The 46,623-nt window shown below is 67.8% G+C and carries 40 protein-coding genes, 1 tRNA gene and 2 pseudogenes; 29 read left to right on the top strand and 14 right to left on the bottom strand.

Translation table 11 applies throughout. The annotated features are described in order from the left end of the window. Positions 1–126, top strand: a pseudogene (locus A5705_RS08735) (type VII secretion protein EsxI); the annotation flags it as partial. Positions 127–231: 105 nt separating this feature from the next. Here A5705_RS08735 and A5705_RS08730 read toward each other — a convergent pair. After that, positions 232–2,214, bottom strand: coding sequence for a TPM domain-containing protein (locus A5705_RS08730; RefSeq protein WP_068276868.1), 1,983 nt, complete (start codon positions 2,212–2,214; stop codon positions 232–234). Positions 2,215–2,266: 52 nt separating this feature from the next. On the opposite strand from A5705_RS08730, the gene A5705_RS08725 reads away from it, so the two are divergent. The 3 genes from A5705_RS08725 to dnaG are packed head-to-tail and all read left to right on the top strand — an operon-like array spanning position 2,267 to position 6,109. Further along, on the top strand, positions 2,267–3,550 hold the full coding sequence (locus tag A5705_RS08725; protein WP_068276871.1) for a deoxyguanosinetriphosphate triphosphohydrolase: 1,284 nt from the start codon (positions 2,267–2,269) through the stop codon (positions 3,548–3,550). A gap of 9 nt (positions 3,551–3,559) precedes the next feature. After that, positions 3,560–4,162, top strand: coding sequence for a superoxide dismutase family protein (locus A5705_RS08720; protein ID WP_068276865.1), 603 nt, complete (start codon positions 3,560–3,562; stop codon positions 4,160–4,162). Positions 4,163–4,189: 27 nt separating this feature from the next. Further along, the gene (gene dnaG, locus A5705_RS08715) at positions 4,190–6,109 is read left to right on the top strand and encodes a DNA primase (RefSeq protein ID WP_067877985.1); all 1,920 of its coding nucleotides are present in this window, start codon (positions 4,190–4,192) and stop codon (positions 6,107–6,109) included. Here the strand turns inward: dnaG and A5705_RS08710 are convergent. Next, positions 6,084–6,362: a hypothetical protein gene (locus A5705_RS08710; protein WP_067877988.1), complete on the bottom strand. Its 279-nt coding sequence runs from the start codon at positions 6,360–6,362 to the stop codon at positions 6,084–6,086. The two genes, dnaG and A5705_RS08710, sit on opposite strands and share 26 nt — an antisense overlap. A 171-nt stretch (positions 6,363–6,533) precedes the next feature. Between A5705_RS08710 and A5705_RS08705 the strand changes: the two genes are divergently transcribed. Together A5705_RS08705 and A5705_RS08700 are read left to right on the top strand one after the other, a co-directional pair. Next, a tRNA-Asn gene (locus tag A5705_RS08705) sits at positions 6,534–6,606 on the top strand. A 184-nt stretch (positions 6,607–6,790) separates the two neighbouring features. Next, positions 6,791–7,405, top strand: coding sequence for a muconolactone Delta-isomerase family protein (locus A5705_RS08700; protein WP_068276862.1), 615 nt, complete (start codon positions 6,791–6,793; stop codon positions 7,403–7,405). Between the two features lie 186 nt (positions 7,406–7,591). Here the strand turns inward: A5705_RS08700 and A5705_RS08695 are convergent, their stop codons facing one another. Beyond that, a complete protein-coding gene (locus A5705_RS08695) occupies positions 7,592–9,235 on the bottom strand; it encodes an NAD-dependent malic enzyme (protein ID WP_068276859.1) in 1,644 nt (547 codons plus the stop codon). 94 nt (positions 9,236–9,329) lie between these two features. After that, positions 9,330–9,989, bottom strand: a complete 660-nt coding sequence (locus tag A5705_RS08690; RefSeq protein ID WP_082956370.1) for a TetR/AcrR family transcriptional regulator — start codon at positions 9,987–9,989, stop codon at positions 9,330–9,332. A gap of 93 nt (positions 9,990–10,082) precedes the next feature. On the opposite strand from A5705_RS08690, the gene A5705_RS08685 reads away from it, so the two are divergent. Genes A5705_RS08685 through A5705_RS08665 form a run of 5 tightly spaced genes read left to right on the top strand, consistent with a single transcriptional unit; the run spans position 10,083 to position 14,386 of the window. Beyond that, complete coding sequence (locus tag A5705_RS08685) at positions 10,083–10,616, top strand: DUF4242 domain-containing protein (protein WP_067877998.1); 534 nt, start codon at positions 10,083–10,085, stop codon at positions 10,614–10,616. Then, complete coding sequence (locus tag A5705_RS08680) at positions 10,613–11,662, top strand: acyl-CoA dehydrogenase (protein WP_068276856.1); 1,050 nt, start codon at positions 10,613–10,615, stop codon at positions 11,660–11,662. Before A5705_RS08685 ends, A5705_RS08680 begins: the two co-directional genes overlap by 4 nt. Then, positions 11,638–12,366 carry an ABC transporter ATP-binding protein gene (locus tag A5705_RS08675; RefSeq protein WP_067878003.1) on the top strand — a complete coding sequence of 243 codons (729 nt, stop codon included), beginning with the start codon at positions 11,638–11,640 and terminating at the stop codon, positions 12,364–12,366. Before A5705_RS08680 ends, A5705_RS08675 begins: the two co-directional genes overlap by 25 nt. After that, a complete protein-coding gene (locus tag A5705_RS08670) occupies positions 12,363–13,532 on the top strand; it encodes an ABC transporter substrate-binding protein (RefSeq protein WP_068276853.1) in 1,170 nt (389 codons plus the stop codon). Before A5705_RS08675 ends, A5705_RS08670 begins: the two co-directional genes overlap by 4 nt. Next, entirely contained in the window at positions 13,529–14,386 is an 858-nt protein-coding gene (locus tag A5705_RS08665) for an ABC transporter permease (RefSeq protein WP_082956369.1), read from the top strand. The genes A5705_RS08670 and A5705_RS08665 overlap by 4 nt, the downstream gene beginning before the upstream one ends. Before the next feature lie 62 nt (positions 14,387–14,448). Here the strand turns inward: A5705_RS08665 and A5705_RS08660 are convergent, their stop codons facing one another. The 6 genes from A5705_RS08660 to A5705_RS29145 form a co-directional block, all read right to left on the bottom strand. Further along, positions 14,449–14,901, bottom strand: a complete 453-nt coding sequence (locus A5705_RS08660; protein WP_067878010.1) for a DUF4395 domain-containing protein — start codon at positions 14,899–14,901, stop codon at positions 14,449–14,451. A 14-nt stretch (positions 14,902–14,915) separates the two neighbouring features. After that, complete coding sequence (locus A5705_RS08655) at positions 14,916–15,335, bottom strand: thioredoxin family protein (protein WP_067878013.1); 420 nt, start codon at positions 15,333–15,335, stop codon at positions 14,916–14,918. 26 nt (positions 15,336–15,361) lie between these two features. Continuing rightward, positions 15,362–16,045: a serine O-acetyltransferase gene (gene cysE / locus A5705_RS08650; RefSeq protein ID WP_067878015.1), complete on the bottom strand. Its 684-nt coding sequence runs from the start codon at positions 16,043–16,045 to the stop codon at positions 15,362–15,364. A gap of 2 nt (positions 16,046–16,047) precedes the next feature. Next, positions 16,048–16,980 carry a cysteine synthase A gene (gene cysK / locus A5705_RS08645; protein ID WP_067878018.1) on the bottom strand — a complete coding sequence of 311 codons (933 nt, stop codon included), beginning with the start codon at positions 16,978–16,980 and terminating at the stop codon, positions 16,048–16,050. 9 nt (positions 16,981–16,989) lie between these two features. Continuing rightward, complete coding sequence (locus A5705_RS08640; RefSeq protein WP_067878021.1) at positions 16,990–18,258, bottom strand: thioester domain-containing protein; 1,269 nt, start codon at positions 18,256–18,258, stop codon at positions 16,990–16,992. A 132-nt stretch (positions 18,259–18,390) separates the two neighbouring features. Beyond that, a complete protein-coding gene (locus tag A5705_RS29145) occupies positions 18,391–18,468 on the bottom strand; it encodes an Rv2334A family Cys-rich leader peptide (RefSeq protein WP_369803326.1) in 78 nt (25 codons plus the stop codon). A gap of 193 nt (positions 18,469–18,661) precedes the next feature. Between A5705_RS29145 and A5705_RS08635 the strand changes: the two genes are divergently transcribed. From A5705_RS08635 to A5705_RS28470, 15 genes and pseudogenes are all read left to right on the top strand, one after another. Further along, positions 18,662–19,585: a family 2A encapsulin nanocompartment shell protein gene (locus A5705_RS08635; RefSeq protein ID WP_067878024.1), complete on the top strand. Its 924-nt coding sequence runs from the start codon at positions 18,662–18,664 to the stop codon at positions 19,583–19,585. Next, positions 19,572–21,467 carry a family 2A encapsulin nanocompartment cargo protein cysteine desulfurase gene (locus A5705_RS08630; RefSeq protein ID WP_068276850.1) on the top strand — a complete coding sequence of 632 codons (1,896 nt, stop codon included), beginning with the start codon at positions 19,572–19,574 and terminating at the stop codon, positions 21,465–21,467. The genes A5705_RS08635 and A5705_RS08630 overlap by 14 nt, the downstream gene beginning before the upstream one ends. 586 nt (positions 21,468–22,053) lie before the next feature. Then, positions 22,054–22,821 carry an ABC transporter permease gene (locus A5705_RS08625; protein WP_067878031.1) on the top strand — a complete coding sequence of 256 codons (768 nt, stop codon included), beginning with the start codon at positions 22,054–22,056 and terminating at the stop codon, positions 22,819–22,821. Continuing rightward, complete coding sequence (locus tag A5705_RS08620; protein ID WP_067878033.1) at positions 22,818–23,666, top strand: ABC transporter permease; 849 nt, start codon at positions 22,818–22,820, stop codon at positions 23,664–23,666. Before A5705_RS08625 ends, A5705_RS08620 begins: the two co-directional genes overlap by 4 nt. Positions 23,667–23,670: 4 nt before the next feature. Next, on the top strand, positions 23,671–24,939 hold the full coding sequence (locus A5705_RS08615) for an MCE family protein (RefSeq protein WP_068276847.1): 1,269 nt from the start codon (positions 23,671–23,673) through the stop codon (positions 24,937–24,939). Continuing rightward, positions 24,936–25,964 carry an MCE family protein gene (locus A5705_RS08610; protein ID WP_067878038.1) on the top strand — a complete coding sequence of 343 codons (1,029 nt, stop codon included), beginning with the start codon at positions 24,936–24,938 and terminating at the stop codon, positions 25,962–25,964. Before A5705_RS08615 ends, A5705_RS08610 begins: the two co-directional genes overlap by 4 nt. Beyond that, positions 25,961–27,136: an MCE family protein gene (locus tag A5705_RS08605; protein ID WP_067878041.1), complete on the top strand. Its 1,176-nt coding sequence runs from the start codon at positions 25,961–25,963 to the stop codon at positions 27,134–27,136. Before A5705_RS08610 ends, A5705_RS08605 begins: the two co-directional genes overlap by 4 nt. Then, positions 27,133–28,467 (top strand): MCE family protein, encoded by a 1,335-nt coding sequence (locus tag A5705_RS08600; RefSeq protein ID WP_067878045.1) that lies wholly within the window; start codon positions 27,133–27,135, stop codon positions 28,465–28,467. The genes A5705_RS08605 and A5705_RS08600 overlap by 4 nt, the downstream gene beginning before the upstream one ends. Beyond that, a complete protein-coding gene (locus A5705_RS08595; protein ID WP_067878048.1) occupies positions 28,464–29,585 on the top strand; it encodes an MCE family protein in 1,122 nt (373 codons plus the stop codon). Before A5705_RS08600 ends, A5705_RS08595 begins: the two co-directional genes overlap by 4 nt. Next, entirely contained in the window at positions 29,586–31,055 is a 1,470-nt protein-coding gene (locus A5705_RS08590) for an MCE family protein (protein WP_067878050.1), read from the top strand. Positions 31,056–31,092: 37 nt separating this feature from the next. Then, the gene (locus tag A5705_RS08585) at positions 31,093–31,740 is read left to right on the top strand and encodes an Mce protein (protein WP_067878053.1); all 648 of its coding nucleotides are present in this window, start codon (positions 31,093–31,095) and stop codon (positions 31,738–31,740) included. After that, positions 31,737–32,351, top strand: a complete 615-nt coding sequence (locus A5705_RS08580; protein ID WP_156738344.1) for a hypothetical protein — start codon at positions 31,737–31,739, stop codon at positions 32,349–32,351. Before A5705_RS08585 ends, A5705_RS08580 begins: the two co-directional genes overlap by 4 nt. Continuing rightward, a complete protein-coding gene (locus A5705_RS08575) occupies positions 32,351–32,866 on the top strand; it encodes a CAP domain-containing protein (RefSeq protein WP_067878060.1) in 516 nt (171 codons plus the stop codon). The genes A5705_RS08580 and A5705_RS08575 overlap by 1 nt, the downstream gene beginning before the upstream one ends. Before the next feature lie 21 nt (positions 32,867–32,887). Next, positions 32,888–34,249 (top strand): annotated as a pseudogene (locus A5705_RS28475) (rhodanese-like domain-containing protein); the annotation flags it as partial. A 9-nt stretch (positions 34,250–34,258) separates the two neighbouring features. Next, a complete protein-coding gene (locus tag A5705_RS28470) occupies positions 34,259–35,638 on the top strand; it encodes a molybdopterin-dependent oxidoreductase (protein WP_231982390.1) in 1,380 nt (459 codons plus the stop codon). A 137-nt stretch (positions 35,639–35,775) separates the two neighbouring features. Here A5705_RS28470 and A5705_RS08565 read toward each other — a convergent pair whose 3' ends face one another. Next, positions 35,776–36,024 (bottom strand): hypothetical protein, encoded by a 249-nt coding sequence (locus tag A5705_RS08565; protein ID WP_067878067.1) that lies wholly within the window; start codon positions 36,022–36,024, stop codon positions 35,776–35,778. 142 nt (positions 36,025–36,166) lie between these two features. After that, entirely contained in the window at positions 36,167–40,312 is a 4,146-nt protein-coding gene (locus tag A5705_RS08560; protein WP_067878092.1) for a bifunctional nitrate reductase/sulfite reductase flavoprotein subunit alpha, read from the bottom strand. A gap of 374 nt (positions 40,313–40,686) precedes the next feature. Between A5705_RS08560 and A5705_RS08555 the strand changes: the two genes are divergently transcribed. Beyond that, complete coding sequence (locus tag A5705_RS08555; RefSeq protein ID WP_067878098.1) at positions 40,687–41,154, top strand: LppP/LprE family lipoprotein; 468 nt, start codon at positions 40,687–40,689, stop codon at positions 41,152–41,154. A gap of 28 nt (positions 41,155–41,182) precedes the next feature. Here A5705_RS08555 and A5705_RS08550 read toward each other — a convergent pair whose 3' ends face one another. Further along, the gene (locus A5705_RS08550; RefSeq protein ID WP_068276844.1) at positions 41,183–43,123 is read right to left on the bottom strand and encodes an acyl-CoA dehydrogenase; all 1,941 of its coding nucleotides are present in this window, start codon (positions 43,121–43,123) and stop codon (positions 41,183–41,185) included. A 129-nt stretch (positions 43,124–43,252) separates the two neighbouring features. Between A5705_RS08550 and A5705_RS08545 the strand changes: the two genes are divergently transcribed. Both A5705_RS08545 and A5705_RS08540 read left to right on the top strand, forming a co-directional pair. Continuing rightward, on the top strand, positions 43,253–43,819 hold the full coding sequence (locus A5705_RS08545) for an isoprenylcysteine carboxylmethyltransferase family protein (RefSeq protein ID WP_067878073.1): 567 nt from the start codon (positions 43,253–43,255) through the stop codon (positions 43,817–43,819). After that, complete coding sequence (locus A5705_RS08540) at positions 43,812–44,963, top strand: esterase-like activity of phytase family protein (protein ID WP_067878076.1); 1,152 nt, start codon at positions 43,812–43,814, stop codon at positions 44,961–44,963. Before A5705_RS08545 ends, A5705_RS08540 begins: the two co-directional genes overlap by 8 nt. Here A5705_RS08540 and A5705_RS08535 read toward each other — a convergent pair. Next, on the bottom strand, positions 44,922–46,623 hold a 1,702-nt coding region (locus A5705_RS08535), incomplete at its 5' end, for an ATP-binding cassette domain-containing protein (RefSeq protein ID WP_068276841.1). The two genes, A5705_RS08540 and A5705_RS08535, sit on opposite strands and share 42 nt — an antisense overlap.

Genomic DNA, 46,623 nt, shown 5'->3' with positions numbered 1-46,623 from the left:
ATCACCCAGTTGGGTCGTAACTTCCAGGTGATTTACGAGCAGGCCAACGCCCACGGCCAGAAGGTGCAGAGCGCCGGTAGCAACATGGCGAGCACCGACAGCGCCGTCGGCTCGAGCTGGGCCTGACGAAGACCGGTTGACGGCGGGCACTCCGCCGTCACCACTGAGTAGTGCAAGACCGACCCCCGGGCACTGGGTGCCCGGGGGTCGGTTCGTCTGCGCGTGACGAGCTCAGAATCGGCCGCCGCCGCCCATGAGCCCGCCCCCCGACGGGCTTCCGGAGGGGCCGAACGACGTCGGGCTCCAGCCGCCGAACCCGCCGCGCATCGACCCGCCGAGCAGATCGCCGATGATGAGCCCGCCGATCATGGCGCCGGTGTCGCCGCCGCCGCGGCGGGCGTAGAGGCGCTGCGCCTGCTGTACGTCGGCATTCGCCAATGCCTGCGCCTGCGCGGCCAGCGTCGAGGCCGCGTTGGCGTGCGCGATCGCCTCGGCCACGTTGGTCGACCGCTTGTCCTGCGCGGCCTGCACGTGTCGCTTGGCTTCGGCGAGCCGCGTCCGGGCCTCCGCCCCGATGCTGCCGCGGCGGGTGTCGATGTATTCGGAGACGCCGCGGACCCGCGTCTGGGCCGTGAACAGCGCCTGCTCGAAGGAACGGTTAAGCCGCTCGGCGTCCGCCTGCTCCTGGGCCACGGTCGCCAGGACGCGGTCGAGGTCGGCGCCGGCCTTGGTGAGCCGGGCGAATGCGCCGAGCGGGTCGGCGGACCCACCACCGGTGTGGCGCGAGTAGTCGAGGGCCCCGGTCGCCGCGTCGCGGGCCGCGGTCAGCTCCGCGGCGTGGCCCGATCCGGTCTTGCGCAACTGCTCGTCGGCGCGCGCGATGACGGCCTGGATGTCGTCGGCGAGCGACGGCAGTGTGGCGATCGCGTGCCTGATGTCCTCGCCCGCGTTGTCGATCGCATCCAACAGCGCACGGGCTTGCCCGAGCGCGGACTCGGCCGCATGGTAGGCGTCCACCAAGCCCGCCTGCTTACCGCTCTCGGCGTGGCCGGCCCGATCCCGGGCCGTCCCGATGTTGCGGTCCGCGAACGCCAGCCGCTCCTTCGCGCCGGCGACGTTGCCGGCCACCGAAGTCAGTGCGGCGGGGTCGAATTCGTTGCGCAGCTCGGCCAGCCGCTGTTCCGCGGGGGCGATGCGGCTGGTGAGTTCGACATACTGCTGGGTCAGGGCGTCCAGCCGCGACGCGGCGTTGAGCACCAAATCCCGCAGCTTTTCGAACGCCTCCTGCTGTGATTCCAGTTCGCGGTCGGCGCGCGCCGCCGAGACGATCACCCGGGTCAACAACTCGCGGCGTTGCGCCGGCGTCTCGGGCGTGCTGTCGTCGAGCTGATGACGGACCGTAAAGGCTTGCGACAGAGCCGCTTTGGCGTTGTCGACCGCCCGGGTGAAGGGTTCGGTCCGCTGCTGACCGAACTCGTCGACCGCCAGCGCCAGCTCGTTGGCGCTGGTGCGCACCGCGTTGTCGACGTCCACCACCATCGAGCGCGACAGGTCGTCGAGGGCCTCCAGCGGCACGGCGGCCAGCGCGTCGGCGTCGGTGGGGTCGAGGCGCCGCGCCGCGTCCAGTGCCGCGGCGAGCCCCCGTCGCCGGCGATAGCGCATCACCACCAGCAGGGCGGCGGCGGCGACGGCGATGGCGATGAGCGCGACGAGCAGGACGACCCGGCCCGACGAAGGCGGCGCGGTGTTCAGCCCGTTGGCCGCCGCGATCGCGGCGCCGCTCCAGTCGCCGTTGTGCAGCGCGGGTTCGATCTTGGTGCGGCGCAGTTGATCCACCTGGCCGGCTTTGACGCTCTTGATCGCCGACGGGACGAGGAAGGCGTACGCCCGGCCGGTGGTGGCGACCGCCAGCAGCGCGTCGTAGTCGCCCAGGTCGCTGAGGCTTCTGGTCCGCAGTGCCCAGTTCTCCGCGGTCTGCCCGGAGAAGTCGTCGACGTAGACCACCCACAGCCGGATGTGGCGATCGGCGTAGAGCTTGTCGGTGGCCGACGTCACCGCGGCGCGGCCGGAATCCGACAGGACGTGCGCGCTGTCGGTGACCTGATCCGGCAGCGGGAACGGCGGTTGCGCGGCCGCCGTCGGGGCCGGCAGCAGCCCCCCGCACAGACCCATGAGGATCGCCAGCATCACGCCGATCAGCCGAGCGGTGCGCATAGGTCAATGTAGCCCGCGTTCCCTGGCAGACTGTGCCTCGGTGATGAACACGGTGACCACGAACCAACAAGACCCCTACGACGACTTCGACCGCCAGCGGCGGGTGCGGGAGGCGCCGAAGACCGCGGGTCTGCCGGGCACGGAAGGCCAGCACCGCACCGATTTCGCGCGCGACCGGGCCCGGGTGCTGCACAGCGCCGCGCTGCGCCGCCTGGCCGACAAGACTCAGGTCGTCGGGCCCCGCGAAGGCGACACCCCACGCACCCGGTTGACGCACTCCCTGGAGGTGGCCCAGATCGGGCGGGGCATGGCGGTCGGGCTGGGCTGCGACCTCGACCTCGTCGAGCTCGCCGGCCTGGCCCACGACATCGGGCATCCGCCCTACGGCCACAACGGCGAGCGCGCGCTCGACGAGTTCGCCGCGACGTGCGGCGGCTTCGAGGGCAACGCGCAGAACTTCCGGATCCTGACCAGCCTCGAGCCCAAAGTGCTTGACGAGCAAGGAAATAGCGCCGGGCTCAACCTCACTCGGGCCGCCCTGGACGCCGTCACCAAGTACCCGTGGACCCGCCGCGAGGGTCTGGAGAAGGGGAGGACCAAGTTCGGCTTCTACGACGAGGACCGCGAGCCGGCGGCGTGGGTTCGTGCCTCGGCGCCGGTGCACCGGTCGTGCTTGGAGGCCCAGGTGATGGATTGGGCCGACGACGTCGCCTATTCGGTGCACGACGTCGAGGACGGCGTCGTATCGCAGCGCATCGACCTGCGCGTGCTCGCCGACGACGACGAGGCGGCCACACTGGCCGAGCTGGGTGCGAGCGAATATCCCCGGGTCAGCGCCGACGACTTCATGGCGGCCGCCCGACGGCTGTCGGGCCTGCCCGTGGTCGCCGCGGTCGGCAAGTACGACGCCACGCTGGCGGCGTCCGTCGCGCTCAAGCGATTGACCAGTGAATTGGTGGGCCGGTTCGCCTCGGCCGCGATCGCGACCACGCGCGCGGCCGCCGGACCCGGCCCCCTGGTACGCTATGCGGCTGACCTGCAGGTGCCCGACCTGGTGCGCGCCGAGGTCGCGCTGCTGAAAATCCTGGCGCTGCAGTTCATCATGTCCGACCCCCGGCACCTGGCAACCCAGGCCCGGCAGCGCGAACGCATCCACCGGGTGGCGCACTGGCTGTACGCCGGGGCGCCCGGAACGCTCGACCCCGGCTACGCCGCGACGTTCTCCGCAGCGGCCGACGACCGGGCCCGGCTGCGGGTCGTCGTCGACCAGATCGCCTCGTACACCGAGGGCCGGCTGGAGCGCATCGATACCAGCCCGCCGACCGGCGCGCGTTAGGCTCCCGTCATGACCAAACTCGCCGTCGCCGCCGCCTTGTTGTCGCTTCCAGTCGTCGCGGTGAGCGCCTGCAGTTCGCCCCAGCACGCGACCAGCCAGACGGGTACCACGCCGCCGGTCCAAACCGCGTCGCCCGCCCCGTCGGCGACGTCGAGCCCGGCGCCCGCCGCGGGATCGCTCACCGCGAACCTCAAGACGGCCGACGGGAAGGAAGTCGCCACCGCCACCTTCGATTTCAGCAACGGCTATGCGACCGTGACGGTCAAGACGGTCGCCGGCGGCCTGCTGGCGCCCGGCTTCCACGACATGCACGTCCATCAGATCGGCAAATGTGAGCCCAACTCGGTCGCTCCGACCGGGGGCCCGCCCGGGAACTTCCTGTCGGCCGGCGGGCATTTCCAGGCACCCGGGCACACCGGGATGCCCGAGAGCGGCGACCTGACGATGCTCGAAGTGCGCCAGGACGGTTCGGCGTACCTGGTGACCACCACCGACGCGTTCACCCGGGACCAGCTGTTGGCCGGCGACAAGACCGCCCTGATGATCCACGGCGCGCAAGACACTCCCAACGCGATGGATCGGATCGCGTGTGGGGTGATCGGGACCGGCTAGCCCGCGCGGTCGTTTTAGACTGGGCCGATGGCCGGCCGGATCTCTGATCGCGATATCGCCGCCATCCGCGAAAAAGCCCGCATCGAGGACGTCGTCGGCGACTACGTGCAATTGCGGCGCGCCGGCGCCGATTCCCTCAAGGGGCTGTGCCCGTTCCACGACGAGAAGTCGCCGTCGTTCCACGTCCGCCCCAACCACGGCCACTTCCACTGCTTCGGCTGCGGCGAGGGCGGCGACGTGTACGCGTTCATCCAGAAGATCGAACACGTCAGCTTCGTCGAGGCGGTCGAACTGCTGGCCGACCGGGTCGGCCACACCATCAGCTACACGGGGCCGGCCACCAGCGTGCAGCGCGACCGCGGTAGCCGCAGCCGGCTCGTCGCGGCCAACGCGGCCGCCGCCGAGTTCTACGCCGCGGCGCTGGAGTCCGACGAGGCGGCACCGGCCCGCCAGTACCTGGCGGAGCGGAACTTCGACGCCGAGGCGGCGCGCCATTTCGGCTGCGGATTCGCCCCGTCGGGCTGGGACTCGCTGACAAAACACTTGCAGCGCAAGGGTTTCGAGTTCAAGGAGCTGGAGGCGGCGGGGCTGTCGCGGGAGGGACGCCGCGGCCCGATGGACCGCTTCCACCGGCGGCTGCTGTGGCCCATCCGCACCGCGGCCGGCGAGGTGATCGGGTTCGGGGCCCGCCGGCTGTTCGACGACGACCCCATGGAAGCCAAATACATCAACACGCCCGAGACCGTGCTCTACAAGAAGTCGGCGGTGATGTTCGGCATCGACCTGGCCAAGCGCGACATCGCCAAGGGGCACCAGGCCGTCGTCGTCGAGGGCTACACCGACGTGATGGCGATGCACCTGGCCGGGGTCACCACCGCCGTCGCCTCCTGCGGCACCGCGTTCGGCGACGAGCACCTGGCCATGCTGCGCCGGCTGATGATGGACGACAGCTTCTTTCGCGGCGAGCTGATCTACGTGTTCGACGGCGACGCGGCCGGGCGGGCCGCCGCCCTGAAGGCGTTCGGCGGCGAGCAGAACCTGGCCGGGCAGTCCTTCGTCGCCGTCGCCCCGGACGGCATGGACCCGTGCGACCTGCGGCTCAAGGCCGGTGACGTCGCGTTGCGCGACCTGGTCGCGCGGCGAACCCCGTTGTTCGAGTTCGCCATTCGCACCACGCTGGCCGAGGTGGACCTGGACAGCGCCGAGGGCAGGGTCGCCGCGCTGCGCCGTTGCGTACCGATGGTGAGCCAGATCAAGGACCCCACCCTGCGCGACGAGTACGCCCGCCAGCTCGCCGGCTGGGTCGGCTGGGACGACGTCGCGCAGGTCATCGAGCGCGTCCGGACCGAGGCCAAAAAGTCCCGGGTCCCGGACCGGCGTGGCCAGGCAGCCGAGCCGCCCCGCCGGGCCGAGCAGCGGCCCGCCGCGGTGCGCGCCGAGCCGGCCGCGGCCCGTCCCGACCCCCGCGACCCGATCCTGTGGGCCCAGCGGGAGGCGCTCAAGTCGGCGCTGCAGTATCCGGCGCTGGCCGGGCCGGTGTTCGACACCCTGACCGTCGAGAGCTTCACCCATCCCGGGTACGCGGCCGTCCGCGCGGCCATCGAGGCCGCCGGCGGCACCTCCACCGGTATCACGGGGGCGGAATGGATCGAGGCGGTGCGGCACCGGACCACGTCGGCTTTGACCGCGAGCCTGATCAGCGAGCTGGGGGTGGAGGCCGTCGCGGTCGACGACGAGAAGCTACCGCGCTACATCGCCGGGGTGCTGGCCCGGCTGCAGGAGGTCTGGATGGGCCGGCAGATCGCCGAGGTCAAGTCCAAGCTGCAGCGCATGTCGCCCATCGAGCAGGGCGACGAGTACCACGCGCTGTTCGGCGACCTGGTCGCCATGGAGGCCTATCGGCGCAGTCTGTTGGAGCAGGCTAGCGGCGACGATCTGACGGTGTGAGGGCCGGCTCGGCCGGCCGCTCCTGGACCCGGTCCACGACCGCCGTCTGGTCGTCGATCTCGGCCAGCGTCACGAACCCGGCGTCGGGGGAGATCCGGTTGGCGATCTTGCGGCGCCCCCCTTCGATCACCGACTTGGCCATGGGACTGCTGGTCAGCGCGCGATACGTGCCGACGATCTGCTCGTATCGGCGACGCCCGGCCTTCGAGCCCAGCACGTAACCCAGTCCGAGCACCACGACATACCGGATCAAAGCGTTCCTCCCGACGATCGATGGCTCCATCCTGCCTCACTCGGCCGGGTGCGTGCGCGGTTGATCCGCTTGGCGACGGCGCCGACCGCTGATTGCCGGACGAAAATGCCGGTCCCTGCCAGTTGGGCGCGGTTATGCCAGTACGCTAGAGTCGTCCCGCGATCGTGTTGATCCCCTGTAGCTCAATTGGCAGAGCGTTCGGCTGTTAACCGATAGGTTCCTGGTTCGAGTCCAGGCGGGGGAGCAAAGTCAAGCTCTCGTCACTTCCATTCCAGCCCCTTCATGAGTGAATACCGGGCTGTGGCGCATGCGTTCAGGGCGGAAAGGTCGCCGGGATTCGGCCGCCGCACCCTCGAGGTCTGGGATTCACCGTCGAAGCCGCCCGTGGCGCCGTGAACTACTGTGAGCACGACCCATGAGGAGGGTTGATGGAATTCCTCGTCACCATGACCACCCACGTCCCCGAGGGAACGCCGCCGGAGGCCGTCGACGAAGTGCGGGCCCGGGAGGCCAAGCATTCCCGCGGGCTGGCCGAGCGGGGCAGCCTGTTGCGCCTGTGGCGACCGCCGCTGCGGCCGGGCGAATGGCGCACCCTCGGCCTGTTCGCGGCCGACGAGGAGGACCAGCTCGAGGAGGTGCTGGCCTCGATGCCGCTGCGGGTCTGGCGCACCGACGAGGTGACAGCGCTGACGGCGCACCCGAACGATCCGGCCGGCCGGGCGGAGCAGGGCCCCGGCCGGGCCTCGGAATTCCTGACGACGACCACCGTCGACGTCCCGAAGGGGGTACGGCGCGAGGTCGTCGATGATGCGGTGTCGCGGCAGGCCGAGCGAGCGCGTGAGCTCGCCGAGCACGGGCACCTCGAGCGGCTGTGGATGCTGTTGGCTGAGCCCCGCGGGCCCCGCGCGCTGGGGCTGTGGCGCGCCCCGGACGTCGAGGGCATGACGGCGATCCTGGAATCACTGCCCCTGCACCCGTGGATGAGCGTGACGACCACGCCGCTGACGCCACATCCCAACGACCCGGCCTGCAACGGGGATTAGCGGCGGGTCGCCGCCGTCGGGTTAGCGGTGATCGCGAGCGCGGCGTAGCCGGGTGAAGCGGGTCGCCGCCCTTGGGTTAGCGGCGATCGCGAGCGCGGCGTAGCCGGGTGAAGCGGGTCGCCGCCCTTGGGTTAGCGGTGATCGCGAGCGCGGCGTAGCCGGGTGAAGCGGGTCGCCGCCCTTGGGTTAGTCGTAGACGGGCCGCCACATGGTGTCGTGGACGGCCTGCCGGACGTCGCCGTGCGTCCTGGTGGCCACTCCGTCGTCGACGGCGGCGTGATAGACCGCCTCGGCGACGGCGGCGGAAATCTCGCGCAGGTTCTGCACGTCCGGCAGCAGCGAGTCGCCGGGATTCGTCGGATTTGCCTGGTGCACAATGGCTTTCGCCGCCGCCTGCAGCATGCCCCGGGTAACCAGCCGGGCGCGGGCGACGATGATGCCCAGCCCGATGCCCGGGAACACCAGCACGTTGTTGGCCTGGCCGATGGTGTAGGTGGTGCCCTCGTACTCGATGGGGGCGACGGGGGTGCCGGTGGTGATCAGCGCTCTGCCCTCCGACCACCGCAGCACGTCGGCCGGCATGGCCTCCATCCGCGAGGTGGGGTTGGACAGCGGGAAGATCATCGGCCGTTCGCAGGATGCGGTCATCGCCTCGACGACCTTCTGGTCGAACGCGCCGAACACCGTCGACGAGCCCAGCAGGATGGTGGGCGATGCGAGCTTTATCGCGTCCACCAGGCCCACCCGATCCCGGCCCACGCCGAGCCGTTGGCGGTCCTTGGCGTAAGGCAGCTGGAAGTCGCGCAGGTCGTCCATGTCGTCGAAGAGCAGGCCCTGCCTGTCGATCGGCCAGATCTGCGACGCGGCCTGTTCGGCGGTGGCGCCGTCGGCGACCATCGCGTCACGGATCTGGTCGGCCACACCGATCCCGGCGGTCCCGGCGCCGAAGACGATCACTTTCTGGTCGCGCAGCGGGATCCCGCTGACGTGGCACCCGCCGTACACCGCCGCCACGACCACCGCGCCGGTGCCCTGGATGTCGTCGTTGAACACGCAGTAGTGGTCGCCGTAGGTCTGCAGGATCTTGCGCGCATTGAGCGGCCCGAAGTCCTCGAAATGCAGGATCGCGTGCGGAAACATCTGGTGGGCGGTCTCGATGTAGCGCCTGATGAATTCGTCGTACTCCTCGCCGCGGCGACGGGCGTGGCGATTGCCGAGATAGAACGGGTCGGCCAGGAGCTGTTCGTTGTTGGTGCCGACATCGAGGGACACCGCGATGCACCGGCGCGGGTCGATGCCCCCGCCGGCGGTGTAGAGCGCCAATTTGCCCACGGCAATCTGGATTCCGCCCACGCCCCAGTCGCCGATCCCCAAGATGGCTTCGGCGTCGGTGCATACGATCAGGTCGACTTCCTCGGGCCCCAGACCGAAGGTGCGGAAGGCCTCGGCGATCTCGTCCGGCTCGTCGATGCTCAGGAAAAGCCCACGCTGCCCGCGGTATTCGTCGGAGAAGCGTTGAATGGCCTCCCCGACCGTCGGCGTGTAGACCACCGGCATCAGTTCGGTCAGGTGGTCGGTCAGCACCTTGTAGTACAGGATTTCGTGGCGGTAGTGCAGCTGCTCGAGAAGCAGGTTGCGGCCCAGATCCGTTGCCAGGCTCTGCAATTGATGCCATACCCGGTCGGCTTGTTCGTCGAGGGTGAGCACCGCCGACGGAAGACGTCCCGTGAGCCCCAGCCGGCGCCGTTGCTCGTGCGTGAAGCCGACCCCGCGATTCAGGCTCGGCGCGGCCAGCGCGGGGGGGATCCGCGGCGTGCAGGGATCGCTCATCTCAGCCTCCAGGGAGTTGGCCCGTTAGGCCACCGTAGCGCCGATCGCGGTTAACGCATCTTGAAGAGCACTTGACGTTCGATGATGGGTTAATTCAGCGGGAAGCCGTGGCCCCGGTGGGCGGAGGGCGGGAGTCCCGGCCGGTGGCCGTCGCCGGACCGCCGGCCCGGCGTATCGCCTCTGCGGCCAGCCGCCGGCCCAGCCTGATCGGGGCGACCGACCGCTCCATCTTGGAGCCGGCCAGGGCGCCGTCGTAGAGGAGCTGGATTTCGCGCGCCGGGCGCGAGGCCCGGGTGATCCCCGCGGCGACGAGCAGCGCGGTCAACGTCGAATGCATCCACCGGCGATGAGCTCGCACCGGAGCGAGCTCGACACCGGGGTACTCGACCGCGGCGTTGGCGTATAAACAGCCCCGATAGCCGCGCTTGGGTGCGCGCGCGATCGCGAGGTCGAAAAACGCGAAGACCTTCTCTGTCGGCTCTTCCAATGCACAAACCGCCTCGTTCCACCGCTTGCGATCCGCCTGATCCAAATCGTTGAGGTAGGCCAGCACCAGCGCGTCCTTGGAGCCATACCAGGTGTAGAGGCTCGCCTTGGCAACCCCGGCGTCGCGCAGGATCTGATCGATCCCTACGGCTCTAATACCATGCGTCGCAAAGAGATCCGACGCGACGTTCAACAGACGCTCCGACGGTCGGGACACCCGCGGGTTATCAATCGCCGAGGGGCGGAGCGGGGCCGGAATTGCCTTCATGGCAGCAGCCTAACTCACGGAGGCTTCATAGACAGATCGGTCTGTCTATGACAGCGTCGCTGTCGTATCCGCAATCCATGAGGGGATCTTCACGTGAGCCTGTACCTGTATGAGATCGCAGCGGACGGGGCCGAACGCGCCGACGCCACGCACCTGATCAAAGAGCTGGACGCGCGCCTCTATGCCGCCGGTGGCGAACTGATCGAAGCCCAGGTGACCCGTCACCCGCACCGCATTTTCGCGGTGACCGAATTCCCGGCAGCCCCGCCGCCCCGGCTCGACGCGGCCTCCTTCGGGGTCGAGGACATCAGCGGTCCCGACGAGGTACGCCTGGTCGGCGCCGACCTCGATGAGCTGAAGGCGATCCGTCCGGCCGCGGGATACCTGGTGGAGTGGGATCTGCCGGCGGGCTTGGACATGCAGACCTACCTGGACCGCAAGAAGGCCAAAGCCCCGCGTTATGCCGACGTGCCCGAGGTCAGCTTCCTGCGCACCTACGTGCGCGCCGACATGTACAAATGCCTGTGTTTCTACGACGCACCCGACGAATCGGCGGTCCGTCGCGCCCGAGAGGCCGTCGACACTCCGGTCGATCGGTTGCACGGACTAGAGGGCCCACTGCGATGACCGCGGTGCTTGACCGCGCCGCCGACGCCGCGCTGGCGCAGGTGACCGCCGCTGTTGCTGCCCGGGCCAGGGCCTTGGACGACCAGACCACCGATGTACGCGCCGATCTCGCGGCGCTTGGCGCGGCGAGGCTGTTCGATCTCGGTCTCGGCGGCAGTGGACTCGACCGCATGGTGCGAGTCATCGAGGAGGTGTCTGGGCACAGCCTGGCGGTCGGTTTCTCCGCGTGGGCTCACCGCATGACGATCGAATACCTGAGTTACGCTCCCGCCCCGTTGTGGGACCAACACGCGGACCCGCTGCGCCGCGGCGCGCGTCCGGGTGTCACGGCGATGGCCTCGGCGTTCAAACAGCTTGCCGGGCTGGGCCAGATACCGCTGATCGCCCGCCCGGCCGCTGGCGGGTTGCGGATCAGTGGTCCGATCTCGTGGGCTTCCAACCTGTTCGAGGGCGCAGTGATCGTGGCACCTGCGCAGGACACCCACGGCCGCACGTATGTGGTCGTCGTCGACGCCGACACGATCGGTGTCGATATCCATTCCGCACCCCGGCTGATGGCCCTGGGCGCCACCGCGTCGACGTCACTGCACTTCGACGATGTTGCGGTGCCTGACGGCAACGTCCTGAGCACCGACCTTCGGGCGTTCGTGGCGCGGGTGCGGCCGCCGTTTCTGCTGCTGCAGAGCGCCTTCTGCGTCGGCGTTGCGCGCGCCGCGTTGTCGGGGGCCGGGAAAACGCGCGACCAGACCGCCGCGCTTTTCGCCCCCGAGGCGGCCGCGCTGGCGGAGGAAAGCGAAGAGTTGCGCGAACGGCTTTATCGCTTTGCCGCCGATCCATCAACTCCGCGAGTGCCGGAGCTGATCAGGTTGCGCCTGTCCGCCGCCGCTTTGGCCGTCGCGTCGACCCGGCTGGAAGCCGCGCTGAGCGGGGGTGCCGGCTATGCGATGAGCAGCGCGGCGAATAGGCGGTTTCGCGAGGCCGCGTTCCTGCCGATCCAGTCGCCCTCGGAAGGACACCTGCGGTGGGAACTCCAGCAGTACGAATAGTCAATGGGCACAAGAAATTCGGTGGGACGGCAGTGCTCGCCGACATCGACCTGACGGTGTGCACGGGAGAAGTCGTCGCGATCGTCGGGCGCAGTGGCTCCGGCAAGTCGACATTACTGCGGCTAATTGCCGGCCTGGACGAGCTGAGCTCCGGCTCGATCACCTGGCCCGCGGACGGGTCGCGGCCGCAGACGGGCGTGGTATTTCAGCAACCGCTGCTCATGCCCTGGCTTACGGCCGCCGAAAACGTCGTCTTTGCCCGACGATTCGCCGCGCACCGCAAGACCTTCGACGCTGGCTACGCCGCCCACTTGATCACGCGGTTCGGTCTCGACGGTCTCGCCGACCGGTATCCCGAGCAGCTGTCAGGGGGGCAGGCGCAACGCGTCGCGGTCCTGCGTGCGGTGGCCACCCGGCCGCGGCTGCTGCTGCTCGACGAGCCGTTCAGCGCCCTCGATCCAGCGACCCGCGACGAGCTACAGCTCTGGTTGGCCGATTTGGCGGCCGAATTGGGGGTGACCGTCGTGCTGGTCACCCACGACGTCGACGAGGCGTTGGCGCTGGCGCAGCGAGTCGTGCTGCTGGGCGAAGACGGACGTATCCGCCGGCAATGGCTTCTCGACGAGCTGCCCTCGATCGACCGCACAACGCTGCGTGAAGAGGTCCTCGAGAACTATCGGCTCGGCGCGACGGTATCGCCGTGAGCCGCCCGGTCGTGTCGCGGCGGCAGTTGCTGGCGGGAGCAGTTGGGTTGGCCGGCGCCGGCGGACTGCTCGGCCTGGCCGATCTGGCGCGTGCCGCGGCCACCGATCCCACCAACGGCACGGGCCGGTTGCGGGTGGGCTATCTACCCATCACTGACGCGGCACCGCTGCTGATAGCCCATGCTGCCGGCCTGTACCCCAGGGGTGTGGTCAGCTCGGCGAGGCCGGTGCTGTTCCGCAGCTGGGCGTCGCTGGCCGAGGCGTTCGTCAGCCGCCAGATCGACGTCGCCCATCTGCTCATGCCGATGGCCGTGCAGCTGCGCTACGGACTGGGCAGCGGCGTGCGGGTGCTGGGGTGGAACCACACCAACGGCTCGGCGCTGACCGTAGCGGCGCACATCGTTGACATCGAGGACCTGGCCGGCACCCAGGTGGCCATCCCGTTCTGGTGGTCGATCCACAACGTCGTCCTGCAGGAACTTCTGCGGGCACACGGTCTGCGCCCGGTGTTGCGGCGCAGCGCCTCTCGTGCGGATCGCACCGTCGAGTTGATCGTGATGAGCCCGTCTGACATGGTGCCGGCCTTGGCCAACAGATCAATCGCCGGGTACGTGGTCGCCGATCCGTTCAATGCCGTCGCGGAGCTGAAGAAGATCGGGCGCATCCACACCTTCCTCGGCGACGTGTGGCGTGACCACGCTTGCTGCGTGCTGATCACCCGCGACGACATCATCGAGAGCCGGCCCGAGGCGGTGCAGTCGCTGACCGACGCGGTGGTCGCGGCCCAACTGCGCATCGACCTCGACCGCCGCGCGGCCGCGGCCGCGCTGGCAGGCGGCAAGTACCTGCCGCAACCCGAAGCGGCGGTGCGGCTCGCCCTGACCTACCCGTCGCCGCCCTACCGGTTCGTCCATCCGGACTGGGCGCCACAGCGTGTGGGTTTTCAGCCGTTTCCGTTCCCCAGCTTCACGCAGCGGCTCATCGAGGCGATGGCCCAGACCGTGGTGGACGGCGATCGGCGCTTCCTCCGCCGCCTCGAGCCGGGCCGGGTGCACGACGAACTCGTCGACGGCACATTCGTGCGGAAATCCCTTGAGAGTCATGGCGGTCCGCAGGCCTCCGGTCTTGCCGCCCTCACCCGAACCGAACAGGTGCAACCACTATGACCAGCATCGATGACATCGCCGCCCCTGCGGCGCCATCCGGCAGTGCCGCCGCGAACGGTGCCCGGCCGCATGGCATCCGGCGCTGGGTCTTGACCCAGGCTCTGCCGCCCGCAGCCGCGGCCGCAGCCGCTATCGCGATATGGTGGCTGACCACTGCGGTGCTGTCAGAATCCCATTCGCTGCTGCGGCAGACCGCTCCGCAGAAAGTGGCGCCCGCGCTGGCCGACCTGTTCAGCCGCGGCGTGCTGACGGCCGACATCGGGATCAGCTTGTGGCGCTTGCTGATTGGTTTACTCGCCGCAGCGGTGCTCGGGATTCCTGCGGGATTGCTGCTGGGACTGAGTGCGACGATCGATCGCGCCGCGCTGCCCCTCGTGCAGTTCGTGCGGATGATCTCCCCGCTGTCCTGGGCGCCGATCGCGGTGGCGGTGTTCGGCATCGGCAACCAACCGGTGATCTTCCTCATCATTGTGGCCGCCGTCTTTCCGATCCTGCTCAACACCGCCGCGGGCGTGCACGCTATCGAACCGGGTTACTTGCACGTCGCGCGGTCCTTTCACGCCACCCGCGTGGAGTTGCTGACCGCGGTGGTGTTGCCGGCCGTGCGCGGGCACGTGCTGACGGGACTCCGCACCGCATTGGGCATCGCCTGGGTGGTACTGGTTCCGGCCGAGATGCTCGGCGTGCGTTCGGGACTGGGCTACCAGATTCTCAACGCCCGCGATCAGCTCGCCTACGACCAGGTCGTTGCCGTGATCGTCGTGATCGGGATACTGGGATTCGCAATGGATTTCACCGCGCGGCGGGTCCTGGCGCCGCGCCGTACCGACCGTGCGCCGCGCGTCAACGCCTGATCCTGCACGTCCAGCACCAGTTTGGATATGTTGAATCCCAACAGAGTGGGGAAGTCCGTTGATCAGGCCGCGGGTGCTCGACGGAGCCGCGCAACGAACGGGTAGAGCTGGCAGCCCAGGCAGATACCGAAGGCGGCGTTGAGGAAGGAGGCGAACAGCGCGAACGCCGTCGCGATCACGCCGAGAAGTGGTATCGCGGCGGCAAACCCGATGACCCCGACGACGGCGAACGTAAGGCCGACCAATTGGGCAAATTTCAACGGTGGCACCGGCTCCCGCTCCCGCACCGCTCCTAGGCGCGGTGCAACGAGTTTGGCGAATAGCGCCCCGTAGGGGCTGTTGCGCGGGCCGCGCAGCGCGCTGATCGCGAAAACGACTGCCTGGGCTCCCAGAATCGCCGCTGCGACAGATTGGCTGAACGCGGACACCACCAACGTGACCACAAGAACCGTGGTGGTGATCCACGCGGCGAAGCGCGGACCCCGCACGTCTACTTGACCGGTGTCAGTCGACATAATTCAACTCCTCCTCAAGCCACGAGAGGTTGTACCAGCCTGCGCAGGTCAGCAACCTTCGGCACCCCAGCGCTGCGGTACCGCTGCTGCCCGTCGGCATCGAAAATAAACGTGGTCGGCAGTGACAACACCGACAACTGCTTGGCGGCCACGGGGTCAGCGTCAATGTCGATTTCCACGTGTGACACCTCCGGGAGGGCGGTACACACTTGGTCGACCACGCGACGCACCGACGCGCACGGGCCGCACCAAGCAGCACTGAAGTGCACGATGGTGGGCCCCGTTCGGGACAAACCGAGTTCCGATGTGTCTTGCCGGAGTTCGGGGCTTGCTTGACGCAATACGCCCGACCGTCGGTTGATCACCGCGCCCAGCACGGTGGCGGTTGCCAGCGCCGCGATTGTCGCCGTCATGGCGGTCAACAGTGTGCTCATCAGGCTCCACAACTAAATTGGTGTCTTCAGATCGAGAAGTCTTCGCCATGCCATACACCGGCCTCGGGGGGCCGGATCACCCTGCCGGTCTGCTGCCCGTCGCTGGACGCCTCCAGCTTTGCCACCCGGGTGAGCAGAGATTGCAGGCTGACGCCCACGAGGTCGGGCATCATCGAGTCGTCGGGGGTGCCGCGCCCGGCCCGGCTGATGACCTGGCCCGGGACGCCGACGACCACGGCGCTCGACGGAACCTCTTTGACCACTACGGCGTTGGCGCCGATCCGGCTGTCGTCGCCGACTTTGATCGCGCCGAGGACCTTCGCGCCGGCGCCGATGATCACGCGGTCTCCGATTGTCGGGTGGCGTTTCCCTGTGTCGCTGCCGCTGCCCCCGAGCGTGACGCCGTGGTAAATCGTCACGTCGTGGCCCACCTCGGCGGTTTCGCCAATCACCACGCCGGTCGCGTGGTCGATGAACAGGCCCGGGCCCAGGACGGCACCGGGGTGGATCTCCACGCCGGTGAAAATGCGGGTGATTTCGGCGAACACGCGGGCTGCCAACCGGGCGCCGTGCCGCCACAGCCAATGGCTGACCCGATGGCCCCAGATCGCATGGACGCCGGGGTAGGCGAATATGACCTGCAGCGTGGTGGGCCTGGCCGGATCTCGCTCCCTGGCTGCCCGGATGTCCTGCCGCATTGTCGCGAGCACGGCTAGTCCGCCAGGTCGGCGAAGAGCGGTGTGCTCAGGTAGCGCTCACCGAAGCTGGGCAGGACGACCACCACGAGCTTGCCGGCGTTGGCCGGTCGCTGGGCCAGCTGCAGGGCGGCCACCACGGCCGCGCCGGATGAGATGCCGGACAGCAATCCCTCCTCCCGCGCCAACCGCCGGGCCATGACGAGCGACTCCTCGTTGCCGACCGCGATGACCTCGTCCACCAAGTCCATATCCAGCACCCCCGGGACAAACCCGGCGCCGATTCCCTGAATCGGGTGAGGCCCCTTCTGTCCACCGGACAGCACCGGGGAGGCTGCCGGCTCGACGGCCACAAATTGGACCGACGGGTTGCGTTCCTTGATGACTTGGGCGACCCCGGTGATGGTGCCGCCGGTGCCGACCCCGGCGACGAATATGTCGACCTTCCCGTCGGTGTCGCGCCACACCTCCTCGGCGGTGGTCGCGCGGTGGATGGCCGGGTTGGCCGGGTTCTCGAACTGTTGGGGCACGAAATACCGTTGGTCGGTCTTTGCCAGTTCCTCGGCCTTGGCGATGGCGCCCGGCATGCCTTCCGCGCCGGGCGTCAGCACGAGTTCTGCGCCGTAGGCACGCAGCAGTATGCGCCTCTCGATGCTCATGGTGTCGGGCATTGTCAGCACGCATCTGTAACCGCGTGCCGCGCACACCATCGCCAACGCGATGCCGGTGTTCCCGCTGGTCGGCTCAAGGATGATCGTGTCGGGTTTGATCAGGCCGGCTTTTTCGGCCGCGTCCAGCATGGCGACCCCGATGCGGTCCTTCACGCTGTTTGCCGGGTTGAAGGATTCCAGCTTGGCGACGACGTCGGCGACCGCGCCTTCGGTGACCCGGCGCAGCCGGACCAGCGGCGTGTTTCCGATCAGCTGCGTGACGTCCTCGGCGATACTCATGAAACTCCCTTAGGCGATGTCGGTACAGGGCTCGTCGGCCTGCCAGGTGATGTCGAATTCGATGGCGACGTCTATTGGAACGATAAGCGCAACGGGCGTGAATCGCTGTGACGCCCCCGCAAAAGCCTCACCGGTCAGTACGCGCCCGGAGCAGTTCTGCGATGTCGTTGCGGTCATTGTCATTGCGGTTGTACCCCGTGCGGGACGCACATAAAAGTCCGTTCCCGGCCAAACGATGTCATCGATAACCGAACCGTCGGCGCCGACGAGCGTGTGTCCGTCAGCGGCACTGAGACTCAAGGGGATTCGCACTTGGAACGGTCCAATGAGTTCGGATTCGGCGGTTGCGTGAGTATCGACCAGTCGAAGCTCGTCGCAGTTTTGCAGGGCACTGCCCGCCCCGGCGAGTAGGTAATTGTAGAGGTGCACCACGCGATCGGCATTGCGGTAGTGGCGAGTACCCGTCAGCCAGAAGCGAACGTCGCCGATTGTCGCGCCGTCGGTCGCGACGAGCCGGTAGTAACGGTAACCGCGCCCACCGCCGCCGTGGCTACTCGCCGAAAGCGTGCTGCCAATGCCAAGGGTGCGCCGATGCCGTCCCCGGCCGGGTTTGATGGTCAGCTGTGAACCCGAAACGTCTTGCCAATCAACCCCATTGGCTGACTTCTGCAGTTTCACGCCAATGCTGGTTTCGGAGGCCGTCCGTACGGAGTAGCCGCCCAGCTGTGGCTGCCCATCGAATTCGAAGGTGATCACCGGCCCAGGTGCCTCGTGTACGGCGACGGGCTCGTTCAGGGGCTGTGTGTCCAACGCCAAACCGTTGGTGAAGTGCCAGATTGCGGCCTGGGTTGCCGCGATGGCTTCATGTTCGCTGAGGTTGGCCGGTCCCAGCGGGTAGCCGGCAGCGCGCAATCGTTGGCTGAGCTCCGCGATGGGGTACGCTGGAAACGAGTGCCGCAGGATCCAGTCGACTTCGGCTTCGCGGCCGCGGGTGCGCAGGTGGGGCACGGCGGACCAGGAGCCAACCTGATAGCGCGATGGCAGGTGGGGCGCAACGCCGCTGAAGTCCAGCGAGTATGCCGACAGGTTGGGGTTCAGCCGGATCAGATCCGTACGTGCCCAGCTGCCGTCGGTGAAGCAGATTCTGTCGACGGTGTGGGAGTAGGTTCCGCCTCGGTAACGCGTCATGCGGGTGATGTCGGTGGCCGGCCGGACCACGAAGCGCCGGCGGGTCGCCACCCGCGCCACGGCGCGGTTGGGCATGGACAAGACGGTCATGGATGGTGATCTTCCTGAAAGAATTTGACGTGAATATGGCTGGGCGCAGCTCACGCCGCCGGGTAGACCGCGGGTCCAACCCACTGCGGGGAAAGCGCGAGGATTTCTACAGCGTCAGAGGGCGTCAGGAAATCAACAGCAGCGACAACAACAACAGTCCACGGCGGGGCGGCGCGAAGGTACGAAGCGCAGCTGAACGGCCTGTTGCATGCGCCCCACTATAGGGCCCGGCAAGGTGACTGTCAGATTTCGGGCCCGTTTCGCCGGTTTCACTCAGCGCCGGTGTAAACCTTCTCACTCCGCTGCGCATTCGCCTACGCTCGGCGCGCACGCCAGCCTAGGGTGGGCGATCATGAAGCTGCCGCGCGCGCCGCGGCACTGAACCGAGTTCGAAAGGATCCCGATGACGTCGGCTCAAAGTGAGTCTCAGGCGCTTGGTGATCTTGGCGCCCGCCAGCTTGCCAATGCGACGAAGACCGTCCCCCAACTCTCGACCATCACGCCGCGGTGGTTGCTCCATTTGCTCAGCTGGGTCCCGGTGGAAGCGGGACTTTACCGGGTCAACCGGGTGATCAATCCCGATGCCGTCGCGGTGAAGGCCGAAGAGGGCGCCGGCACCGAAGAACCGCTGCCGGAGACCTACGTCGACTACGAGACCAGCCCCCGGGAATACACGCTGCGTTCGATTTCGACCCTGGTCGACATCCACACCCGCGTTTCCGACCTCTACTCGAGTCCCCACGACCAGATCGCGCAGCAGCTGCGGTTGACCATCGAAACGATCAAGGAACGCCAAGAGCTCGAGCTGATCAACAGCCCCGAGTACGGGCTGTTGGCGCAGGTGACCCCCGAGCAGACGATCCAGACGCTGGCCGGTGCCCCGACGCCCGACGACCTGGACGCGCTGATCACGAAGGTCTGGAAGACGCCGAGCTTTTTCCTGACGCACCCGCTGGGAGTCGCCGCGTTCGGGCGTGAGGCCACCTACCGTGGGGTGCCACCGGTGGTCGTGAGCCTGTTCGGGGCTCAGTTCATCACCTGGCGCGGCATCCCGCTGATCCCGTCGGACAAGGTGCCGGTCGAAGACGGAAAGACGAAGTTCATCCTGGTGCGCACGGGCGAGGAACGCCAGGGCGTGGTGGGCCTGTTCCAGCCGGGCCTGGTCGGCGAGCAGGCGCCGGGCCTGTCGGTGCGGTTCACCGGCATCAACCAGTCGGCCATCGCGACCTACCTGGTCACCCTCTACACGTCCTTGGCCGTCCTCACCGACGACGCGCTCGCCGTGCTCGACGACGTCGCCGTGGACCAGTTCCATGAGTACAAGTGAGTACCGAGCGGTAGACGCCGAAAGCGACCTGCCCGTCAGCGCCGCCGAGCTCGCGGCGCTGGCCAGCCAGCTGTATGCGGCCAGCATCCGGCCCGGTCCGGACAGCCCACCGCAGTCGGCGCCGGTCGCCCCGCGCGGCACCGTGCCGGACGCGACGGCCGCCACCTCGGCAGGGCAAGCCGCGGCCCGCGCCGCGGACGTGTATCCGACGCCGGTCCCGCTGCTCGGCGGCACCGACATCTACGTCCGGGCTCCCACGTCCCCCGAGCCCGAGCCCCCGCCGCAGACCGTGCCCGTCGCCCCGCGGGGGAACGTGCCCGACACCACGGCTGGCGCCTCGGCCGGGCAGGCCGCCGGCACCGCTGATGTGTATCCCGCGCCGGTCCCGTTGGTCGGTGTGCGGGACATCTACCTTCCGGCTCCCACCTCGGCGGAACCCGAGCCGCCCCCGCAGACGGTGCCCGTCGCCCCGCGCGGCGGCGTGCCGGACACCACCACGGCGGCCTCCCGCGGTTTGTCGCGTTCCTGGCCGGCCGGGGCGCCCTCGGTTGCCGAGTTGGGCTGGTCGGACGCCGTAACCGCACCGGCCGGCGATGAGCACAACTACTACTTCCTGACGGCGGAGCCGGTACCTCAGTTGCCGGACGAACACGAGGTGTTCGACGTCAACGCGATTCGCGCGGATTTTCCGATCCTGAAGGAGACGGTCAACGGGAAGCCGCTGATCTGGTTCGACAACGCGGCGACCACCCAGAAGCCGCAGGCGGTGATCGACCGGCTGTCGCACTTCTACGCCCACGAGAACTCCAACATTCACCGCGCCGCGCACGAACTGGCGGCCCGGGCCACCGACGCCTACGAAGAGGCCCGCGACACCGTCCGTCGATTCATCGGCGCGGCCAAGAGCGAAGAGATCATCTTCGTGCGCGGCACCACGGAAGCCATCAACCTGGTGGCGTATGCCTGGGGCGGCAAGCATTTGCTACCCGGCGACGAGATCCTCATCACTCATCTCGAACACCACGCCAACATCGTTCCGTGGCAACTGCTTTCGCAGAAAACCGGCGCCGTTCTGAAAGTTGCACCGGTCGACGACGCGGGCAACCTGCTGATGTCGGAATTCGAGGATTTGTTGGGGCCCAAGACGAAACTCGTCGCCGCCACACAGGTGTCCAATGCGCTGGGCACGGTGACGCCGGTCGAGCAGATCGTCGACTTGGGCCACCGCTACGGCGCGCGGGTCCTGATCGACGGTGCCCAGTCCATTCAGCACATACCGGTCGATGTCTCCGAGCTCGGCGTCGACTTCTTCGTATTCTCGGGGCATAAGATCTACGGCCCCACCGGAATCGGCGTGCTCTATGGGACCGACGAGGCGCTGGCCGAGACGCCGCCATGGCAGGGCGGTGGCAACATGATCGCCGACGTGACCCTGGAGCGATCGCTGTATCAGGGGCCCCCGAGCAAGTTCGAGGCCGGAACCGGCAACATCGCCGATGCCGTCGGGCTGGGTGAGGCGCTGCGTTACGTCGAGCGCTTGGGTGTGGACCGCATTGCGTCCTACGAGCACGCGTTGCTGGACTATGCCACCCCGCGCCTGGCCGACATCCCCGGTGTGCGCCTGGTGGGCACCGCCACCGAGAAGGCGAGCGTGCTGTCGTTCGTGCTGGCCGGCCACGACCCGCTCGAGGTGGGCAAGGCGCTCAATGCCGAGGGCATCGCCGTGCGTGCAGGCCATCACTGCGCGCAGCCGATTCTGAGGCGCCTCGGGTTGGAGGCCACCGTTCGCCCGTCGTTTGCGTTCTACAACAAGTTCGAGGAGATCGACGTCTTCCTCAGGGCGGTGCGCCGTATCGCCGAGGGTGGCGCGAACGTCGGCTGAGTTTCATCGGGGCAATCCGAGGCGAATTGCGCTCACCCTGAACCCAAGCCTTGTATTTCGCTCGAGCAATCCGAACTGTTGCGTGCGGCGGTGACAGCCGGAATCAGAATCCGGCGGCCCCGAATAGTCGAGCGGATTTCGGCATGGGTGAGATGCATTCGCGACGTGGCGAATCCCGGCGCGGCATCGGTGTGGGCGAACCGCGGGTCGCCGCGGTCCGCGCCGGCGTGGGGTCCTCGCGCGTGCGCTGGCCGGGACTGTGGCGCGGACCACCCTGGCTGGTTGCCCTTCGGTCCAGCCGACGTTCACTTGACCCAGGTCAGGGGCTATGAATCGCCCTGTGGAGTTCGTCGGCGCAGCAAATTTCGCGCCTGGGCATATTTCTTCTAGGTGATTGCAACCCTGACGCCGGGCATAGCTTTGCCAATAAATTCCTCGCGTGGTCTATGCGCGCAACGAGACATCGCGGTCGTTTGTAAACAGCGCTGCTCACCTTCGGACCAGCTAATTACAAACGGATTAATGGTGTTACGAAAATGGGGAACGCGTTGAGGCAAAGGGACGTGCGTCGCGTTGAGCGCGCGTTATGAACGGCACCACCATTGCCAAGCCCATGAACGCGCTGGGCGGATTCTTCCTGTTCACCGCCGAGGCGCTGTTCACGGTGGTGCGGCGACCGTGGGCCTGGCGGGAAATCCTCGAGCAGATCTGGTTCGTCGCCCGCGTGTCGATCTTCCCGACGATCATGCTGTCGATCCCCTACACGGTGCTCATCGTGTTCGTCCTCAACATCCTGCTGGTCGAGATCGGCGCCGGTGACCTTTCTGGCGCGGGCGCGGGACTGGCGTCGGTGACCCAGGTGGGGCCGGTCGTCACGGCGATGGTGGTTTCGGGCGCCGGGTCGACTGCGATGTGTGCCGACCTGGGCGCGCGCACCATCCGCGAGGAAATCGACGCGATGAAGGTGATCGGCGTCAACCCGATCCAGGCGCTGGTGGTGCCGCGCATCCTCGCCGCGATTTTCGTCGCGGTGTTGCTGTACTCGGTGGTCGCCGTCACCGGATTGGTCGGCAGCTACGTCTTCGTCGTCTTCGTCCAGCACGTCACCCCCGGCGCCTTCATCGCGGGCATGACTCTGGTCACCGGGCTGCCGCAGGTCGTGATCTCGCTCATCAAGGCCACGCTTTTCGGACTGTCGGCGGGCCTGATCGCCTGCTACAAGGGCCTGTCGGTGGGCGGCGGCCCCACCGGCGTCGGCAACGCGGTGAACGAGACCGTGGTGTTCTCGTTCATGGCGCTGTTCTTCATCAACATCTTGAGCACCGCACTCGGAGTGAAGGTGACCGCCAAATGAGCGACGCCGCCCGCGAGCAGTCCTGGCTGGCCGAGTTCGGCCCGAGGCTGGTGGAGGCCACCCGCAAGCTCGGCGAACAGACCGCGTTCTACGGAAGGTCCCTGGCTAACATCGGCGACGCGGTCCGCCGCTATCCGGGCGAGCTGCTGCGCCTGATCGCCGAGATGGGCATGGGCACCGGTGCGCTGGCGGTGATCGGGGGAACCGTAGGCATCATCGGGTTCCTCACCCTGACCACCGGCGCGCTGGTCGCGGTGCAGGGCTACGACACCCTGTCCAACATCGGTGTGGAAGCGCTGACCGGTTTTCTGTCGGCGTTCCTGAACGTCCGCATGATCGCGCCGTGCACGGCCGGCCTGGCGTTGTCGGCGACGATCGGGGCCGGGGCGACCGCCCAGCTGGGCGCCATGCGGATCAACGAGGAGATCGACGCGCTGGAGGTCATGGGCATCCGCGCGATCACCTACCTGGCGTCGACGCGGATCATCGCCGGCGTCCTGGTGGTGATCCCGCTCTACGCCGTCGCGGTGCTGATGTCGTTCGTCGCGGCGAAGTCGCTCACCATCTACGTCTACGGGCAGTCCCGCGGCGTCTACGAGCACTACTTCTCCACGTTTCTGCGCCCCAACGACCTGCTGTGGTCGTTCGTGGCGGCGCTGAGCATGGCGACCGGTGTGATGGTCGTGCACACGTACTACGGCTTCAACGCGACCGGTGGTCCCGCCGGGGTGGGTGAGGCTGTGGGCCGCTCGGTGCGGACGTCGATGATCATCACCGCCTTTGTCTGCCTGATGATTTCGCTGTCCGTCTACGGCCAGCACGGCAATTTCAATCTGTCGGGGTGATCGCATGACCAACCACATCAGCGGTGTCCCCGGCAGGAGAAACAGGGTTCGCTCCAGCAAGATCGACCCGATCTGGCTCGCGCCGACGTTGTTCGTTCTCATCGGGGGTCTCGTCGCGCTGGCGGCCGCGTCGTTCTCGGGGAAATTCGAGGACTTCGTCCCGCTGACGCTGGTGTCGAACCGGGCGGGCCTGGTGATGGAAACCGGGGCGAAGGTCAAGCTTCGCGGCGTGGAGGTGGGACAGGTCGCGTCCATCGGCACAGATGTGAAAGCGGCTGAGCTCCAATTGAAGTTGCAGCCGAACGCGTTCAAGTACCTGCCGAGCAACCTCGAGGCCGAGATAAAGTCGACCACCGCTTTCGGGTCAAAGTACGTCGACCTCATCGTGCCCGAGCACCCCAGCCCCACACCGCTGAAACCCGGCGCGGTGCTGCACTCCCGCAATGTCACCGTCGAAGTCAACACCGTCTTCGAGAACCTGCAGTCCGTGGTGCAGGCCATCGACCCGGCGAAGATGAACTCGATCCTGTCGGCGTTCGCCCAGTCCGTGCGCGGCAAGGGCGAACGGATCGGGCAGGCGATCGTCGACGCCAACGACATCCTGCTGACCGTCAATCCCCGCATGGACACGATCCACCGTGACTGGCGGTTGTTCGGCAAGACGGCGGCCATCTATTCCGATGCGGCACAAGACATCCTGTCGATCCTCGACTCGGCGACGACAACCAGCGCCACCCTCACCGAAAACCAGCGGTCGCTCGACGCGCTGCTGTTGTCCGCGGCGGGCTTCAGTCAGGCGGGGATCAGCGTCATCGGCCGCAACGAGACCAACATCGTTCGCTCGGTCAACCTGCTCGATCCGACCACGGCGCTGCTCAACAAGTACTCGCCGACGTTCACCTGCCTGTTCACGGGAGCGCAGTGGTACGTGGACCACGGCGGCCGGGACATGCTGGGTGGCAACGGCTATTCGTTCATCATGGATGCCGGGCTGCTCTTCGGCGACGACCCGTACCGGTACCCGAAGCACCTGCCCAAGGTGAACGCCACCGGCGGCCCTGGCGGCAGGCCCAGCTGTGGCTCGCTGCCCGACCCGAGCGCCAACTTCCCGGTGCGCGCGCTGGTCACCGACACCGGGTGGGGCGCCGCTCCGAACGAGATCCGCACGAACGTCGCCGCGGGCAACCCCTGGTGGTCGAACTACTTCCCGACCACGAAGAACCCGCCCGAGGCGCCCCGCTACTTCTTCCGCGGGGGTCAGCCGCCCCCATGAGAAAGAACCTTTCCGGGATCATCGCGCGCGTCGCGCTCTTCACGACGGTCTGCCTCGTGTTCACGTTCACCCTCATCGCGGTGTTCGGTCAGTTGCGCTTCGAGGATCGCACCGGCTATCAGGCCGTCTTCACCAACATCTCCGGTCTGAAGTCCGGCAACTTCGTCCGCATCGCCGGGGTGGAGGTCGGCAAGGTCGGCGACCTTGCCCTGCATCGGGACGGCACGGTCACCGTCGGTTTCTCGGTCGACAACGGGGTCCGCCTCACCGAGGGCACGAAAGCGGTTGTGCGCTACGAGAACCTGATCGGCGATCGCTATCTCGCCCTCGAGGAGGGGCCGGGGCCGCCGCACCGCCTGGCGCCCGGCGCGACGATTCCGCTGGCGCGGACGTCGCCCGCGCTGGACATCGACGCGCTGATCGGGGGCTTCCGCCCGCTGTTCCGGGCGCTGGACCCCGACCAGGTCAACGCGTTGTCCGGGGAACTGCTGCGGATCTTCCAGGGGCAGGGCGGCACCCTCGCCTCCGTGCTGGCACAGACCTCGACGCTGACTTCCACCCTCGCGGGGCGGAGCGAGCTGATCGGTGAGCTGATCAAGAACCTGAACACCGTGCTGCACACCTTCGCAGCGCGCGACCACGAGTTCTCCGACGGGCTGGATAAACTGTCCGCGCTCGTCGACGGCCTGGCGCAGCGCAAGGACGACATCTCGACCGGACTGGCCTACATCAACGCGGCCGCGGGCTCGGTCACCGATCTGCTGGTGCAGGCACGGCAGCCGATCAAGGACGTTGTGCACGAGACGGACCGGATGTCGGCCCAGGTCCTGGCCGACCGGGAGTACGTCGACAACCTGCTCAAGCAGCTTCCCGACACCTACCAGGTGCTGGCCCGGCAGGGGCTCAACGGCGACTACTTCGGCTTCTACTTCTGCGAGGTGTTGCTGAAGCTGAACGGCAAGGGGGGCAATCCGATTTACGTCAAGCTGCTCGGTCAGCCGAGCGGGCGGTGCACGCCGCAATGAGGTTGCCGAAGCTCAAGTCGCTCAGCGCGCGAAGCCCGATCACGATCGGCGTGATAGGCACCGCGATCGTGCTCTGCGTCACCGTGGCCGCCTTCCAGTACGACAAGTTGCCGTTCGTCAAGAACACCAGGGACTATGCGGCGTATTTCTCCGAGGCCGGTGGCATCAAGGTGGGTAACACGGTGCGGGTTTCCGGCATGGGCGTGGGCAGGGTCCGCGACATCAGGTTGGAGGGCACCAAGGTTCGGGTGGGCTTCACCGTCCGCAAGCGGATCCAGCTCGGTGACCGCACGGAAGCGGCGATCAAGACCGAGACGATTCTGGGCAGCAAGATGCTGGAACTGACGTCGCGCGGTGAAGGCGAGCTGAAGGGCGTCATCCCGTTGGAGCGCACCACCTCGCCCTACGACCTTCCGGTCGCGCTGGGCGACCTGACGACCACCATCAGTGGCCTCGACACCAACCAATTGTCATCGGCGCTGACCACTTTGGCCGAGACCTTCAAGGAGACGCCGACGGACCTCAGGCCCGCGCTGCAGGGCGTGGCCCGATTCTCGCAGACCCTCAACAACCGCGACGAGCAACTGCGCAGCCTGCTCGGCAACGCCAACAAGGTGTCGGGCGTGCTGGGCCGGCGCAGCCAGCAGATCGCGGGCCTGGTGGCGAACTCCAACGCGTTACTGGCGGCGCTGCTGGACGAACGGGATTCGATCGACGCGCTGATGAACAACCTCACCGCGGTGTCGCATCAGATCTCGGGGCTGGTGAACGACAACCGAACCCAGCTCAAGCCGGCCCTCGACAAGCTCAACGGCGTGCTCGAGATCCTGGACAACCGCAAGGAAGACCTGCAGCAGACGCTGCCGAAGTTCAAGCGTTACGCGATGTCGTTCGGTGAGGTCCTGGGCTCGGGGCCGTTCTTCAAGGCATACGTCGCCAACCTGATCCCCGGTCAGCTGGGCGGCCCTACCCTCGACGCGAGGATGTACGACCGGCCACTGGACCCCAACCAGAAGCTGCCGTCGGAGGCGGTCGACCCGCCGACCGGGAGCCCGCCCGTGCCGCCGGAGGATGCGCCGCACCCGATCTGGTCACAGCCGCCCTCGCCGGGGCCCGCGCCCGGCCCGGCTCCGGAGCCGAGCCCGGCACCGGCGGAAGGTGGCGGGCAATGACGCGAAGAACCCTGAGCCGGGTCACAGCCGTAAGCCTGGCCGTGACGTTGGTCGCCGCGTCGTTCCTGGTGGCGAGGAAACTCTGGAACGACGTCGAAAAGAACACGTACTCGGCGTATTTCACGGAGGCCAACGGCTTGTTCGTCGGCGACGAGATCCGCATCCTCGGCGTCGCGGTCGGCGTGGTGGACAAGATCGAGCCGCAGCCGGCGAGCTCCAAGGTGACGTTCTCCGTGGACAAGCAGTACGCCGTGCCGGCCGGCGCGCGCGCCGCAATCTTGTCGCCGTCGTTGGTCACCCCCCGCGCGATCCAGCTCGTTCCGGCCTACTCCGGCGGCCCCAAACTGACTCCCGGGGCGTCGATTCCCTTGAACCGCACGGCGGTTCCGGTGGAATGGGACGACTTCCGCAAGCAGCTGGAGAAGCTGACCGATGCCCTGCAGCCGACGACGCCCGGGGGTGTGAATACGGCGGGCGAATTCATCAACTCGGCCGCGGACAACCTGCGCGGACAGGGCGATACCGCCCGTGACACGATCATCAAGCTGTCGCAGGCGATTTCGGCGCTCGGCGACCACGCGGACGACATCTTCAGCACCGTGCGCAATCTCCAGTTGCTGGTCTCGGCGCTGTACTCGAGCAGCGACCTGCTGGCCTCCTTCAACCAGAACCTGGCCAGCGTGACGACAATACTGACGAACAGCCCCAACGAAGTCGCGAACGCGGTGCAGGGCCTCGACGGGGCGCTCGCCGACCTGCGCGAATTCCTCGCCGAGAACCGGGAGTCCGTGGGCGTCACGTTCGACAGGCTGAGCTCCATCACCACCGCCCTCAACGACAGCCGCGCCGACATCAAGCAAATCCTGCATGTCGTCCCGACGGTGTTCCAGAACTTCATGAACATCTACCAGCCCGCGCAGAGCGCGATGACGGGCATCCTGGCGCTGAACAACTTCGCCGACATCCCGCAGTGGATCTGCAGCTCGATCGAGGCGGCCGCCCGGGCGCGCTTGGACCGCGTTTCGAAGCTGTGCCTGCAGTATGTGAACCCGATCATCAAAAACCGCATCTACAACTACATTCCGGCCGGGATCAACCCGTTCGTCGGCACGCAGGCCCGGCCCAACGAGATCACCTACAGCGAAGACTCGCTTCGCCCCGGTTACACGCCGCCCCCACCGCCGGAGGCGCCGCAAACGCCGGAGGCGCCGCCGCCCGCGGTGCTCGACAACCAGCCGCAGCCGACGCAGGCGCCGCCCCCGCCGCCGGAGAACAACGTGAGCTCGACCCAGGTCCTGCAGAACCTCATGCTGCCGACGGGGGCGTCATGAGACGCGCGCTGGCCGCCGCGCTCGGCCTCGCCTGCGTGGCCGCACTGTCGGGATGCGAATGGCGCGGCATCAACTCGTTCAAGCTGCCCGGCACCGCCGGCGGGGGGCCGGACGCCTACACGATCCAGGCGCAACTGCCTGACGTGGTCACCATCCAGCAGAACACCCGGGTGCGCGTCGACGACGTCAACGTCGGCGACGTCACCAAGATCGAGCTCCAGGACTGGCATGCCCTGGTGACGATGCGCATCAACGGGGATGTCCACCTGCCGGCCAATTCGACGGCCAAGCTCGGGCAGACCAGCCTGCTGGGGTCGATGCACATCGAACTCGCACCGCCCAAGGACGAGCCGCCGGTCGGTGAGCTCAAGAACGGGTCGGTGATCCCGTTGTCGCGCGCGAGCATGTATCCGACCACCGAACAGACGCTCGCCTCGGTGTCAATCCTGTTGAACGGCGGCGGCATCGGACAGCTGCAGGAGATCAACCAGGCGATCGCCAAGGCATTCGGCGGCCGGGAGAACGAGATGCGCAGCCTGCTCGGACAGCTCGACGAGTTCATCAAAGGCACCAATGCGCAGACCGACGACATCATCGCCGCGGCCGAGAACCTCAACTCGCTCGCCGGGCAATTCGCCTCCAAGGACCCCGTGGTGGACAAGGCGCTGATGACGGTGCCGAAAGCCTTGGCGATCCTCGCCGAGGAACGCACCAAGATCGCCGATGCGATCGATCAACTCGGCAAGTTCAGTGCGATCGCCGCCGACACCATCCACCAGAGCAAGGAATCGCTGGTGAACAACCTGCGCGACATCGCCCCGGTGCTGCGGTCGCTCGCCGACGCCGGACCGGCGCTCACCAAGGGCCTGGACGGCCTAGCCACCTACCCGTGGCCGACATCCACCGTCAAGAACTGGTTCCGCGGCGACTACGCCAACCTCACGATGATCGTCGACCTGACGCTGAGCCGCATCGACACCTCGCTTTTCACCGGGTCCCGCTGGGAGGGCAACCTCACCGAACTCGAGATGCAGTGGGGACGCACGATCGGAATGCAGCCGAGCCCGGTGACCGGGGGCAATCCGCTCACCTTCCCCTACCACAACGGGGGGTACTGAATGCTGCGCCTGAACCGCCGGACCTGGATTCAGCTGGCCGTGCTGTCTTTGGTCACCGTCGTCTCCTGTGGCGCAATGGCATTCAACTTCATGAAGTTGCCGCAAACCCTGTTCGGGATCGGTGAGTACACCGTCACCGTGGACCTGCCCTCCTCGGGCGGGCTCTACACGACCTCTGTCGTCACCTATCGCGGCACCGACATCGGCCAGGTCAAGTCGGTCGACGTCACCGCGACGGGCGTGCGCGCCGTGCTCGCCTTGCGGTCGGGCGTCAAAGTGCCCTCCGATGTCCAGGCCTCGGTGCACAGCCGCTCGGCGATCGGCGAGCAGTACATCGATCTGACCCCGCCGCCGGGCAAGGAGGGGGAACAGTCCCGGCCGCTGCGTGCGGGCGATGTCATCCCGGCCGGCCGGGTCGACGTTCCGGTTGACATCGGGCACCTCCTCGATTTGACCAACCGTGCGCTGCAAGCGATCCCGCGAGACAACCTGCGCACCGTCATCGACGAGACGGATCGCGCCGTCAGCGGACTCGGACCCGAGCTGTCCCGGATCGTCGACGGGTCCACCGCGCTGGCCACCGCGGGAGGACGCACCGCCGACCCACTCGCCGCCCTGATCGACCAGTCGCCCGCGGTACTCAATTCGCAGGTGCAGACCTCCGACGCGATCGGGACGTGGGCCAATCGCACCTCGGCCATCATGGCGCAGTTCAAGGCGCAGAACGCGGCGGTGCGAGACCTGTTGACCCAAGGCAGTTCCGGGCTGGAGGAAGGGCGCGCGCTGTTCGATCGGGTGGCACCGGCCGTGCCGGTGCTGATGGCCAACCTCGTCAGCCTCGGCGACATCGCCGTGGTGTACCGCCACGACATCGAGCAGATTCTTGTGCTCCTTCCACAGGGCATCGCGGTGATGTCGGCGGCCCTGGTGCCCAACTTGTACAGCAAGCAGGAATACAAGGGCTTCTACCTCGATTTCAACCTCAACCTGAACCTGCCGCCGCCATGCACGACGGGCTTCCTGCCGCCCACCCAGCGCCGCTCACCGGCCGACGTCGACGCACCGGACCGGCCGGCCGCGGAGCTGTACTGCCGCGTCCCGCAGGACTCCGAGCTCAATGTGCGTGGAGCGCGCAACATTCCGTGCGAGACCAAGCCGTGGAAGCGCGCGCCGACGGTCGAGTTGTGTGAGAGCGACGAAGACTACGTGCCGCTCAACGACGGCTACAACTGGAAGGGCGACCCCAACGCCACCTACAGCGGCCAGGGCGTTCCGCAGTACCCGCCGGGCCAGGATCCGCGGCTGCCACCGCCGCGGGGGATCGCACCGCCACCCGCGCCGTTGGCGGTCGCGACGTACGACCCGGCCACCGGCGACTACACCGGGCCGGACGGGCACCGCTACACCGAGTCCGACCTGTCGCACCCCCGTGCCAAGAACTGGCAGTCACTTCTTGTCCCGCAACCGTAGATGGTCCCGGCCCCGGGCCGGGACAGTGAGGAGCAACATGGCCGACGAACCGGACAACCCTGATGACGGCGAAATCGTCAGTGTCACAACCGAGAATGGCACCGACAACGCCGACAACGGCGGCGATGTCGATGAGAGCGACGGTGGCGGAACCGAATCCGTTCCGCCACCGTCGCTCTGGCGGGACCGCCTGTCGCGTCGACGGCTTACCCACGTCGGCTCGGCCCTGGTGGCCGGAAGCGTCATCGTGGCCGCGTTGACCGCGTTGGCCGGCTGGTTCGGATACCACGCCTTCCAGAAGCACGAGGAGCAGGCCCGGCGTGACTCATTCGTCCGGACCGCCCGCCAGGCCGCGGTGAACCTCACCACGATCAACTACACCGAGGCCGAGGCCGACGTGCAGCGGATCCTCGATGGGGCCACCGGAGCGTTCCGCGACGACTTCGAACAACGGTCCAAGCCGTTCATCGACGTCGTCAAGGCGGCGCAGTCCAAATCGGAGGGCACCGTCACGGACGCGGGTCTGGAATCGCAGCGGGGTGACGCCGCCCAGGTGCTGGTCGCGGTGGCGGTGAAATCACGAACCGCCGGCGGCGAGGAGGCGCCGCGAGAGTGGCGCATGCGCATCGAGGTCCGCTCGGTCGCGGGCGACCCCAAGGTGTCGAACGTGGTGTTCGTGCCATGACGATCCTCAGTGACAAGACCGACACCGGTGCCGACGATGTCGATGTCGACGATGTGGTGGTCGACGACGAGGCCACCCAAGATGACGCGGAGGCCACCGAGGAGGACCGCGCGCGCGGGAAGCGGCGCATCGAGTGGAAGCGTGTGATCGCTTTCGGTGTGCTGCCCGGATTGGCGTTGCTGCTGGCGCTTGGAGCCGGGTACCTCAGGTGGGCGGGCGGCTCGGCCGACGACCTCGCGGGGGCGCGGGCCGAAGCGGTGCGGGTGGCCAGTGACGACACCGTCGCGCTCCTGTCCTACAAGCCGGAGTCGGTGGACAAGGACCTCGGCGCGGCGCGCGACCGGCTGACCGGCGAGTTCAAGGACGCCTACTCCACGCTGATCCGCGAGGTCGTCATCCCGGGCGCCAAAGAAAAGCGCATCACCGCGGTGGTCAAAGTGACTGCGGCGGCGCCCGTTTCGGTGACCGCCGACCACGCGGTGGTGCTGTTGTTCGCCAATCAAACGGTGACCATCGGTGATGGCGTGCCGACCGACACCCAGCCCGTCATTCGGGTGGCGTTGGACAAGGTGAACGGCCGGTGGCTGGTCTCGCACTTCGACCCGGTGTGATGCGGGACGTGGTGGTTCGGGTGCGCGGTCCGGTCCGGTTGGTGGTCGCCGCCGTCGTCGCCGCGTGCGCCGCGGTGTCGATGGCCGAAGTCGCCCACGCCGACAACAAGCGGCTCAACAGCGCCGTCGTGTCCGCCGTCTACACCCTGCAGCACCAGGCGGGCTGCACCAACGACGTCATCCGCAACAATGCGCTGACGCTCGCCGCCGAGTGGCACGCCGAGGACATGATCAACAACCGGAACATCAACGGCGACATCGGGTCCGACGGGTCCACGCCGCAGGACCGGGCCAACGCCGCCGGCTTCAACGGCAGGGCCGCCGAGACGGTCGCGATCAACCCGGCCCTGGCCATGAGCAGCCTCGAACTCGTCAACCAGTGGTACTACAACCCCGACGACATGGCGATCATCCGTGACTGTGCGAACACCAGCATCGGGGTGTGGTCCGACAACAGCCTGGACCGCACCGTCGTCGTGGCCGTCTACGGACAGCCCGCTTCGCACACCCGGTGACGATCGACGAAAGGGAAGTGGATGATCTTCACGCAGCACTACCTGGAGTGTTTGTCGCACGCTTCGTATCTGATCGGCGATGAGACCACCCGGCGAGCGGTCGTCGTCGACCCGCGCCGCGACGTCGACGAGTACCTCCGCGAAGCGGCGGAGCGCGGGCTTCAGATCGACCGGGTCATCGAGACCCATATCCACGCCGACTTTTTGAGCGGCCACTTGGAACTCGCGGCGGCCACCGGAGCGCGAATCTGTTTTGGCGAGGGCGCCGACGTCGACTTCCCGGTCGAGTCGCTGCACGACGGCCAACGGATCTCGCTGGGAGACGTCGCCCTCGAAATCCTGGCGACACCCGGTCACACCCCCGAGTCGATCTGTGTCGTGGTCTACGAGCACGCCGACGACGAGGCACCGTACGGCGTGCTCACCGGCGACACACTGTTCGTCGGTGATGTCGGGCGCCCGGATCTTCTCGTCGCTTCCGGTGTATCGGCGGACGCACTCGCCGCAACGCTTTATGGATCGTTGCGGACCAAGCTCCTGAGGCTGCCGGACGCGACGCGCGTGTTCCCCGCACATGGCGCCGGCTCGATGTGCGGAAAGCGGCTGTCGAGCGAGACAAGTTCGACGATCGGCGAGCAACGGCGGTCCAACTATGCGCTGCGGGCCGGCGGTGTGGATCAATTCGTCGCAGCGATCACCGAGGGCCAGCCGGTGCAGCCGCGCTACTTTTCCTTCGCGGCTCACCGAAATCGCCAGGTGCGCCCGCTGCTCGACGAAAATCAGCCCTCGTTGCTGGACATCGAGGAGGTGCGCCGGCACGCAGAGGCCGGTGCGATTCTGCTGGACGGCAGGGAGCCCGATGACTTCGCGGCGCGGCATCTCCGCGGTGCGGTCAACGTCGGCCTGCGAGGACGCTTCGCCGAGTGGGCCGGAACCGTCTTGTCGCCGGATCGCGGCATCGTTTTGGTCGGCGACCCTACCCTGGCGGGTGAGTCCAAGACCCGCCTGTCCCGTGTGGGCTTTGATCGGGTGATCGGTCAGTTGCGCGACCTCGCAACGGTTTTCGCTCACCGGCCGGATCTCGTCGAGAGCACCCCGCGATTGACCGTCGGGCAGCTCGCCGAACTGCGCGGGTTGGAGCCCGATCTGCAACTGCTGGACGTCCGCGGCCCGCAGGAGGCGGCGGACGGCGTCATCCCCGGTGCGCGGACCATGCCGTTGCCGGCGCTGACGGATTCGTTGACGGCGCTGGATCCGAGCGCACCGGTTGTCGTTTACTGCGCCAGCGGCTACCGCTCGATGGTGGCGGCCAGCGTTCTGCGGTCCGCGGGCTTTGACGACGTGTCGGACGTGGTTGGCGGGTTTGGCGCCTGGCAAGACGCCGGCTTCCCGGTGTCGGATCGCGATGAGATCGCCTCCGACGCACCGCGGGTCGGCCCCCGAGCGGCCAAGGCCCTGGTTGACGCGGGGGCGCTGCTGCTTGATGTGCGGGAGCCCCACGAATGGTGTACCGAGCACGCGCCGACCGCGATGCTGATGCCGGCCGGCCGCGTGCGTACTCGACAACACGAACTGCCGCGCGACCGCTGCATCGTTGTGGTCTGCCGGTCGGGCGGGCGTTCGGCGGCGGTGGCGGCGTCGCTTCGCCGGTCGGGCTTCGATGCGGTGAATCTCGCCGGCGGCATGTGCGCATGGGGGGCCGTCGGGTTGCCGGTCGTCAACGACGGCGGATACCCCGGACTTGTTGTGCACCGCGAGGATCCGCTGAACTGCGAGACCTCGCTGGCGGCGCTGGTAGGCGGTGTCGTCATGCCCGCCAACCACTTTTACGTGCGTAACCACTTCACCACGCCGGTGTTGGATCCCGAGCGGTATGAATTGACGGTCAGCGGGCTGGTCGATCGGCCGTTGCGCCTGCGCCTGCGCGATCTGCACAATCTGCCGGCGCAGTCGCTGGTCGCCACGCTGGAATGCGCGGGCAACGGGCGGGTCCGCTTCGATCCGCCCGTCGACGGCGAGCAGTGGCATTTCGGGGCAGCGAGCACGGCCGAATGGACCGGTGTACCTCTCGCGGAGGTCTTGGATCGTGCGGGCGTGGCGCCCGGCGCTCACCACGTCGTATTTCGCGGTGCCGACACGGGATTGGTCGACGGCGCGACCGCGCCCGTGCGGTTCGAGCGCGCCTTGTCCCTCGACGACGCACGCGACTCCGGCACGCTCATCGCGTACGCGATGAACGGTGAACCGCTGCCGCTGCAGCATGGCCGTCCCGTCCGGCTCATCGTGCCCGGATGGTATTCCGTCGCATCGGTCAAATGGCTGACCGAGATCGAGGTGATCGACCGTCCATTCGAGGCCTTCTTCCAGACGAAGCGCTACCACTACGAATGGGAGCGTGATGGCCGCGTCGTTCGCGAGCCCGTCCGCCTGCAGCGCGTCCGCGCGCTGATCGCTCAGCCCTCCGACGGCGCCTCGGTGACAGCCGGGGAATTCGTCGTCCGAGGCGTCGCGTGGTCGGGTGCCGCCCCGATCGACCGCGTGGACGTTTCCATCGGCGGGGGCCCCTGGCGGCCCGCCCGACTCGTCGGCGAACGACGGCGGCACAGCTGGCAGTGGTGGGAGTTGTTCGCGCGTTGCGACGTCCGCGGAGCCACCACCGTGCGGGCGCGGGCCACCGATCGGGCCGGGAACACGCAGCCTGAACTGCCCGAATGGAACCGCCTCGGGTACGGCGGCAACGCGATCCAGACCGTTTCCGTCCAGGTGGACTGAAGGGGGGTGCGCGCGGCTGCGGGTAGACCATATCGCCTTCGCGGCCGCGACACATAAACGTCTGCGATGACACGCCGCAAAGCAACGCAGCGGTTTATGTTTCGTGGGCACGGATGCGCCGGAGGCGCCGCCGGCGATTACTGGTTGGTGCTGGTGAGGTCGTCGACCGCGTTTTCGCAGACGCACACCTGCGCGTCGCCGTGCACCCACCGCCACAGCTGGCTGCCCTGCTTGCGCATCACGTGTTGCACGTAGACCTTGTCGCGCTTCTCCCTGGAGAACGCCATGTCGAGGTTGACGGGCAGCCCCGCCCAATCGACCTGGCCGGCGGCCGACGCCCGGCCTTCGGGATGCCGCGGGCACCGCAGCGGGCAGACGCTTTTCATGACCCGGTCGGGCCCATCACACTCCCGAGCGACGCTCACGGCCCCTCCTCGACGCAACCAGATGAGGCAATGGTGCGACGGGGATGTTTCGGCGGCGGGTGTGCGACGTTTCCGTCGTATTACAGGCGCTCGGGCGGGCGCTTTAGTAGACGTCGCGGTGGTAGCGCTTGTCGGCGGCCAGCGCCTGGACGTAGGCCCGCGCCGCGTCCGGCTCGAGGTTGCCGTGCCGGGCGGCGATCTCGCAGAGCGTGCGGTCGACGTCCTTGGCCATCGGGTCGGCGTTACCGCAGACGTACAGCTGTGCGCCGTCCTGCAGCCAGCGCCACAGCTGCTCCCCGCGGTCGCGCATCAGGTGCTGCACGTAGACCTTGTCGCGCTGGTCGCGGGAGAACGCCAGGTCCAGCTCGGTGAGCAGGCCGTCGGCGCGCATCTGTTCGATCTCGTCGCGGTAGTAGTAGTCGGTGGCGGCGTGCTGTTCGCCGAAGAACAGCCAATTGGGACCGGTGTGGCCGAGCGCCCGGCGCTCCTGCAGGAAGGCGCGGAAGGGCGCGATCCCGGTGCCCGGACCGATCATGATCATCGCGGTGTCCGGGTCGGCGGGGGGCCGGAAGTTGCTCGACGGCTGCAAATAGACGGCCACCCGGTCGCCGGGGGAGCGGTCGGCAAGGTAGGTCGAACACACCCCGCGGCGCGGCACCCCCTGGAAGTTGTAGCGCACCGGCGAGACCGTCAGGTGAACTTCGCCGGGCCACTCCTTGGGGCTCGACGAGATCGAATACAGCCGCGGCTGAAGGCGTTTGAGCACCCTCAGCCACTCGTGGGCCGATGCCGAGACCGGGTGCTGCGCCAGCAGGTCGATGGCCTGGCGGCCCCACGCCCAATTGCTCAGGTCGGCTTTGTTCTCCGGCTTCAACAGCTCGGCGAGTTTCTGATCGCCGGTGCGCTCCTGCACGAACCGCACCAGGTCACGGCTGATGTGCGCGATCTCGATTCGCTCGGTGAGCGCGGAGCGCAACGACATCAGACCGTGCTCGCCGACCTCGACCGGGGTCTGCCCGTCCAGTCCGGTGACGGATAGCCACTCGTCGACCAGCCGGTCGCTGTTGCGCGGCCACACCCCTAGCGCGTCACCGGCCTCGTAGGCGATCGTGCCCTCGGGCAGGCGAAACACCAACTGCCGCACATCCTTTGCCGACTGCGGCTGCCCCAGCCTGATGTTGCGGGCCATGTCGGTGATCAGGGGATGCTTCTTGCTGTATCCGACCGCCGCAGGCCCGTGCACCGGCCGAGCCGGCGCGGCGGTCGTGGCCCCGGCCGCCGGCGCGCGGCCATCCCGGCCCGCCGGGGTTGGCGTACGGGCCAGCGCGGCGATGACACCGCTCAGCCACTTCCCGGCCGCGTCGTCGTAGTCGGGTTCGCAGTCGACGCGGTCGACGATCCGGGTCGCTCCCAGCTGCGCCAGACGCTCGTCGAGCTTGCGTCCGTGACCGCAGAAGTCGTCGTAGTTGGAGTCGCCCAGCGCCAGAACCGCATAGCGGGTGTCGGTGAATCGTGGTGGGCTGCCGGAGGTCAGCGCCCGCCACAGGCCGGCGCCGTTGTCCGGTGGGTCGCCGTCGCCGGTGGTGCTGGTGATCAGCAGCACCTCCCGCGTCGTCGGCAGCTCGGCGATCGGGAAGTCGTCCATGCTGTGCAGCGCGGCCGGCACGTTCGCCTCGCCCAGCCGCGCGGCGATCTCGGTGGCGAGCTCTTCGGCATTCCCGGTCTGCGAGGCCCACAGCACGACGACCGGCGCGCGCCCCGGCGCCGAACCCGGTTGGGGGCGTGGACCGGTGGGGGTGCCGTCGGGCAACTCAGGCACCATGCGGGCGCCCGCGCTGCGCGCAAACATTCCCGCGAGCACGCCGTCCACCCACAGCCGGGTGCGCGAGTCGAAAGGTGCGCTGACGGGCAGGGTGGGCACGCCGCCGGCGCGGCGCCCGGCTTCGGAACGCAAGCCGGCCAGCATTCCGGCGAGGTAGGAGCGGCCCCGTTCATCGAACGCCGGGGCGGGTTCGTCTGCGACGCCGAACATTTCGGCGAGTGCGTCGACGTGTGACACGCTGATTTCCTGTCCGGGCAGCAGGGTGCCGGCGGCGACCGTGGTTTCGGCTTCGGTGACCGGATCGGGTTCGGCGGCAACCTTGACCAGGGCGACGGCGCAGGCCTTGAACTCCGGTTGGTGCGATATCGGGTCGACGGCATCGTTGGTGACGGCATTGATCGACAGGTACTCGCCGAAGGCGTCGTTCCAGTGGAACGGGGCGAAGCAGTTGCCCGGTCGCACCCGGTCGGTGACCACGGCGGGCAGCACGGCGCGGCCGCGGCGCGACGCGACCTCCACGAAGTCCCCTTCGGAGATCTGCAGCCGCGCGGCGTCGTCGGGGTGGATCTCGACGAACGGCCCGGGGTTGAGCTTGGTGAGCTTGGCGACCTTGCCGGTCTTGGTCATCGTGTGCCATTGGTGCGGGAGGCGCCCCGTGTTGAGCAGGAAAGGGTAGTCGTCGTCGGGCATTTCCTTGGGCGGCAGGTGCGGGCGCGCGAAGAACACCGCGCGGCCGCTCGGCGTCGGGAACGCCAACCGGGGCACGCTGCCGTCCTCGCGCACCAGCCGGGTTTGGCTGATCCCGTCGTTGAGGTAGCGGATCGGGTTGCGATCGCCGGTGCCCTGTGGTGGGCACGGCCACTGCAGCGGCGTCTGCCGCAGCCGCTCGTAGCTGGCGCCGCGCAGATCGTAACCGGTCGCGGGATTCCAGAACCGCTTGATCTCTTCGAAGACCTGCTCCGCCGAGTCGTAGCTGAACGAGTCCGAAAAGCCCATCTCGCAGGCGATGCGGGCGATGATCTGCCAATCGGGCAAGGCTTGACCGGGCGCCCGGACGGCGGGCTGAAAAAGGGTCAGGTTGCGCTCGGAATTGATCATCACCCCCTCCGACTCCGTCCACAGGGCGGCCGGCAGCACGATGTCGGCGTACTCGCTGGTTTCGGTCTCGAGGAACGCATCCTGGGTGATCACCAGGTCGGCGCGTTCCAGGCCCGCCAGCACCGTCTTGCGATTGGCAACGCTGGCAACGGGATTGGTGCAAATGATCCAGCACGCCTTGATGGCGCCATCGGCCATGCGGGAGAACATGTCGACGGTGCCGGTGCCGACCTCGGTGCGCAGCGAGCCGCGCGGAATGCCCCAGACGTCCTCGACGAAATCGCGGTCGGGGGCCGATAGGACCGAGCGCTGGCCCGGCAAACCCGGCCCCATGTAACCCATTTCGCGGCCGCCCATCGCGTTGGGTTGCCCGGTGAGCGAGAAGGGACCGCTGCCGCGTTTGCAGATCGTGCCGGTGGCCAGGTGCAGGTTGCAGATCGCGTTGGTGTTCCAGGTGCCGTGGGTGCTCTGGTTGAGGCCCATCGTCCAGCAGCTCAGGAAGTTTTCGGCGTCGCCGATCCAGCGGGCCGCGGTGCGGAGGTCTTCGGTTGGGAGGCCGGTGATTTCGCTGACCTTCTCGGGGGTGTACTGCTCGAGGAAGTTCGGCATCGCCTCCCAGCCCTCGGTGAAGTGTGCGATGAAGTGCGGATCCGTCTGCCCATTGGCGACGATCAGGTGCAGCAGCCCGTTGAGCAACGCGAGGTCGGTGCCCGGCGCGATCTGCAGGAACAGGTCCGCCTTCTCGGCGGTCGCGGTGCGGCGCGGGTCCACCACGATCAGCTTGGCACCGGCCTTGACGCGCTCCATCATGCGCAGGAACAGGATCGGGTGGCAGTCGGCCATGTTGGAGCCGATGACCAAGAAGAGGTCGGCGTGTTCGAAGTCGCGGTACGAGCCGGGCGGGCCGTCCGCACCTAGGGAGAGCTTGTAGCCGGATCCCGCGCTGGCCATGCACAGCCGCGAGTTCGACTCGATCTGATTGGTGCGGATGAACCCTTTGGTCAGCTTGTTCGCCAGGTACTGCGCCTCGAGGGACATCTGGCCCGACACATACATCGCGAAGGAATCGGGGCCGTGCCGTTCGATGATCGCCCGCAACCGCTTCGCGGACCGAGTGAGCGCGGCATCCATGTCGACCGGTTCGAGGGATTCGCCCCGGTCGGCGCGCGCGTACGCCGAATCCAGCCGTCCGGGGGCGGCCAGCATGTCCGAAGTGGTCGCGCCCTTGGTGCACAACCGGCCAAAGTTGGCCGGGTGGCTCGTGCTGCCAATGGATTTCGCGACGTGACGGCGGCCGCTCTGCGGATCGGTTGTGACCTGCAACACCATTCCGCAGCCGACGCCGCAGTAGGCGCACAGACTGTTCACGGCGTCCCCGGGGGCGCCGTGCGGCTTGGTGGCCACGCCTGAATTCCTCCCCTCGAGCGCGCAAGGGCCTACGCGCTAATGGTGCGGCAATGATGTTTCGGCGTCGGGCGCTCGATGTTTCCGCCGTTTTACGGCTTTCTCTCACCGGATCCGCATCGATGTGTGAGCTGACCGGAATGCCCGTCGCCGACCGGGTAATCGCAGGTCAACGCCGATCTGCGACGCCGCCCAGATTACCGGCGAACCCCCCGAATTGCGTCTCAGGAATGGGGTTCCGACGAAACAGATGGGACATTCACAGTTTTCGTTAAGCTCACAATGTGCGACGCCTGTTCGTGATTCTGCTGGTTTTGTCGGCCTCGGCGTGCGGCGGTAAACCGGCGGCGCCGCCGGCGCCGCGCGCCGACACCTGCAAGGACTCCGACGGGCCGACGGCCGACACGGTGCGCCAGGCGATCGCGTCGGTTCCAATCGAGGTCCCGGGCTCGAGTTGGGTCGAAATCGCAAGGGGGCACACCAACAAGTGCCGGCTGTACTGGGTTCAGATAATCCCCACCATCGCAAGCGAGTCGACGCCGCAACAGCTCTTGTTCTTCGATCACAACACCCCGCTGGGCCCGGCCACGCCCAACCCGAAGCCGTACATCACCGTGCTGGCGCCGTCCGCTGACACCGTCACGGTCCAATACCAGTGGCAGGTCGGCAAGGATCAGCCCTGCTGTCCCACCGGAATCGGCACGGCGAAGTTCCGCATCGGTCCGGATGGCAAGCTGCAGGTGCTCGGCACGATCCCGCATCAGTAGCCTTGCGGCGCAGTCGCTTTCGCGATGGTCAGACCGGCAGATTCTCCGGGTGCAGCATCTCGGCGTACCGCAGCGGCTCGGGGATGCCGAAGCCGTCGACCAGCGTCTCGGCGTACGGGCGCAGCTTGCGGCACCGATCATTGATGCCGCGGGTGACCGCCTTGGCCCGGCCCGTCGACAGGTAGCCATGCTCGATGTACCAGGCCTTGTCGTCCTCGATCACCGACAACGCGTACAGGTCGCAGACCAGGTCGAGCAGCTCGCGGGCCGTCTCGTCCTCGCACGAGTCGATCCCGGCGACGAACGCCTCCAACACGATTCGGTCGATGTGCGCGTTCGCGGCGTGCAGGACGTGATCTTGCACGGCGTTGAACGCGTCGAACTCCGACATTTCTTTGGACTTGCCCTGCAGCCGGCGGGCGACCGAGGACAGCAGATAGTCCTCCCGCTCCTCGAACATGTTCACCTGGGTGCCCCGGTTGAACAGGCTGCCTTCTTCCTCGCTGTCTTGGCGCGCGTCCACGATCGTCTGCATGATGGCTTCCGCCGCTGTGCGTTTGCGCACCCGCTCGCCGACGGTGTTGGCGGCGAAACGCACCCATTCCACCGGGCTCATGCTGCGGATGTCGTCGGCGTAGGCAGTCAGCAGCTCCTTGGCCACCAACTGGGTCAGCACGTGGTTGTCGCCCTCGAACGTGGTGAAGACGTCGGTGTCGCCGCGCAGCCCGATCAGCCGGTTCTCGGCCATGTAGCCGGCGCCGCCGCAGGCCTCGCGCGCCTCCTGAATGGCGCGCGAAGCATGCCAGGTGTTGGCCGCCTTCAAACCGGCGGCGCGCGCTTCGAGCTCGCGCTGCTCGTCGGCGTCCGGGGCGTCCGCGGTCTGGATGTCGTGGCAGCGGCCGACCAGTTCGTTCTGCGCGAATTGCAGCGCGTACGACTTGGCGATCAACGGGAACAGCCGGCGCTGATGCACCAGGTAGTCCATGATCAGCACCTCGGTGTCCTCGCCGGGCGCACAGAATTGCCTGCGCTGCAACGCATACCGGGTGGCGATGTCGAGCGCGACGCGACCGGCGGCGCCCGCGCTGCCGCCCACCGTGATGCGGCCCCGAACCAGCGTGCCCAGCATGGTGAAGAAGCGGCGGTTGGGGTTGTCGATCGGCGAGCTGTACGTGCCGTCGGCGGCGACGTCGCCGTACTTGTTCAGCAGGTTCACCCGCGGGACGCGGACGTGGTCGAAGACGATCCGACCGTTGTCGACGCCGGGCAGGCCGCCCTTGTACTCGCAGTCCGACGTCGTCACCCCTGGCAGGTCGTTGCCGTCGGCGTCGCGGATCGGGACCAGCAGGCAGTGCACGCCGTGGTTGACCGGCTTGCCGTCCTCGGTGGTGATCAGCTGCGCGAAAACCGCTGCCATGGTGGCGGTTTGGGCGGCGCCGCCGATGTAGTCCTTGCGGGCGGTCGGGGTGGGGGAGTCGATGACGAACTCTTCGGTCTCGGGATCGTAGGTCGCGGTGGTCTCCAGCGACTGGACGTCACTGCCGTGTCCGGTCTCGGTCATCGCGAAACAGCCGCGCAACTCGAGGCTGATGATCTTCTTCACGTAGGCCTCGTGGTGGCGCTCGGTGCCCAGGTTCTCGACGGCACCGCCGAACAGCCCCCACTGCACACCGGCCTTCACCATCAGCGACAGGTCCGACATCGCCAGCATCTCGATCATCGTGATGGCCGCGCCCACGTCGCCGGTGCCGCCGTGTTCCTTGCGGAAGTTGTCGGCGGCGACACCGAACGCGGCCATGATCCGCATCTGCTCGGCCACCTTGGTGCGGGCGATCACCGTGTTCGGGGTGTAATGCGGGCGGAACAGGTCTTCGGTCATCGTGTCCCGCATCCGGTTCTTCACGTCGCGCCAGCGCCCGTCGAGGGCGTTGCGCAGATGTTCGGCAGTGCTTTTCGTGTCTGGCGCCATAAAGGCACGGTAACCCCCTGATCGGGCCCCGCAAACAATTCGTCCGGCGTGCATCCATCGCGTGATCCGCCCGCGACTTTCGCGTTGCGTGCACCCCCTGCGGCGACATGTCGGTGCCATGATCGAGCGATGGCGCAATACCTGGCCGCTGTCATGGTCGTGCTGCTGGTCGGCACGGTCGCGGGCCGGGTCGTGCAGCTGCGCCGGACCGGCACCCAGGCGATGCATTTCGGGAAGCTGGACAAGACGGACTACCTGATACCGCCGGTGGCGCTGTTCTACTTCTATACGGTGTTCGCCGCCGCCTTCGGTTGGCCCCTGGCCAGCCACCAGCGGTTTTTCCACTCGCCGGTCCTCGAATGGCTGGGCGTGGCGCTGTGCCTGGCCGGTCTCGGAATCCTGGTGCTGAGCCTGGTGTCGTTCGGCAAGAGCTTCCGCGTCGGCATCGACGCCGCCCAACCCGGTCGGTTGGTGACCACCGGGGTGTTCGCGCGGAGCCGCAACCCGATCTATGTCGGTTTCTTCGTGTTCCTGGTCGGCCAGCTGTTGGTGTTCCCCAACTGGGTGCCGCTGATCTATCTGGTCGCCGCGACCGCGCTCTTCCACCGGCAAGTGTTGCGTGAGGAGGAATTCATGCGGCAGCGGTACGGCCACCTCTACGCCGACTACTGCCGCCACGTCAGGCGCTATGTCTAGTCGCGTGCTGGCCCGCGGGCTCGGGGTGGGCCTCTGCGCGGCGTTGGTGCTCCCCGGCTGTATCACCCCGGGGTCGGCGAGCCCGCCGATGCTGACCTACCTCGGTCAGTCGCAGGTCGCGTTCGGAGCCACCTTCGACGGCACGGTCATCGGCGGGCTGTCGGGCATCAGCTACGACGCGGGGCGCCGACAGTACTACGTGATCAGCGACGACCGCTCCGAGAAGAACCCTGCCCGCTTCTACACCGTGCGACTGTCATTGTCCGACAACGGAATCCGCGACGCCACCTTCATCGCCACCCACCCGCTGCTCGACGAGGCGGGTCGCCCGTTCGAGCCGCTGAGCCTGAACACCACGCCGCCGGTCATTCCTCCCGACCCGGAGGGCATCGCCTTCGACCCCGGCCGGCAGCGGCTGTACTGGTGCTCGGAGGGCGAGCGGCTCACCGCCGGGCCGGCGTTGCTGGACCCCTGGGTGCGGACCGCCGCGCTGGACGGCGCCTACCTCGGCCAGTTCACCTTGCCGTCCAACCTGGCCATGTCCGCGCAGCAAACCGGGCCGCGCCGCAACAAGGCGCTGGAGGGGGTGGCGCTGACGCCCGACGGCCAATGGCTGTTCGCCGCAATGGAAGACCCCGGCTATAACGACGAACCCAAAAACGACGACGAACCCAATGGCGACGACGAACCCAAAAGCGACGACGGCCGCGGCGTTCTGACCCGGATCACCAAATTCGACGTCAACACCGGGGCGCCCACCGCCCAGTACGCCTACCCGATGGAACCGCCCGCACCGCCCGCGGACCTCAACGGGGTCTCGGACCTGGTCGCGCTGTCCGACACCACGTTTCTCGTGCTGGAACGATCCTCCGCGGTGCCCCCGACCATCCGGATCTACCGCGCCGACGTCGGCGCCGCGACCGACGTGCTGCCCCTGCCGTCGATGCGGGGCGTGGCCGTGACCCCGATGACCAAGACGCTGGCGGCCGATCTGTCGGCGACGCCGGGGCTGTCGCCCCTCGACAACATCGAGGGGATCACGTTGGGGCCGAAGCTGCCCGACGGCCGCCAATCGGTGGTGCTGGTCAGCGACAACAACTTTTCAGCCAGCCAGGTCACCCAGTTCCTGCTGTTCGCGATGTAGCGCCCGCCCGGTCCCGCCAGGCGCCCGCAACCGATACAGGGTCAAGCCGGCCGCGATCGCCCCGAAGGCCATCAGCATCCCCATGTCGAACACCCACCAGCCCGAATAATGGGTCCACATCAAGGCATTGGCGGCCAGTGCGTCGACCCTGCGCAGATCGACGGTGGACGCCGACGCCGCGAAGCCCCACTGCGCCGGGACGAACCAGGAGATCTGCTGAAAGCCCCACTTGCTCACCAGCTGCACCAGGCTCCCGTTGAACAGCGCCGAGGCGAGGATCACCGGCACGAGCAGTGGCAGCACCTCGCGCTGCCGGTTGCCCATCGTCGACAGCACCAACCCGACGGCCGCGGACACGACGGCCGTGACGGCGACGCTCACATAGAGTTCGACCGTCGCGTTGCCCAGCAGCACGGCGCCGTGGACGGGGCCACCCTTCGCGACGATGACGATCGCGTAGAAGACAGCCGACAAGATGAGCGCGGCCAGACCGAACACGAGGAGCTTGGCCACCACATAGGCCGGCGCCGACAGCCCGACGGCCTGCTCACGCCGGAAGACGCGGCGCTCCTCGACGATGGCGCGGATGGTCAGCACGGTGCCGATGATCACCGCGCCGATGTTGAATGCGGCCAAGACCTCGATGGCTTCGTGGGCGTTGGAGCTGCTCGGAGCGGGCCGTTCCAAACCGGAATCGCCCGGGATCAGCAGCGTCAGCGCCGCCAACACGAAGGGCAGCACCACCAAGAACAGCGAGGAGAGGTGGTCGGCGAAGACCAGGCGGAGCTGTCTGCGGGTGAGTAACCGGATCTGTCGCTTCGCGGGCAGCTCGGCGGGCAGCGGCCACGGCGCGGCGACCTCCGGCGGGGCGGGCGGCCCCTGGCGACCGGCGCGGAATGCGCGATCGGCTCCGTCGGGATCGGCCGCGACCCGCTCGAGGGCCTTGGCCCAGTCGGTGGTTCCCATCGAGGCCTCGACCTGCAGGGGCGCCCCGACGAAAGCCATTGCGCCGCGCCCGGTGAGCACCACCACCTGATCGCAGATGCTGACGCCGCTCGGCGAGGACGGCGATGACATCGCCACCACCACGACACATCCGATGTCGGCCTGGCGGCGCAGGATCGCCATCACGTGGTCTTGTTGCGCCGCATCCAGTCCGGCGCCCGGCTCGTCGACCACGAGGAGCGTCGGCCGGGTGATCAATTCGACGGCCAGCGACACACACCGGCGCACCTCGGGCGCGAGCTTGCTGATCCGGGTCGCGCGATGTGGTGTGAGCTCGAGTTCGTCGAGCACCTGGTCCACCACCCGCTCGCGGTGCTCGCGTGCGGTGTCCGGCGGCAGGCGAAGTTCGGCGGCGAACCGCATGGCCTGTTGGACGGTGAGCCGCGGGTGCACGCGCTCGTCACGCTGCACGACCCCGATCCGGGTGCGCATCGACTCGGGCTCGGCGTGCACGTCGTGGCCGTCCACGGTGGCCCGGCCGGAGCTCAGTTCCCGGGTGCCGGCGAGCAGTTCGAGCAGCGCCGAGTTGCGCGCCGCCGACGGACCGACCACGGCGGTCAACGTCCCCAGCCGCGCCGTGAAGGAGACGTCGCTGAGCACCTCGTGCCCGTGGACCGTCAATCCCAGACGGTATGCGACGACCCCGCTGGTGCGC

The sequence above is a fragment of the Mycobacterium sp. E787 genome (assembly GCF_001668725.1).
GTDB lineage: Bacteria > Actinomycetota > Actinomycetes > Mycobacteriales > Mycobacteriaceae > Mycobacterium.
This window is presented reverse-complemented; position numbering and strand designations above follow the sequence as displayed.

Bases quoted from the DNA above. Each gene is read 5' to 3' on its own strand.
- A5705_RS08730 (WP_068276868.1), bottom strand. From the start codon at position 2,214: ATGCGCACCGCTCGGCTGATCGGCGTGATGCTGGCGATCCTCATGGGT.
- A5705_RS08720 (WP_068276865.1), top strand. From the start codon at position 3,560: ATGACCAAACTCGCCGTCGCCGCCGCCTTGTTGTCGCTTCCAGTCGTC.
- dnaG (WP_067877985.1), top strand. From the start codon at position 4,190: ATGGCCGGCCGGATCTCTGATCGCGATATCGCCGCCATCCGCGAAAAA.
- A5705_RS08700 (WP_068276862.1), top strand. From the start codon at position 6,791: ATGGAATTCCTCGTCACCATGACCACCCACGTCCCCGAGGGAACGCCG.
- A5705_RS08695 (WP_068276859.1), bottom strand. From the start codon at position 9,235: ATGAGCGATCCCTGCACGCCGCGGATCCCCCCCGCGCTGGCCGCGCCG.
- A5705_RS08690 (WP_082956370.1), bottom strand. From the start codon at position 9,989: ATGAAGGCAATTCCGGCCCCGCTCCGCCCCTCGGCGATTGATAACCCG.
- A5705_RS08680 (WP_068276856.1), top strand. From the start codon at position 10,613: ATGACCGCGGTGCTTGACCGCGCCGCCGACGCCGCGCTGGCGCAGGTG.
- A5705_RS08665 (WP_082956369.1), top strand. From the start codon at position 13,529: ATGACCAGCATCGATGACATCGCCGCCCCTGCGGCGCCATCCGGCAGT.
- A5705_RS08660 (WP_067878010.1), bottom strand. From the start codon at position 14,901: ATGTCGACTGACACCGGTCAAGTAGACGTGCGGGGTCCGCGCTTCGCC.
- A5705_RS08655 (WP_067878013.1), bottom strand. From the start codon at position 15,335: ATGAGCACACTGTTGACCGCCATGACGGCGACAATCGCGGCGCTGGCA.
- cysK (WP_067878018.1), bottom strand. From the start codon at position 16,980: ATGAGTATCGCCGAGGACGTCACGCAGCTGATCGGAAACACGCCGCTG.
- A5705_RS08640 (WP_067878021.1), bottom strand. From the start codon at position 18,258: ATGACCGTCTTGTCCATGCCCAACCGCGCCGTGGCGCGGGTGGCGACC.
- A5705_RS29145 (WP_369803326.1), bottom strand. From the start codon at position 18,468: ATGCAACAGGCCGTTCAGCTGCGCTTCGTACCTTCGCGCCGCCCCGCC.
- A5705_RS08635 (WP_067878024.1), top strand. From the start codon at position 18,662: ATGACGTCGGCTCAAAGTGAGTCTCAGGCGCTTGGTGATCTTGGCGCC.
- A5705_RS08630 (WP_068276850.1), top strand. From the start codon at position 19,572: ATGAGTACAAGTGAGTACCGAGCGGTAGACGCCGAAAGCGACCTGCCC.
- A5705_RS08625 (WP_067878031.1), top strand. From the start codon at position 22,054: ATGAACGGCACCACCATTGCCAAGCCCATGAACGCGCTGGGCGGATTC.
- A5705_RS08620 (WP_067878033.1), top strand. From the start codon at position 22,818: ATGAGCGACGCCGCCCGCGAGCAGTCCTGGCTGGCCGAGTTCGGCCCG.
- A5705_RS08615 (WP_068276847.1), top strand. From the start codon at position 23,671: ATGACCAACCACATCAGCGGTGTCCCCGGCAGGAGAAACAGGGTTCGC.
- A5705_RS08610 (WP_067878038.1), top strand. From the start codon at position 24,936: ATGAGAAAGAACCTTTCCGGGATCATCGCGCGCGTCGCGCTCTTCACG.
- A5705_RS08605 (WP_067878041.1), top strand. From the start codon at position 25,961: ATGAGGTTGCCGAAGCTCAAGTCGCTCAGCGCGCGAAGCCCGATCACG.
- A5705_RS08600 (WP_067878045.1), top strand. From the start codon at position 27,133: ATGACGCGAAGAACCCTGAGCCGGGTCACAGCCGTAAGCCTGGCCGTG.
- A5705_RS08595 (WP_067878048.1), top strand. From the start codon at position 28,464: ATGAGACGCGCGCTGGCCGCCGCGCTCGGCCTCGCCTGCGTGGCCGCA.
- A5705_RS08590 (WP_067878050.1), top strand. From the start codon at position 29,586: ATGCTGCGCCTGAACCGCCGGACCTGGATTCAGCTGGCCGTGCTGTCT.
- A5705_RS08585 (WP_067878053.1), top strand. From the start codon at position 31,093: ATGGCCGACGAACCGGACAACCCTGATGACGGCGAAATCGTCAGTGTC.
- A5705_RS08580 (WP_156738344.1), top strand. From the start codon at position 31,737: ATGACGATCCTCAGTGACAAGACCGACACCGGTGCCGACGATGTCGAT.
- A5705_RS08575 (WP_067878060.1), top strand. From the start codon at position 32,351: ATGCGGGACGTGGTGGTTCGGGTGCGCGGTCCGGTCCGGTTGGTGGTC.
- A5705_RS08565 (WP_067878067.1), bottom strand. From the start codon at position 36,024: ATGAAAAGCGTCTGCCCGCTGCGGTGCCCGCGGCATCCCGAAGGCCGG.
- A5705_RS08560 (WP_067878092.1), bottom strand. From the start codon at position 40,312: ATGGTGTTGCAGGTCACAACCGATCCGCAGAGCGGCCGCCGTCACGTC.
- A5705_RS08550 (WP_068276844.1), bottom strand. From the start codon at position 43,123: ATGGCGCCAGACACGAAAAGCACTGCCGAACATCTGCGCAACGCCCTC.
- A5705_RS08545 (WP_067878073.1), top strand. From the start codon at position 43,253: ATGGCGCAATACCTGGCCGCTGTCATGGTCGTGCTGCTGGTCGGCACG.
- A5705_RS08540 (WP_067878076.1), top strand. From the start codon at position 43,812: ATGTCTAGTCGCGTGCTGGCCCGCGGGCTCGGGGTGGGCCTCTGCGCG.